General features: G+C 35.3%; 61 protein-coding genes and 2 tRNA genes (2 of these 63 cut by a window edge). 24 read left to right on the forward strand and 39 right to left on the reverse strand.

Translation table 11 applies throughout. The annotated features are described in order from the left end of the window. The 4 genes in view from A3223_RS07035 to A3223_RS07050 are tightly spaced (at most 12 nt apart) and all read right to left on the reverse strand, a layout consistent with a single transcriptional unit that may run on beyond the window. Nucleotides 1–1,546: the 5' portion of a fatty acid--CoA ligase gene (locus A3223_RS07035; protein WP_084109713.1), read on the reverse strand. It extends 131 nt beyond the left edge of the window; the window shows 1,546 of its 1,677 coding nt (coding positions 1–1,546); its start codon is at nt 1,544–1,546; its stop codon lies beyond the left edge, outside the window. A 12-nt stretch (nt 1,547–1,558) separates the two neighbouring features. Beyond that, a complete protein-coding gene (locus A3223_RS07040; protein ID WP_084109714.1) occupies nt 1,559–2,785 on the reverse strand; it encodes an OmpP1/FadL family transporter in 1,227 nt (408 codons plus the stop codon). Next, nucleotides 2,782–3,633 carry a deoxyribonuclease IV gene (gene nfo, locus A3223_RS07045; protein ID WP_084109715.1) on the reverse strand — a complete coding sequence of 284 codons (852 nt, stop codon included), beginning with the start codon at nt 3,631–3,633 and terminating at the stop codon, nt 2,782–2,784. Before nfo ends, A3223_RS07040 begins: the two co-directional genes overlap by 4 nt. Then, entirely contained in the window at nt 3,630–4,100 is a 471-nt protein-coding gene (locus tag A3223_RS07050) for a hypothetical protein (RefSeq protein ID WP_084109716.1), read from the reverse strand. The genes nfo and A3223_RS07050 overlap by 4 nt, the downstream gene beginning before the upstream one ends. A 68-nt stretch (nt 4,101–4,168) precedes the next feature. Here A3223_RS07050 and A3223_RS07055 point away from each other — a divergent pair. Further along, nucleotides 4,169–4,243, forward strand: a tRNA-Glu gene (locus A3223_RS07055). 83 nt (nt 4,244–4,326) lie between these two features. Here the strand turns inward: A3223_RS07055 and A3223_RS07060 are convergent. Further along, nucleotides 4,327–4,887, reverse strand: a complete 561-nt coding sequence (locus tag A3223_RS07060) for a manganese efflux pump MntP (protein ID WP_084109717.1) — start codon at nt 4,885–4,887, stop codon at nt 4,327–4,329. A gap of 108 nt (nt 4,888–4,995) precedes the next feature. Here A3223_RS07060 and A3223_RS07065 point away from each other — a divergent pair, with 108 nt between their 5' ends. Then, nucleotides 4,996–5,745: a DUF4197 domain-containing protein gene (locus A3223_RS07065; RefSeq protein ID WP_084109718.1), complete on the forward strand. Its 750-nt coding sequence runs from the start codon at nt 4,996–4,998 to the stop codon at nt 5,743–5,745. Then, nucleotides 5,742–6,623, forward strand: a complete 882-nt coding sequence (locus tag A3223_RS07070) for a DMT family transporter (protein ID WP_084109719.1) — start codon at nt 5,742–5,744, stop codon at nt 6,621–6,623. Before A3223_RS07065 ends, A3223_RS07070 begins: the two co-directional genes overlap by 4 nt. On the opposite strand, the gene A3223_RS07075 is transcribed toward A3223_RS07070, so the two are convergent. Next, a complete protein-coding gene (locus A3223_RS07075) occupies nt 6,620–7,345 on the reverse strand; it encodes a class I SAM-dependent methyltransferase (protein WP_084109720.1) in 726 nt (241 codons plus the stop codon). The genes A3223_RS07070 and A3223_RS07075 overlap by 4 nt on opposite strands. Nucleotides 7,346–7,391: 46 nt before the next feature. On the opposite strand from A3223_RS07075, the gene A3223_RS07080 reads away from it, so the two are divergent. After that, on the forward strand, nt 7,392–7,784 hold the full coding sequence (locus A3223_RS07080; protein WP_021090236.1) for an acyl-CoA thioesterase: 393 nt from the start codon (nt 7,392–7,394) through the stop codon (nt 7,782–7,784). On the opposite strand, the gene A3223_RS07085 is transcribed toward A3223_RS07080, so the two are convergent. Further along, nucleotides 7,775–8,134: a Fur family transcriptional regulator gene (locus A3223_RS07085; RefSeq protein WP_084109795.1), complete on the reverse strand. Its 360-nt coding sequence runs from the start codon at nt 8,132–8,134 to the stop codon at nt 7,775–7,777. The genes A3223_RS07080 and A3223_RS07085 overlap by 10 nt on opposite strands. Before the next feature lie 147 nt (nt 8,135–8,281). Here A3223_RS07085 and A3223_RS07090 point away from each other — a divergent pair, with 147 nt between their 5' ends. Genes A3223_RS07090 through A3223_RS07105 form a run of 4 tightly spaced genes read left to right on the forward strand, consistent with a single transcriptional unit; the run spans nt 8,282 to nt 12,316 of the window. Next, the gene (locus A3223_RS07090; RefSeq protein ID WP_084109721.1) at nt 8,282–9,217 is read left to right on the forward strand and encodes a metal ABC transporter solute-binding protein, Zn/Mn family; all 936 of its coding nucleotides are present in this window, start codon (nt 8,282–8,284) and stop codon (nt 9,215–9,217) included. A 3-nt stretch (nt 9,218–9,220) separates the two neighbouring features. Next, complete coding sequence (locus A3223_RS07095; protein WP_084109722.1) at nt 9,221–10,726, forward strand: nickel/cobalt transporter; 1,506 nt, start codon at nt 9,221–9,223, stop codon at nt 10,724–10,726. Further along, nucleotides 10,723–11,508, forward strand: coding sequence for a metal ABC transporter ATP-binding protein (locus A3223_RS07100; protein ID WP_084041801.1), 786 nt, complete (start codon nt 10,723–10,725; stop codon nt 11,506–11,508). The genes A3223_RS07095 and A3223_RS07100 overlap by 4 nt, the downstream gene beginning before the upstream one ends. Nucleotide 11,509: 1 nt before the next feature. Continuing rightward, entirely contained in the window at nt 11,510–12,316 is an 807-nt protein-coding gene (locus A3223_RS07105; RefSeq protein ID WP_084109723.1) for a metal ABC transporter permease, read from the forward strand. Here A3223_RS07105 and A3223_RS07110 read toward each other — a convergent pair. Together A3223_RS07110 and A3223_RS07115 are read right to left on the reverse strand one after the other, a co-directional pair. Further along, nucleotides 12,297–13,628 carry an MATE family efflux transporter gene (locus A3223_RS07110; RefSeq protein WP_084109724.1) on the reverse strand — a complete coding sequence of 444 codons (1,332 nt, stop codon included), beginning with the start codon at nt 13,626–13,628 and terminating at the stop codon, nt 12,297–12,299. The two genes, A3223_RS07105 and A3223_RS07110, sit on opposite strands and share 20 nt — an antisense overlap. A 249-nt stretch (nt 13,629–13,877) precedes the next feature. Continuing rightward, entirely contained in the window at nt 13,878–14,369 is a 492-nt protein-coding gene (locus A3223_RS07115; RefSeq protein ID WP_257639272.1) for a type II secretion system protein, read from the reverse strand. Between the two features lie 88 nt (nt 14,370–14,457). On the opposite strand from A3223_RS07115, the gene A3223_RS07120 reads away from it, so the two are divergent. Both A3223_RS07120 and A3223_RS07125 read left to right on the forward strand, forming a co-directional pair. Further along, on the forward strand, nt 14,458–15,330 hold the full coding sequence (locus A3223_RS07120; protein WP_084109726.1) for a cytochrome-c peroxidase: 873 nt from the start codon (nt 14,458–14,460) through the stop codon (nt 15,328–15,330). Then, nucleotides 15,320–17,740 (forward strand): bifunctional diguanylate cyclase/phosphodiesterase, encoded by a 2,421-nt coding sequence (locus A3223_RS07125; RefSeq protein ID WP_084109727.1) that lies wholly within the window; start codon nt 15,320–15,322, stop codon nt 17,738–17,740. Before A3223_RS07120 ends, A3223_RS07125 begins: the two co-directional genes overlap by 11 nt. Before the next feature lie 3 nt (nt 17,741–17,743). Here the strand turns inward: A3223_RS07125 and A3223_RS07130 are convergent, their stop codons facing one another. Next, nucleotides 17,744–18,502, reverse strand: a complete 759-nt coding sequence (locus A3223_RS07130) for an exodeoxyribonuclease III (protein WP_084109728.1) — start codon at nt 18,500–18,502, stop codon at nt 17,744–17,746. Between the two features lie 53 nt (nt 18,503–18,555). On the opposite strand from A3223_RS07130, the gene A3223_RS07135 reads away from it, so the two are divergent. Both A3223_RS07135 and A3223_RS07140 read left to right on the forward strand, forming a co-directional pair. Continuing rightward, entirely contained in the window at nt 18,556–18,921 is a 366-nt protein-coding gene (locus tag A3223_RS07135) for a diacylglycerol kinase (protein WP_084109729.1), read from the forward strand. 1 nt (nt 18,922) lies between these two features. Next, nucleotides 18,923–19,150, forward strand: coding sequence for a replication/maintenance protein RepL (locus tag A3223_RS07140; protein ID WP_072594035.1), 228 nt, complete (start codon nt 18,923–18,925; stop codon nt 19,148–19,150). A 49-nt stretch (nt 19,151–19,199) separates the two neighbouring features. Here A3223_RS07140 and A3223_RS09930 read toward each other — a convergent pair whose 3' ends face one another. The 4 genes from A3223_RS09930 to rpsT all read right to left on the reverse strand — a co-directional run bounded on the left by A3223_RS09930 (nt 19,200) and on the right by rpsT (nt 21,677). Further along, nucleotides 19,200–19,355 (reverse strand): FAD-binding protein, encoded by a 156-nt coding sequence (locus A3223_RS09930; RefSeq protein ID WP_219336702.1) that lies wholly within the window; start codon nt 19,353–19,355, stop codon nt 19,200–19,202. Between the two features lie 207 nt (nt 19,356–19,562). Further along, nucleotides 19,563–19,982: a TOBE domain-containing protein gene (locus A3223_RS07150; RefSeq protein WP_084109730.1), complete on the reverse strand. Its 420-nt coding sequence runs from the start codon at nt 19,980–19,982 to the stop codon at nt 19,563–19,565. A gap of 344 nt (nt 19,983–20,326) precedes the next feature. Next, nucleotides 20,327–21,394 (reverse strand): peptide chain release factor 1, encoded by a 1,068-nt coding sequence (gene prfA / locus A3223_RS07155; RefSeq protein WP_084109731.1) that lies wholly within the window; start codon nt 21,392–21,394, stop codon nt 20,327–20,329. A gap of 13 nt (nt 21,395–21,407) precedes the next feature. After that, entirely contained in the window at nt 21,408–21,677 is a 270-nt protein-coding gene (rpsT, locus tag A3223_RS07160) for a 30S ribosomal protein S20 (RefSeq protein WP_084109732.1), read from the reverse strand. Nucleotides 21,678–21,834: 157 nt separating this feature from the next. Between rpsT and glmM the strand changes: the two genes are divergently transcribed. From glmM to A3223_RS07190, 6 genes are all read left to right on the forward strand, one after another. Continuing rightward, nucleotides 21,835–23,175 carry a phosphoglucosamine mutase gene (gene glmM / locus A3223_RS07165; RefSeq protein WP_084109733.1) on the forward strand — a complete coding sequence of 447 codons (1,341 nt, stop codon included), beginning with the start codon at nt 21,835–21,837 and terminating at the stop codon, nt 23,173–23,175. Then, complete coding sequence (gene lspA / locus A3223_RS07170) at nt 23,168–23,620, forward strand: signal peptidase II (RefSeq protein WP_084109734.1); 453 nt, start codon at nt 23,168–23,170, stop codon at nt 23,618–23,620. Before glmM ends, lspA begins: the two co-directional genes overlap by 8 nt. Continuing rightward, nucleotides 23,610–23,972, forward strand: coding sequence for an NINE protein (locus A3223_RS07175; RefSeq protein WP_084109735.1), 363 nt, complete (start codon nt 23,610–23,612; stop codon nt 23,970–23,972). Before lspA ends, A3223_RS07175 begins: the two co-directional genes overlap by 11 nt. Nucleotides 23,973–23,981: 9 nt before the next feature. Further along, a complete protein-coding gene (locus A3223_RS07180; RefSeq protein ID WP_084109736.1) occupies nt 23,982–24,416 on the forward strand; it encodes a CopD family protein in 435 nt (144 codons plus the stop codon). Nucleotides 24,417–24,425: 9 nt separating this feature from the next. Continuing rightward, nucleotides 24,426–24,971 carry a hypothetical protein gene (locus A3223_RS07185; RefSeq protein WP_084109737.1) on the forward strand — a complete coding sequence of 182 codons (546 nt, stop codon included), beginning with the start codon at nt 24,426–24,428 and terminating at the stop codon, nt 24,969–24,971. A gap of 116 nt (nt 24,972–25,087) precedes the next feature. Continuing rightward, on the forward strand, nt 25,088–26,527 hold the full coding sequence (locus tag A3223_RS07190) for an acetyl-CoA carboxylase subunit A (protein WP_084109738.1): 1,440 nt from the start codon (nt 25,088–25,090) through the stop codon (nt 26,525–26,527). Nucleotides 26,528–26,705: 178 nt separating this feature from the next. On the opposite strand, the gene A3223_RS09545 is transcribed toward A3223_RS07190, so the two are convergent. Continuing rightward, nucleotides 26,706–26,906 carry a hypothetical protein gene (locus A3223_RS09545; protein WP_141081800.1) on the reverse strand — a complete coding sequence of 67 codons (201 nt, stop codon included), beginning with the start codon at nt 26,904–26,906 and terminating at the stop codon, nt 26,706–26,708. 416 nt (nt 26,907–27,322) lie between these two features. Here A3223_RS09545 and A3223_RS07195 point away from each other — a divergent pair, with 416 nt between their 5' ends. Next, nucleotides 27,323–27,919: an SMI1/KNR4 family protein gene (locus tag A3223_RS07195; protein ID WP_084109739.1), complete on the forward strand. Its 597-nt coding sequence runs from the start codon at nt 27,323–27,325 to the stop codon at nt 27,917–27,919. A 187-nt stretch (nt 27,920–28,106) separates the two neighbouring features. Then, nucleotides 28,107–29,465: an NADP-specific glutamate dehydrogenase gene (gdhA, locus tag A3223_RS07200; protein ID WP_084109740.1), complete on the forward strand. Its 1,359-nt coding sequence runs from the start codon at nt 28,107–28,109 to the stop codon at nt 29,463–29,465. A 1,264-nt stretch (nt 29,466–30,729) separates the two neighbouring features. On the opposite strand, the gene infC is transcribed toward gdhA, so the two are convergent. From infC to A3223_RS07220, 3 genes are all read right to left on the reverse strand, one after another. Then, a complete protein-coding gene (gene infC / locus A3223_RS07210; RefSeq protein ID WP_054195973.1) occupies nt 30,730–31,248 on the reverse strand; it encodes a translation initiation factor IF-3 in 519 nt (172 codons plus the stop codon). Further along, nucleotides 31,245–33,065 (reverse strand): threonine--tRNA ligase, encoded by a 1,821-nt coding sequence (gene thrS, locus A3223_RS07215; RefSeq protein WP_084109742.1) that lies wholly within the window; start codon nt 33,063–33,065, stop codon nt 31,245–31,247. The genes infC and thrS overlap by 4 nt, the downstream gene beginning before the upstream one ends. Before the next feature lie 352 nt (nt 33,066–33,417). Then, nucleotides 33,418–33,984, reverse strand: coding sequence for a YbaK/EbsC family protein (locus A3223_RS07220; protein WP_084109743.1), 567 nt, complete (start codon nt 33,982–33,984; stop codon nt 33,418–33,420). A 64-nt stretch (nt 33,985–34,048) separates the two neighbouring features. On the opposite strand from A3223_RS07220, the gene ung reads away from it, so the two are divergent. After that, on the forward strand, nt 34,049–34,741 hold the full coding sequence (ung, locus tag A3223_RS07225; protein ID WP_084109744.1) for a uracil-DNA glycosylase: 693 nt from the start codon (nt 34,049–34,051) through the stop codon (nt 34,739–34,741). Between the two features lies 1 nt (nt 34,742). On the opposite strand, the gene A3223_RS07230 is transcribed toward ung, so the two are convergent. Further along, nucleotides 34,743–35,036 carry a hypothetical protein gene (locus A3223_RS07230; protein ID WP_084109745.1) on the reverse strand — a complete coding sequence of 98 codons (294 nt, stop codon included), beginning with the start codon at nt 35,034–35,036 and terminating at the stop codon, nt 34,743–34,745. A gap of 79 nt (nt 35,037–35,115) precedes the next feature. Between A3223_RS07230 and A3223_RS07235 the strand changes: the two genes are divergently transcribed. From A3223_RS07235 to A3223_RS07245, 3 genes are all read left to right on the forward strand, one after another. Continuing rightward, a complete protein-coding gene (locus A3223_RS07235) occupies nt 35,116–35,643 on the forward strand; it encodes a pyridoxamine 5'-phosphate oxidase family protein (RefSeq protein WP_084109746.1) in 528 nt (175 codons plus the stop codon). Between the two features lie 28 nt (nt 35,644–35,671). Beyond that, the gene (locus A3223_RS07240) at nt 35,672–36,838 is read left to right on the forward strand and encodes a replication-associated recombination protein A (RefSeq protein ID WP_257639273.1); all 1,167 of its coding nucleotides are present in this window, start codon (nt 35,672–35,674) and stop codon (nt 36,836–36,838) included. 666 nt (nt 36,839–37,504) lie between these two features. Then, the gene (locus A3223_RS07245; RefSeq protein ID WP_084109748.1) at nt 37,505–38,923 is read left to right on the forward strand and encodes an alanine/glycine:cation symporter family protein; all 1,419 of its coding nucleotides are present in this window, start codon (nt 37,505–37,507) and stop codon (nt 38,921–38,923) included. 74 nt (nt 38,924–38,997) lie between these two features. Here A3223_RS07245 and A3223_RS07250 read toward each other — a convergent pair. The 20 genes from A3223_RS07250 to neuC form a co-directional block, all read right to left on the reverse strand. Then, nucleotides 38,998–39,073: transfer RNA gene (locus A3223_RS07250), tRNA-Val, on the reverse strand. Nucleotides 39,074–39,627: 554 nt separating this feature from the next. Then, nucleotides 39,628–40,758: a glycosyltransferase family 4 protein gene (locus tag A3223_RS07255; protein ID WP_084109749.1), complete on the reverse strand. Its 1,131-nt coding sequence runs from the start codon at nt 40,756–40,758 to the stop codon at nt 39,628–39,630. 21 nt (nt 40,759–40,779) lie between these two features. Next, on the reverse strand, nt 40,780–41,760 hold the full coding sequence (locus A3223_RS07260) for a glycosyltransferase family 2 protein (protein ID WP_084109750.1): 981 nt from the start codon (nt 41,758–41,760) through the stop codon (nt 40,780–40,782). Nucleotides 41,761–41,770: 10 nt separating this feature from the next. Then, a complete protein-coding gene (locus A3223_RS07265; RefSeq protein WP_084109751.1) occupies nt 41,771–42,565 on the reverse strand; it encodes a glycosyltransferase in 795 nt (264 codons plus the stop codon). Next, nucleotides 42,540–43,730: a hypothetical protein gene (locus A3223_RS07270; RefSeq protein ID WP_084109752.1), complete on the reverse strand. Its 1,191-nt coding sequence runs from the start codon at nt 43,728–43,730 to the stop codon at nt 42,540–42,542. Before A3223_RS07270 ends, A3223_RS07265 begins: the two co-directional genes overlap by 26 nt. After that, nucleotides 43,706–44,470, reverse strand: a complete 765-nt coding sequence (locus tag A3223_RS07275; protein WP_084109753.1) for a class I SAM-dependent DNA methyltransferase — start codon at nt 44,468–44,470, stop codon at nt 43,706–43,708. The genes A3223_RS07270 and A3223_RS07275 overlap by 25 nt, the downstream gene beginning before the upstream one ends. Next, nucleotides 44,467–45,591: a DegT/DnrJ/EryC1/StrS family aminotransferase gene (locus A3223_RS07280; protein ID WP_084109754.1), complete on the reverse strand. Its 1,125-nt coding sequence runs from the start codon at nt 45,589–45,591 to the stop codon at nt 44,467–44,469. Before A3223_RS07280 ends, A3223_RS07275 begins: the two co-directional genes overlap by 4 nt. After that, nucleotides 45,588–46,016 (reverse strand): hypothetical protein, encoded by a 429-nt coding sequence (locus A3223_RS07285; RefSeq protein ID WP_084109755.1) that lies wholly within the window; start codon nt 46,014–46,016, stop codon nt 45,588–45,590. The genes A3223_RS07280 and A3223_RS07285 overlap by 4 nt, the downstream gene beginning before the upstream one ends. After that, nucleotides 45,994–46,920 carry a hypothetical protein gene (locus A3223_RS07290; protein ID WP_141081801.1) on the reverse strand — a complete coding sequence of 309 codons (927 nt, stop codon included), beginning with the start codon at nt 46,918–46,920 and terminating at the stop codon, nt 45,994–45,996. The genes A3223_RS07285 and A3223_RS07290 overlap by 23 nt, the downstream gene beginning before the upstream one ends. Before the next feature lie 2 nt (nt 46,921–46,922). Beyond that, nucleotides 46,923–48,470 carry a capsular polysaccharide export protein, LipB/KpsS family gene (locus tag A3223_RS07295; protein WP_084109757.1) on the reverse strand — a complete coding sequence of 516 codons (1,548 nt, stop codon included), beginning with the start codon at nt 48,468–48,470 and terminating at the stop codon, nt 46,923–46,925. A 74-nt stretch (nt 48,471–48,544) separates the two neighbouring features. Further along, nucleotides 48,545–49,315 (reverse strand): oxidoreductase, encoded by a 771-nt coding sequence (locus tag A3223_RS07300; protein ID WP_084109758.1) that lies wholly within the window; start codon nt 49,313–49,315, stop codon nt 48,545–48,547. Nucleotides 49,316–49,476: 161 nt separating this feature from the next. Continuing rightward, nucleotides 49,477–50,484: a flagellin modification protein PseA gene (locus A3223_RS07305; protein ID WP_257639270.1), complete on the reverse strand. Its 1,008-nt coding sequence runs from the start codon at nt 50,482–50,484 to the stop codon at nt 49,477–49,479. Then, complete coding sequence (locus tag A3223_RS07310; protein WP_084109759.1) at nt 50,471–51,037, reverse strand: GNAT family N-acetyltransferase; 567 nt, start codon at nt 51,035–51,037, stop codon at nt 50,471–50,473. The genes A3223_RS07305 and A3223_RS07310 overlap by 14 nt, the downstream gene beginning before the upstream one ends. A gap of 11 nt (nt 51,038–51,048) precedes the next feature. Next, complete coding sequence (locus tag A3223_RS07315; protein ID WP_257639271.1) at nt 51,049–52,353, reverse strand: glutamate-1-semialdehyde 2,1-aminomutase; 1,305 nt, start codon at nt 52,351–52,353, stop codon at nt 51,049–51,051. Beyond that, a complete protein-coding gene (locus tag A3223_RS09850) occupies nt 52,325–53,350 on the reverse strand; it encodes a Gfo/Idh/MocA family protein (RefSeq protein WP_084109761.1) in 1,026 nt (341 codons plus the stop codon). Before A3223_RS09850 ends, A3223_RS07315 begins: the two co-directional genes overlap by 29 nt. Beyond that, nucleotides 53,347–54,066 (reverse strand): acylneuraminate cytidylyltransferase family protein, encoded by a 720-nt coding sequence (locus tag A3223_RS09855; protein ID WP_084109762.1) that lies wholly within the window; start codon nt 54,064–54,066, stop codon nt 53,347–53,349. Before A3223_RS09855 ends, A3223_RS09850 begins: the two co-directional genes overlap by 4 nt. After that, nucleotides 54,066–55,112, reverse strand: coding sequence for a nucleotidyltransferase family protein (locus A3223_RS07330; protein ID WP_084109763.1), 1,047 nt, complete (start codon nt 55,110–55,112; stop codon nt 54,066–54,068). Before A3223_RS07330 ends, A3223_RS09855 begins: the two co-directional genes overlap by 1 nt. Then, on the reverse strand, nt 55,109–55,768 hold the full coding sequence (locus tag A3223_RS07335) for a PIG-L deacetylase family protein (RefSeq protein WP_084109764.1): 660 nt from the start codon (nt 55,766–55,768) through the stop codon (nt 55,109–55,111). The genes A3223_RS07330 and A3223_RS07335 overlap by 4 nt, the downstream gene beginning before the upstream one ends. After that, nucleotides 55,765–56,646: a formyltransferase family protein gene (locus tag A3223_RS07340; protein WP_084109765.1), complete on the reverse strand. Its 882-nt coding sequence runs from the start codon at nt 56,644–56,646 to the stop codon at nt 55,765–55,767. Before A3223_RS07340 ends, A3223_RS07335 begins: the two co-directional genes overlap by 4 nt. Then, nucleotides 56,643–57,671, reverse strand: the 3' portion of a protein-coding gene (gene neuC, locus A3223_RS07345) for a UDP-N-acetylglucosamine 2-epimerase (protein ID WP_084109766.1). The gene runs 135 nt beyond the window's last position; the window shows 1,029 of its 1,164 coding nt (coding positions 136–1,164); its start codon lies off the right edge, out of view — the gene reads right to left on this strand; it ends in the stop codon at nt 56,643–56,645. Before neuC ends, A3223_RS07340 begins: the two co-directional genes overlap by 4 nt.

The raw sequence follows: 57,671 nt of genomic DNA on the forward strand, positions 1-57,671 counted from the left end.
TTAAATGCTCTCTTACTGTTTTTTCATCAAGATCCATGCCATCTTTTACCTGAATAAACGCCACAACCTCTTCATCGGCATGTACGTCTTTTACGCCAATTACCGCTGTTGCTTCGACTGCTTCAAGTTTGTAAATAACCTCTTCGATCTCGCGCGGATAGATGTTAATGCCCTTTGATATGATAAGATCTTTTTTACGATCAACGATATAGATAAAGCCCTCTTCATCGACTTTGCCAAGATCTCCGGTCTTTAACCAGCCGTTTATGATGGTTTCATCAGTTATGCTTGGCATACCATAGTAGCCTTGCATGACGCAGTCACCCTTTATGATGATCTCACCGATCTGGCCAACTGGAAGCTCCATCATCTCATCATTTACGATCTTTACCTCATAACCATCAAGCGCAGGCCCTACACTTAAAAGCTTTTGTTTATCATATAAATTTGCAGCTACGACTGGCGAGCATTCGCTAAGTCCATATCCCTCGACAAGTGTTGCACGCGGAAATTTCACTCTAAAGTCATCTATCGTCTGCTTTGCAAGCGGAGCTGCACCACTTACAAATAATCTAATGCGGTTAAACCATCTAAAATACCAAGGAATTTTTGCCTTACCAATAGCTGTATAGATGGCTGGAATTCCTAAGAATACAGTTACACGCTTTAGCAAAGTTTGTTTTAGTACATTTGAAAATGGAAATACCGACTTTACAAGCACCATAGATGCACTCGCAAATATCGGAAGCAACACCATTGCAGTTAGCGTAAAACTATGAAACATCGGCAAAAAGACTATGAAACGATCGCTTTTTTTCACTATGAAACGATCATGAGCTCCAATTAAATTTGAAAAGATATTTTTATAGCTTATCATCGCACCTTTTGGCTTGCCAGTAGTGCCTGAAGTGTAAATTATATGCATTAAATCATCTATTGCCGGATACTTTGTGATACTAAGAGCGTATTTATGATTTAGAGTTTCTGCAAAATTTATATTTTTAACAAGGCCATTATTTTCATAACCCTTACTCATGTCCTCTTTTGAAATTTGAGGTGTTGAAGTAAGATACGCACTCTCGCCATACTCTTCGTCAGTGTCTATATATTCATCTTTTGAGGCACTTTGAAGCTTCTTTGGTATTGCACCGATCCAGATTATCTTTCTTAAAATTTCAAGCTCATTTAATGCGATTAACTCTTTTGCAAGCGAGCTAGACGCAAAAAGCACCTTTGCACCGCAATCATTTGTGATATATTCAAACTCGTTTGCTTTTAAAAAAGTATTCATAGGCACTGCGATACCGCCTATTGCGGTTATCGCAAGGTATGAGATGATAAATTCTTTCGAGTTTGTAACCGCCATAGCTACTTTATCACCAAATTTTACTCCAGCCAGTTGCAAATAAGCTGCCACTTTATCGACATTTTGCTTTAATTCGCGATATTTTAGCTTCTCTTTTTCTTCAAAAAGAACTACTTGATTTGGATTTTCCTTTGCTACTTTGGTTAAAATTTCATAAAAATTATTATAAGAGTATCGCATTATTAACCCTAACTAAAATGTATATTTAAAAGTCGTACCAAGGATTTGGATCGTACCAGTATCAAATTCCCCTGACATTTTCGTAGCAATACTGTTGGTAATACCTGTCGCACGCTTCTTATCACGGTGTTGATAAACATATCCAAGTGCCATTTCAAGATTTGGCGTAAATTTATAATTTACTCCAAAAGAATATACCTTAGATGTAGTATTTGGAAGCTCTAATCCAGTATGCTTGCTGCTTGTAATGTCCTCATCATAGGCAAAGCCAGCCATTAGCCTAATTTTTTCATTTACATCATAGGCAAGGCCTAGTCTATATGTATTTGTATCTTTTGCATTTTTGACAACTGGGTCGTCCATGAATCTTGCAAAAGCTGGATGCGAGTGAGCTGGACCTTTATCCATGTATTCAAAGTCATAGCCTTTAAATTTAGACCAATAAGTCCTCTCAAAAGCTATCAAAAGAGTAAAATCGCTAAATTTATATCCAGTTGCAAGTACAAGCTGAGCAGGAAGTGGGATCTCGACTTTTGTTTTGCCATGGTAGCTTATAGGTAGGTTATAAAAATCAGCATCTGTATGGCCTTTAAGTTCTAAATTTACATTTGAGCGGTAAGTAACGGCAAAACTTAAATCCTCAATAGGTCTATAAGTAAGTGCAACATTATAGCCATAGCCCATACCATCGCCTTTTATCTCTCTGTAGCCTATCTGTCCAAAGTCACTTGCTATCTTACCTTTGGTGTAAACACCTCTAGCGCCAAGAGCAACGGCAAGTTTATCATTTATGCGGTAAGCCACAGTTGGATTTAGCTCAACAACTTGCAGCTTAAACCTTTTAGCGGTAAATGCGGTAGCTGGATCTTCCCATGATACACCAACAGCAGCAGGAACGGCAAGAGCTAAACCAAATTTCCAGTTTTCATAAATTTCTGGCGTTACAAAACTAAATGTACCAGCTAGCGAGTCAAATTTTTCTGACTTGTAGCTTTTGCCACTATCACTTTTAAACTCAAGCTTATTTATATGAAACCAGCCAAGCGTGCTTTCAAAATGGTGAAGCCCGTCTAAAAACATCATATTTGCAGGGTTAAAATACGCCGCGTCAGCCCCAAAACTAAAGGCTACGTTACTAGCAGCAAGACCTAAAGAATCAGCACTTTGCTCAGGAACTTTATAACCTCCAGCATTTAGCAAAGTAGATGCAATAATAATGCTTAATAGCACTTTTTTCATAGTTTTTCCTTTTCGAAATTTCTTAAAATTTTTATCTCGTCTTCCCAAATACTCTCATCAATCGTCTCTAATATTAAAGGAATTTCGCCTATTTTATCATCATTTATTATATTTTTAAAAGCACTAAATCCAAGCTCGCCTTTGCCAAGACTCTCATGTCTATCTTTTTTTGAACCAAGTCCAAATTTTGCATCATTTAAATGCATACCGGATAAAAATTTATAGCCGATGATCGCATCAAATTCTCCCATAGTTTTAGCATAAGCCTCTTTGCTTCTTAGATCATATCCAGCAGCAAATGCGTGACAGGTATCAAAGCAAACACCAACCCTACTCTCATCGTCTACTCGCTCTATTAAATAAGCAATCTGCTTAAAACTAAAGCCTAAATTTGAGCCTTGTGCAGCTGTATTTTCGATGACTAGCTTTACACCGCTTGTGCGTTTAAGTGCTGTGTTCATGCAGCTTGCGATATTATCTAGGCACTCTTTTTCGCTTATTTGTTTTAAATGTGAGCCTGGATGAAAATTTAAAAGCTCTAGCCCAAGCTTACTGGCGCGATCTATCTCATCCACAAAGGCTTCAAGCGACTTTGCTCTTGCCTCCTCATCTGGATGGCCTAAATTTATCAAGTAGCTACTGTGTGGCAAAACATGCTTTGTGCTTATGCCAGAAATTTTTAGGTTTTCTTTAAACTGCTCTATTTCACTAGCACTTAGCTCTTTTGCATTCCATTGGCGTTGATTTTTTGTAAAAAGCGCAAAGGCATTTGCTCCTATTTTTGCAGCATTTAAAGGTGCATTAAACACGCCTCCAGCCGCACTTACGTGAGCTCCTATGTATCTCATTTTAACTCTTTTATTATCACTCTTATTTTGTTTTTGCTATCTACAAATTTGACGTAGTTATCACAAACCTCGTATTTTATAAAATATGAACTTAGATCTTGACTAAAACCACACTCCGTATTTATCAAGCCTTTGCCATCATAAATCTTTTCTTTTTGTAAAATTTCTTCAAAAAGGCTCTCATAATGCGGGGCTAGAAAAAATTTCTCATTAAACTCGGTCTTGTTAAAACAAGCGCTATTTATGCAAATTTTATCTCTTATGTTTATGTTTGCGGTGTTTACACCAGAGCTATAAATTTGCAAATTTAGCTCATTTTTATATTTATGGAAAAATCCAACGTCATTTATCTTGATCATCGGAGAAAATAAAGTAACTTGAAAAGCTTGTGAATTTTGCGGTATTTTGGTAGCCACGCAGCCTGTAAAAATAAAAACAGACAACAAAGTAAATAAAAATTTTTTCAAAAATTTTTCCTTATTAATCTAAAATTAAGTATAAAAGAAATATAATCCCAACTTCATAACCGACATGTGGCCCATTCGTCTAGCGGTTAGGACATCGCCCTTTCACGGCGGTAACACGAGTTCGAGTCTCGTATGGGTCACCACTTCTAAAAATCAAAATCTTATCCATATAAGCTTTAAAATATAGTTAATCTTAAATATTATTTTTAATTGTTATTTTAAATTTTTATTGGACTGTGCCGCTTTCAATTAAATGCGTTATTAAAATTTTAAAACCTAGAAAAATTAATATCGCTCCTCCCAAAAAGAGCGCCTTTTTCTCTAAAATTTCACCCATAAATTTACCTATATAAAAAGCAATCAAACTTAATGCAAAGCAGACTACACCGATGATGAGCGAGCTTTGAAAGATATTTATCTCTTCAAAGCTAAGTGTGACACCAACGGCAAGAGCATCCACACTAGTAGCAAATGCCCCATACAAAATGGTCTTAAATCCTATCTTAAGATACTCACACTCCTCTTTGCTACAGGCCTCTTTTAGCATTTTAAAGCCAAGAAAACAAAGTATAAAAAATGCTATGAAGTGATCGATAGAGCTTATAAATTTAGCAAAGCTAATGCCTAGAAAATAGCCAAGAAGCGGCATGAGAAACTGAAAAAAGCCAAGCATAAAAGCGATAAATAAAATTTTGCCAAAGCCAAGGCTTTTATACCTTGCGCCGTTTGCCATATTTAGTGCCGCGCTATCCATGCTAAGAGCGAAGCTAAGAAGTAAAAGCTGCATAAATTCCCCTCAAAAAAGGGTGAATTCTAGTGCAAAAATATTAAATTTATTTTAAGCGTTTAGATATTTTTTGTATGATTTTGCTTTAAATTTAAAAAAGGAGAGAAGATGAAAAGATCACTTATTATTCTTTGTAGCGCGCTTGCTTTAAATTTACAAGCCGCAAGCATGGACGATATGATAAATAAAGGCGTTAAAATCGCCACTCACGCATCAAGTGGCGACTATAAAAGCTTAGTTAGCGAGGCACTAAATGCCGCTGTGAGCGAGCTTTCAAAAGAGGGCTTTATAAACAATGCCACAGCTAAAATCCCGCTTCCAAAAAGCCTTGAGATGGCGTCAAATTTAGCCAAAAAAGTGGGCGGCGAGAAGTGGGCGCAAGACCTTAGCAAGTCGATAAACAACGCTGCGACCACGGCTGTACCAAAGGCTGCTGAAATTTTTAGCGAGAGCATAAAAAATATGAGCGAGGCTGATGTCAAAAAGCTCTTTAATGGCGGCAGCGACAGCGTTACGAAGTATTTAGAGAAAAGCTCCAGCCAAAAGCTAAAGGCAGCATTTACGCCGATAATCAAGAAAATGATGAGTGATAATAGCTTTGCGACCGCCTATAATGGGCTAAATTCTTTCATCGGCGGCTCAGCAAAAAACAACGAAACGATAAAATCAGTAAAGAGCCTAGCTAAAAATTTAGGCGCAAGCGAATATGTGCCAGATGATGGCGAGAATCTAAACGCATATATCACGAGAAAGACGCTAGATGGGCTATTTAATGTGATGAGCGAGAAAGAAAAGGGGCTAAGAAGCGGCTTTAGCCTAGATAGCGGCAAAAAGGTGCTTGACTCGATCTTTAAATGAGAAATTTAAGCGCTCAAAATAGAGCCGACATCGCTCTTATCGTAGTTGCCATCGTTTGGGGCGCTACGTTTTTACCCATGGCAAACGCGCTAAAGACAAATGGCGTCTTTGTCATGCTCTTTTGCCGGTTTTTTCTCTCGGCTATCTTTATGGGCTTTGTCGCGCTTAAATTTACTAAGAAATTTGACAAAAATAGCGTCATCTACGGCGTTATCCTTGGCGCGGTGCTCTTTTTATCATTTGCCACGCAAACTTACGCTCTAAAGCTTACTTTTAGCTCAAGTGTTGCCTTTATTACAGGGCTTGAGTGTGTGATCGTGCCTTTTATGACAGCACTCATTTTTAAAAATAAAATAACTATTTTTGCTATTTTTGGTGCGCTTATTGCTATTTTTGGACTATGGCTTTTAAGTGGAGCCACTCTTGCCTTAGGAGCTGGCGAGGCACTTGCCCTACTTTGTGCCATATTTTATGCACTTTACACGAGCTTAAATGGCCACTTTGTAAGAAAATGCGAGCTTTATTTGCTTGTATTTGTGGTATTTCTCACCGTCTCTTTACTCTCATTTATCTTTGCATTTATTGAAGGTAGTGTGGTGCCAAATTACGATAGGGAATTTTTTATAGCAATTTTCATCACTGCATTTATTGGCACCATTTTTTGCTACTTTGTTCAAACCATCGCTCAAAGATATACAACAGCCAGTAAAGCAGCTTTATTTTTCTGTCTTGAGCCAGTTTCTGCTGGCTTTATCGGCTATTTTTTCGCTGGTGAAAAGCTAACACTCATACAAATTTTTGGCGCGATCTTAATAATCTTTGGAGTTATATTTAGCGAATTTGGTAAAAAATTTTTCTCTAGATCAAAACTAGTTTAAAATACAAAAAGCTTCATCTGCGACTCTATCTTTTCATCTATAAACTCGCCATCAAATCTCTCTTTTAACATCGCTAAAACCGCCTTTTCATCGTAGTTTTTAGCTCCGTTTATCTCAAGGTGCCAGCAGATGTTCTCAGCAGCTTCTTGCACACTTCGTCTTGCGATCCTTGTCTCATTTAAAATTTCACTCTTATAAGCGATCCCTTGCTCATTTAGCCACGCTTCAAGCCTATTTACAACATTTTTTTGAGAGAGAGTGCGTCCAAATTTTTTAAAAAATGGCTCAATCAAATCAGAGCTTCTAGGCTTATCCCAGCCAAGATAGAGTTTTTGTTTTGCGATACTATGAAATTTAGCAAAATCTTCATCGCTAGCAATCGCTGGACTCATCGTGCAAATTGCGATATCAAAGTGCTTTGCGAGCTTAAATTCTCTCCACGAGCAAACCTCACTAGTTAAATTTGTTACGCCAAATCTTTTAGCATCTTCATTTAAAATTTCTATCATATTTTTTGAGCTATCGATACCTGTTATATCTTTTGCAGTTTTTGATAAAAATATCGTCCAAACACCGGTACCACAGCCTATATCAAGAATTTCTTTACCGCTAAAATCAACTCCCCAAGCTAAGGCTTTAGCAAAAATTTGTTGCTGAATAGCACTTACTTTGCCATCAAACCTTTGATAATTTGACGCCTTTTTATCCCATAAATTTTGCATTTTAGCTCCTTATTTTTGGTTATAATTCTAGCAAAAAAGGCCAGAAATGAAAGATTTTATCTACAAAGTAATAATCCCACCACAAGCCATTGATATGCACGGACACATGAATAATGTCTATTATTTTACTCTTATGCAAGAGGCTGCATTTGCACACTCTGCTGCGGTTGGCGACACGGTCGAGGCGCAGTATAAAAGGGGAGAAATTTGGCTCATTAGAAAAAATGAAGCCAAATATATAAAAAGCGTAAAATTGATGGATGAGATAGAAATTCACACTTATACACAAGCTGAAGGCAAGGCGACTTCGTGTAGATATTTTGAGTTTAAAAAAGATGACGAGCTAATAGCAACTGGCAAGACCGAGTTTGTTTATGTTGATCTAAAAACAAATCGCCCAAAAGCCATTCCAGCTGAGATAATCGCTCTTTACTCGTGATCACACTCATCACAAACGCCTTTTATCACGGCGCTTTTTATATTTTTAGCGACGTTTAGATGTGGCATATCGATGTTTGTGACTTTATGACAGACATCGCAGATAAAGTACGCTTTTGCCTCATTTGCTAGTTCGTAGTAGCTTTTATGATTATTTTCGGTTTTTATGACAAGGCCTTTTTTTTCAAAAATTTCTATGCTTCTATAAAAAGTAGTTTTATTTGCATTAAGGCTTTCTAAAATTTCATCATAGCTTAATGGAGTTTTGGCATTTTGCAAAATTTCAACGAGCTTTATGCGAAAAGTAGTTGCTTTGATACTATGCTCTTCTAAGAAATTTCTCGCATTCATCCTTGCCCTTTTTATTTTTTGTATATTAACGCTAAAAGTTTTAAATTTCATTTAAAAAGCACTATATTTAGGCTTTCGTTCTTTAAGTTGCAACCAAGTTGCAATCTGCTAAACTTCCGCAATATTTTTTCAAACAAAGGAGAGATGGTGAGAAAGATTTTTGTTTTTTTAGCAGTTTGCGCTTTGTCGCTTTTTGCAAAGCCAGTTGTTACGACTAGTATATTGCCTACAAAATTTTTTGTTGAGCAGATCGCTGGTGATACACTAAGCGTAAATACAATGGTTGGCAAAGGTGCTGATCCGCACACTTATGAGCCAAAGCCAAAACAGATGAAAGAGCTTGAAAAAAGCGAGCTTTACTTTGCTATTGGTATTGAGTTTGAAGATACTTGGCTAGAGCGTTTTTCAAAATCTTTTAAAAATTTACACATTGTAAAAACACAAGAAGGCATCGAAAAGATAGCTATGAGTGATGAACACGAACATCATGAACACCATGAACATCACGAGCACAAGCACGAGGGCGAGCATAAACATGAACATCACGAGCATCATGACCATGACCACGAAGCTAGCGAGCATCATCACCATCATCATGACGGCCTTGATCCACACATTTGGCTTGATCCGATTTTAGTAAAAACTCAAGCTGATAATATTGCTAAGGCATTAATAGAGAAATTCCCGCAAAATGCAAAGCTCTATGAGGAAAATTTAGCTAAATTTAAAGCCAGCCTTGACGAGCTCGATAGTTTTATAAAAAATACTCTAAAAGATGTTAAAACTCGCGAATTTATCGTATATCACCCATCTTGGGGATATTTTGCAAAACGCTATAACTTAGAGCAAATCGCTATCGAGATAGAGGGCAAAGAGCCAAAGCCAGCTGAGCTAAAAGAGCTCATTGAAGAGGCTAAAGAGCACGGCGTAAAGGTTATTTTCGTGGCTCCACAGTTTCCAACAAAGGCTGCAAATTTAGTAGCAAAAGAGACTGGCTCAAAGGTCATAAGTATTGACCAGCTCCCAGAAAATTGGCTAGATGAGATGAAAAAAACAGCAGAAATTTTTGCTAAGAGTCTATAAAAAATGTTAGCACGCCTGATTGTCATTTGCTTCTTTGCTATAAATGCCTTCGGGTGTGCTCTTTGCTCGCTTTATAGCCCGACCGCTCACGTGAGCGTAAAATTTGACTCAAACGAAAACAATATCACTACAATTGCTTTTTCATGGACATTTTCACAAAATTTCTCAGAGCTTATGAGGCAAAATTTTGACCTAAATCAGGATGAAAAGATAGATGAAAGCGAGATCAAAAAGATCCGCTTAAATTTACTTGATTATCTTGTGCCAAGGCACTATTTAACGAATATTGAGTACTTTTACAAAGATGAAAATGCCACGAAGCTTGAGCTAAATTTAAAAAAGTATAAACTCTATTTTGATGAGGGTAGATTAAAATTTGATGTTAGTTTTAAGACAAATTTGCTTATCAAAGATGGCTTTGTGGTGTCTGTTGAAATGGACGACAAAGAGGGATATTTTAATTTTAAATTTACACAAAACAACGCATTTTTGGTATCAGATCAGTTTTGGACGATACCAAATCCAAATGCAAATTTAATATTTTTTACATTTTCAAGTAAGGCTGCAGCCAAAGCTCATAACGAAAAGCCTGCGTTAAAAGAGCTTCTAAAAGAGCCAAACTCGGTAAATTTTGAAGATGAAAATTTAAGCCAGGTCGATAAGATCGATGAAGCTAAGTTTGATCTTGTTTCAAAAACAAGTCTAAGCATGCTTGATAGATTAAAGCAAATCCTAAGAAATTTTGATCAAAAAAGTCCGCTAACTCTGCTATTTTTAGCGCTAATATCATTTGGTTATGGCTTTTTACACGCTGCATCTGCTGGACATGGCAAGGTGCTCACAAGCTCTTATTTTGCCGCAACTGGTGGAAGCTACGCCAAAGCCTTTTTCTTCTCTTTAAAGATCGGATTTTTACATGTTGTGGGCGCGTTTATTTTTGTGCTTGCTAGTTTTATGATATTGCGTGAGATCAGTAGCGATCTGACAAAAGATACAGCAAGCGTTACGACAGCATTTTCTGGCGTTATTATCTTTTTTGTAGCGATTTTTATGCTTTATAAAAAGGTCAAAATTTATCTTTCAAGCAAAAAAGAGTTAAGTAAATTTTATATTTTTAGCTCAAGTTTAAGCCAAAATTTGAGTAAAAATACAAAATTTACTAGCGACTGTGGCTGTAACATCTGTACTACAAAAAAACCAAAAAGCAAAGAAGAATGGCTGGTTGCAGCTGCTGCGGCACTTATTCCTTGTCCTGGTACGATACTTGTCTTTGTGCTAGCAAATGAGCTAGGCAGCTATTTTGCAGGCGTTATAAGTGGCGTATTTATGGCGCTTGGCATGAGCGCAGTGATATTTTTAGCGGCTGTTTTTGGAGCCAAGATAAATGAGAGCACAAACATTAAGCTAAAAAAGTTTAAAATCTATGCCGAATTTATGGCTCTTAGCGTTATGCTTTGGCTTGGACTTTTTATTTTTACTACGACATTTACGCAAAAGAGTCTGTTTTGAAAGAAATTATAAAAATTAAAAATTTAAACTTTAGCTACGATAAGCAAGTGGTTTTAGAAGGTATCAATTTAGATTATAGTAGCGATGAGTTTTTAGCTATTATCGGTCCAAATGGTGGTGGCAAAAGCACGCTTTTAAAGCTTATCTTAGGACTACTTAAGCCTCAAAGTGGCGAGATAAAGCTCTTTGGAAAAGAGCCAAGCGAAGTCAGTAAATTTATAGGTTATGTGCCTCAAAATTTTCTCTCAAATCAAAGCTTTCCAATGATGGTTTTAGAAGTAGTTTTAATGGGGCTAATAGACAAAAAAATTTTTGGTTTTTACTCGCGAGGTGAGAAACAAATGGCTCTTGCTGCCCTTGAGAAAGTTGGCATGAAAGAATTTGCAAGCGCTAGAATTGGCGAGCTAAGCGGTGGCCAAAGACAACGTGTGTATATCGCAAGAGCGCTTTGTGCAAATGCAAAAGTTCTCGTTTTAGACGAGCCAACAGCCAGTATCGATACAAAGGGTCAGGCTGAAATTTATGAAATTTTAAAAAATATAAATGCAAGTGGTGTTGGCGTAGTTTTGGTAAGTCACGATCTAAATATCGTGCTAAATTATGCTACAAAAATTGCCTATGTGAGTAAAAATTTACATATTCATAAAACTCATGAAGATACTGCAAAAAGAGAATTTATAGAGCATTTAGCAAAATCTCATAGCCATTTTTGCGATGTCGAGATCGCACTTGGCGAATGTGAGTGCAAAATCAAAAGTAATGTTTTTAAGCTAAAGAGATAAAATGAGTGAAATTTTAGAGTTAAATTTTATGCAAAATGCCTTTATTGCTAGCATTTTAGTTAGTATTATTTGTGGGCTCATAGGCTCGCTCGTTGTTATAAATAAAATGACTTTTATCGCTGGCGGCATCGCGCACGGAGCATATGGCGGCATAGGACTTGCCTTTTTCTTCTCGCTTGAACCACTTCTTGGTGCTAGCATATTCTCACTCTTTTTAGCCCTTATAATCGCTACTATCACGTTAAAAGATAAAACCAACATCGACTCAGTTATCGGTGCTATTTGGGCATTTGGCATGGCTATTGGTATCATTTTTATCGATTTAACTCCGGGATACAATGCCGATCTTATGAGCTATCTTTTTGGCTCTATCTTAGCAGTAAGCGGGCAAGATATAACATTTATGAGTATTTTAGACATCTTATTTTTAGCACTCATTGCCCTTTTTTATCGTCAATTTGTAGCTATTAGCTTTGATGCAGAGTTTGCAAAGCTGCGCGGCGTAAATACAACATTTTTTCACTATTTATTAGTGTGCATGATGGCACTTTGTGTAGTAGCTACGATTCGTGTTGTGGGGCTGATTTTAGTCATCGCTCTTCTTACTATACCGCCATATTTAGCACAAATTTTTGCCAAAAGACTGGGGCTGATGATGCTAATCTCCACTATCTTTTCAGTCGTTTTTTGCTTTAGCGGTCTATTTATTAGCTTTTATTTTAACCTAACAGGCGGAGCTAGCATAATCTTAGTTGCTTCACTTTGCTTTTTTGCTTTTTGTTTTAAATTTAAAAGCTTACGCCAGTAGCCCTTCTTAACTGATAAAGTGTCCAAAAAACGAAGCAAATAGCTGTGAGATAGACGCTAAAAAATAGAGCCAGCCATATAAATTTTATCTCAAGACCAAAATAGAAGACTACCACGTAAAAAAGTGATCCTTGAAGCACAAATTGCCTAAATCCATTTAGCAAAAAGATGGCCACTGGGCGTTTTACGGCCTGAAGAGTGCTGCCTGAGACATTTATCGCGCCATAAGCTACGTAAGCAAGAGAATTTATACCAAGATAAAGCCCTGCTATCTCCAAAATCGCCGGCGTATCATCAAAAATTCTTATCATATCTTCACCAAAAAATCTAATAAAAACGCAAGCAAATACACAATAGATAAGCAAAAAAAGAAGCGAAATTTTATAGCATTGCTTAGCTCTTTTAAAATTTTTAGCGCCATAGTTTCTTGAAACGATACTTAAAACTGCTGCGGCCATACCAATGGTAGGCAATACCAAAATTTGCTCTATCCTTAAAGCTATACCATATCCTGCTACGGCATTTACGCCATAGTAGCTTATAAATTTTAAAAGTACAAGTGAGCCAAGCGACATCGATAGATAGTTCAAACAAGCTGGTAGAGCTTGCTTTGCAATCTTTGCCCAAATACCAAAATTTGGCACAAAATAGCTTAAATTTCTTGGCTCGATCATCTTAGCTTTTTTAACTTTTGCAAAAAGGTAGATCATGCCCAAAAGCTGAACACTAGCTGTTGCTAGAGCAAGTCCTTTTACGCCAAGATCCAAAATGAATGCAAAAAAGTAGCAAAAAAATGCATTGATAAAAAGGCCATAAAATAGCCAATCGCGGTAACTTTTTGTATCTCCAAGTGCCACAAGCACTCCGTTTAGAGATTTGATAATCAAGAAAAATGGTGCAGCAAGAAAGATAACACCTGCGTAATCAAGTGCCTCTTTTAAATAGTTATGATCAGCCCCTAAAAAAGTGAGCAAGTTTGGTGCTAAAAAATAGCCACAAAATCCCATAAAAATAGCAAATGCTAGCACAAAGATAATTCCATTTGCCGCATAGAATTTAGCCATTTTTATCTTTCCTGCTCCAAGGCTATTGCCTATTAGCGCAGTTAGTGCTGAGCCAAAACCAAGCCCAATGCCTACAATACTTAGATAAAGCAAAAAGCTCATAGCCATACCAGCTACGGCAAGGGTAGAAATTTTTGCTGCAAAAAAAGTGCCAGTAACGTTATAAAGAGTATTAAACATTATTGCGGTGCCGGCTGGAAGCGAAAGCGAAATGATGAGCTTATTTAACGGGTCTTTTAGTAAATCCATGGCTTGATTTTACGTTTTTTATCTTTAAAATTTGTAAAGGATAAAATCAATTAAATTTAATAAAAGGCCATTACTCATTAGCATAGTTAGGATTGATATCTTTTGGTGATGTATTAACTCTTAGAAAGCTTTTAATCTTATGTGTATTATTTATGTAAAAGAAAATTTGTATTTATATCAATCTTTGTTATATTAAAAATTTAGTAATACAAAAATCATAAAAAGCAAGGAAAATACCTTGCTAAAATTTTATTTATATTTTATGCCCATGCCGCCAAATTTAAGCGTATTAGCTGTCTTATTATCGCTACTTTCGATTAGAGCTTTAACATCTGCCAAGCCAGGTAATTCCCAAACTTGTTTGCAAAGGCCATCTGTTTTTATGGTGATGCCTATCTCTCCATTAGTATTATTTCCAGTACCTACTTCTAGGCATTTATCATTTTTTGCATTTACTGGATTTTTAACATTCGACATCTTCTTAACAGCATCTGCACCAGAAGCAAATTCGCCTTGAGAAGTATAGTAAGAACCCAAGTCCGAAATAAGTGTTTGTATATTTGAAGCAGTTTTTGATATCTCTGCATCATCCCTTGTTGCAGCTAGTTTTGGTATAGCAACCGCAGCTAATATACCCAATATAACGATCACGAAGATCAACTCAATCATCGTAAAGCCTTTTTTCATGACTTTCTCCTCCCTGAAATATAAATATTTTCTAAATCGAGCGAATTGTATCATAAATTTCAAAAAAACAATAAAATAATGTACTATATAAAAAATCAAAAATTTGCCGATATAAAAAAGAAGATTAAAATTTAGGGGCGTTATGAAGGGCGTTATACTTTGTCTATTTATCATCACGATTTCATTTTGCAAATATGAATCCTACAAACCTCTTACGGTAGTAAAATATAATGAAGAAAAGGCTCTGCTTGGCAAAAAACTCTTTTTTGACAAAAGACTAAGCCCAAATGAAAACTACTCTTGCCAAACTTGTCACAACTTGTACTGGAATTTAAGCGGAAGCAACCAAGATAGCATGGAAAAAGGCACTTTAAATCCTCCAACCATATTAAATGCTGCAGCAAACTATCTGTTTTATAGCGATGCAAAGATTAGCAATTTAAAAGATCAAGTAAAAGAGTCCATAACTTCTAGAATAGAACTAAACTCGGATAACGACAAGATAGTGGATTCTGTAAATAACATCTCTGAGTACAAAATTTTATTTAAAAAAATTTATAATGACGGTATTAATTTTGATAATATTGCAGATGCAATAGCTGAGTTCGAAAAGGCTGTCTTGAGTGTTGATTCGCCATTTGATCGTTTTATATCAGGTGATAACAATGCCATAGATGATAGCGCAAAGAAAGGATTTGAGATATTCAATAATATAGGCTGTGCCGCTTGTCACAATGGTAGAAATTTAGGAGGAAATTTGACACAAGATATTGGACGAGAAAGAATTTCTGCCCTAGATGCAAACAAAAGATTAAGAAGAGTGCCATCACTAAGAAATATTACAAAAACTGCCCCATATTTATCTCATGGAGAGATAAATGATCTAAAAGAGGCTATAAGCTTTATTGGTAACTATCAGCTAGGATATGAGCTTAGCAAATATGAAATTGATGCTTTATACTCATTTTTTCTGACACTAAATGGTAAAAAGCCTAGGATACTAAATGAGTACTAAACGAACAAGAACCGTACTTAGCTTCTTAGTAGCTATATTTTTCATTAGTGCATTTTTTATATATAAAGCAAATATAGCTATTGGTGCAGCTCATAAATTTGATGATGGAATTTTAAATCTAAAATTTATAGACAATGAGATAACTTTTTCTTTAAATAATATTTATGATGTCTCGAACTACGACAAACTCAACGCTGATATAAATTCTTTTGATACAAATTTGAGCAACCTTTCAATGCTTAGCGATGAAATGATATTGTTTCATCAAAATGAAATAACAAAAGATCTACAAAATATAAGAGATGTATTTATTAAAAAAGTATTTTTTACACAAAGATCAGCTTATGTAAACTCATCTATAGATTCTTATATCCAAATAAGTCAATATGAGATACAAAATATCGCGCTTCCAAATAAGCTTGAGCCTATATTTTATGCGATAAAAGGTGCTTTGATGCTTAGTCCTGAAGTAATAGATGATATTTCAAAGCAAATAAAAATGTATAAAAACGAGTATAAAGATAACCAAAAAGCTCAAAATGTATTAGACAAGATACTTTATGCAACTCAAGCTACAAAAACTTTACGTACAATCTCAAATAGTGTAAAAGAGCTACATCTTGATAATCTGATAGAAAATTTTAGAAACAAAATCCTAGAATTTCACTCTGATGAGGTGAATAACGCAAAAATAGCTCAGATAATTTGTCTACTTACATTTATAATATTTTGTGCATTTGGCCTCTATCAAATCAAAATGGCCTCAGAGCGTTTAAGGCAAATAAAACTCTTAAGATCCACGGTTGAAAACGATCATAGCTCTGTTGTCTATTGCGATAAATACAATAGAATTTCATACGTAAATAAAACCTTTGAAGAAAAAACTGGCTACAAGCTAAAAGAAGTAATAGGCAAAAACCCTAGAATGCTAAAATCATATATGCACCCGCAAAGCTTTTATGAGTCCATAAAAGAGGCTGTGCAAAAATCTCTACCTTGGGAGAGCGATGAGCTTATAAGTAGAACAAAAAGCGGTGATTTTTTATATGAAAAGGTAAAATTTTCGCCATTTTTCTTTAAAAATAAATTTGAGGGCTATATAGCGGTAAAACTTGATAGGACTAAAGAGACGCTGATACTAAACGAGCTGACTCAAAAAAATGAACAAATAAAAATACAATCTTCGATCGATAAGCTAACAGGATTTGGTAACTACTTTGCTTTAACTGAAATTTTAGACGCACAAAAAGATGGAGTGCTAATTTGCTTAAGCATTAAAAATTTTAAAATTTTAAGATTCTTTTATCAAACTAAGATTATCGATGCAACGCTAAAAGCAGTAGCTGATACACTAAAGCTTTGTATAGATACTTCTGAGATAAAAGCAAAGCTATTTAGATTTCAAGATGACGCATTTTATATGTGGTATGAAGGCGATAATATCGTAAGAGATATTGAATATATTAGAGAATATTTTGGCTCAAATAGGATAAATGTCGCTATTGATGAAAAATTTGAAAATTTACCAGGCATAAAGATAGTATTTGGTGTTTCATTGCCAAACGATACCCCACAAACTAACCGCCTAATGCAATCAGTCCTTGCAAATCAGCTCGCAATAGAAAATGGTAGCAATATTTACTACTATCTAGAAAATGACGCCATTGAGATGAAATATCACAAAAACCAGCTAGCAGTTCAACTAATCGAAGATGCGTTAGAAAACGATAGAGTCATCGTAGAAGCACAAGGCATCTTTAACTTAGAAGAAAATGAGACCGAAGCAAAATATTATGAAGTTTTGGTTCGTATAATCGATCAAAATGGTAAGATACACTATCCGGGCGAATTTTTAGATATTGCTATGAAAACGCAACTATATCCGCAAATAACCAAAAAGGTGATAAGTCTTGCGTTTGATCTAGCTAAAAGATATCCAGATTATATGTTTTCTATAAATTTATCAATTACCGATATTGCTGATGCTAGTATGAGAGAGCTTATAGAGAGCAAGCTAAACGAGTGCAAAGATCCTAATAAAATTTGCTTTGAAATGCTAGAGAGCGAAGAGCTTAGCGACTATGTTGCGGTAAATTCTTTTATAAAACGCGTCAAGGGCTATGGATGTAAAATTTCCATTGATGACTTTGGCTCAGGGTACTCAAACTATTACCGAATTTTGGAGCTTGATATAGACACCATAAAGATAGATGGCTCGATAATCAAAAAGCTTCCATTTGATGAAAATGCTAGAGTTCTAGTAGAAACCATCGTAAGCTTTGCAAAAAAGCAAGGCTACAAAATAGTAGCCGAGTTCGCAAGCTCAGAAGAAATTTTAAACCAAATCAAAAATTTTGGAATACCTTACGCACAAGGTTTCTTACTAGGCAAGCCTCGCAGAATGGAATAGTGGCTAAATTTCTATATCTATCCCAACTGGGCAGTGGTCGCTACCTGTGATCTCTGGCAAGATAAATGCGTCTTTTAGCCTATCTTTTAATCCTTGTGAAATAAAGAAATAATCAATTCTCCAGCCGACATTTTTCGCCCTTGCGTTAAAGCGGTAGCTCCACCACGAGTAAGCGTCCGTAATATCGCCATTTATGGCTCTAAAAGTATCTATAAAGCCACTTTTTAGCACCTCATCTATCCACGCTCGCTCAATAGGCAAAAAGCCGGAAGTTTTGGCATTTGCTTTTGGATTTTTAAGGTCGATCTCGCGGTGAGCGGTATTTACATCACCACAAAATATCACCTCTTTGCCGCTTTTTACAAGCTCTTTGCAGTAAGCTAGAAATTTCTCATAAAAATCCATTTTATAGGCTAGGCGCTCGTCATCCTTTTGGCCGTTTGGAAAATAGATATTAAAAAGCACGATATTGCCAAATCTATGTTCCAAAACACGCCCCTCCGTGTCGTCGAAAAAAGCTGCCTTTTGTGTAGAAATGTCAAAATTTGCTAGGCTCATCACGCCAGAGTATCCGGCTCTCTCGCCTGAATTTACACTGATATCTTTAAAGCCAAGGTTATAAATTTCCTTTGGTACGTCACTTTCTTTGACCTTGATCTCTTGAAGTGCCAAGAAATCAGGCTTTATCTCATCAAGCCAACCAAAGCCATCTTTTGTTACAAGTGCTCTAAGTCCATTTACATTCCAGCTAATAAGTTTCAAATTTCATCCTTTTTTTAATTATAATTATGCCAAAAATCACAAAAAGGAAAATTATGAGAAACCAGCCAGAGTATAAATTTTTTAAAAATTTTGGCTACGCAAGAGAGGGTTTGGCTGAAATTTTCAAAAACGAAAAGAGCTTTAGGATAGAAATTTGCATATTTTTATTAGTAGCACTATCGTTATTTTTTTGGAATTTTGACCTTGTTTTTAATCTATTTTTGATCTTTAGCATGGCATTTGTGCTAGTTTGCGAGTACCTAAACTCGAGCCTAGAGCGAGTAACCGATCTTGCAAGCCCAGACTATCACGCCCTAGCAAAGGCGGCAAAAGATGCAGGAAGTGCAGCTGTGATGATAGCAAATTTCTTATGTGGCGCGCTTTGGTGCGTGGCAATAGGATATAAAATTTGGAGCTAGCATGAATGAAGAAATTTATAAGGCAATCATTGGCGAGAAAAAGGTAGAAATCATAAATTTGCTAGTTAAAAGCTGTGATGAAAATGGCTTTATTGTAGTAAAAATTTCAGAAATTTGCGAAAAGCTAGATGTGAGCAAACCAACCGTAATAAATACCTTTAAGCTGCTTGAAGAGAAGAAAATTTTCGAGCGAGTGAAAAATGGAGTTTATAGATTTAAAAATTTATAGTTAGTTTTAGCCGATAGTCTTAGCAGTGATTATGCCAAATATCAAGCGGTCAGTTATCAGACCCTAGACGACTAGCTCCGTAAACGCCACCAGTGATCTTGCCAGCTACATATAGATTTGGTATAGGCATAGCTGTTTGAGAGCTTATGACATGGACTTTTGTATTGATACTTAGACCACCTATTGTGTGGTGAACTTTTGGCATGCTACACTCTGCATAAAATGATAGATAGGCTGTAAAAGTAAAAAAATAATATAAATTTTCTTATAAAATTTTTAAGTAAATAGCTTTAAAAATATTCACTACGACTTATTTAAATTTATAACTTAGTTGATAAATTTTAGAGTATTTTGGTTTTAGTTTAAGAATAGATTTTAATTTAGAATGAACGGAGCAAAATTGCTCCGTAAATTATTTAACACCAACTATGATTTGAGTTGCTTTGATGATTGCAGTTACTTTATCTCCTGCTTTTAAAGCTAGGCTGTTAACTGACTCTCTTGTGATGATAGCTGAAATTTTACTGCCATTTACATCGATAATAACTTCAGCATTTACAGCTCCGTCTTTTATCTCGCTAACAACACCTTTGATTTGGTTTGTAGCACTAAGCTTGATGCTATCATCTTTTGAAACGATAACACTTGAAGCTTTGAATAAAAAGATAGCTTTTTTGCCAACTTTAAGATCAAGACCTTTTTCACTATCAACCGTAACAGTTGCTTTTAGCACCTCACCGCCTGTAAGCTTAGCAGATATTAGCGAATTTACCGCACCTGTTCTTACCTCTGTGATCTCAACATTTAGTTGATTTCTTGCACTTATTGACATTTTATCTCCTTGTTTTGAATTAAATTATGGTGAAATTGTAAGGTAGAATTATTAAGCAAAACTTAAAAACTATTTATACAAAATTATAATATCAAAAATAAAAATTTTATACTTTTAAATGCCATGGAAATCGCTATTTGAGAAATAAAATCTAAAAATTTAATTTATATTATTTTGAAAAAAATGAGAAAAAATATTACTAACTACTACTTCTAAATATCTATTTTTGTAAAATTCTTGTAAATTTGACTTTAAAGCTTGGTAAATTTAAAAGTATTTTAAGCTAAAGCAATATTTTTAAGTAAAGAAATAAATTATAAAATTTGAAATAGAAATTTGAAAGTTTAAATACCAGCTTCTAGCATAGCTTCTGCTTGATAATGCGTAATAAGTGGCTCAATGATCTCATCAAATAATCCCGCAGCCATAATCGCATCAAGGCGGTAAAGTGTTAAATTTATGCGGTGATCGCTTATGCGGTTTTGCGGATAATTGTATGTCCTTATCCTGCCAGAACGATCTCCGGTGCCAACTTGGCTCTTTCGCTCACTAGTCTCTTTTGCAAGTCTCTCTTGCTCTTGAAGCTCATAAAGTCTAGCCTTTAGCACCTTCATCGCAGCTTCTTTGTTTTTATGTTGGCTCTTGCCATCTTGGTTTGTTACAACAAGTCCTGTTGGTATATGCGTAATCCTAACAGCACTATCGGTTGTATTTACCGACTGACCGCCATGACCTGAGCTTCTCATAACATCAACTCTTATATCATTTGGATTGATCTCGATCTCACTATCCTCAACCTCTGGCATAATAGCCACAGTCACAGCTGAAGTATGCACCCTGCCCTGGCTCTCGGTCTCTGGCACACGCTGGACTCTGTGTGTGCCGCCTTCAAATTTTAGTCTTGAGTAAGCGCCTTTGCCCTTTATAAGCACGATGACCTCTTTAAAGCCGCCAGTGTTGCCCTCGCTTTGGCTAACGATCTCAAATTTATATCCACGAAGCTCTGCATATCTGATGTAAGCGTTAAAAAGATCTCCAACAAATAGCGCGGCCTCATCGCCACCAGTACCTGCACGAATTTCTAAAAATATATTTTTATCATCGTTTGGGTCTTTTGGAAGAAGTAAAATTTTAATCTCTTCTTCAAGCTTCTCTCTTGAAATCTCTAAATTTTTAAGTTCCTCTTTTGCTAACTCTCCAAGCTCAGAGTCATCTAGTAAAGCTTTGTTCTCATCAATGTCATTTAAAATTTGTAGATATTTTGTTGCAGCAGATGCAACTGGCTCGATAGATGATTGCTCTTTTGAGAGCTTTGTCATCTTTTCGATATCGTTTGCTATATTTGGATCGCTAAGAAGCACAGAAATTTCATTATAGCGATCCAAAAATGGATGAAGTTTATCAGCAAACATTAAATTTTATAAATTAAGCAGCTTTTAGAGTATTTACCAATTGTGCAAGGCGACTAACGCGGCGAGCAGCAGTTTGCTTCTTCAAAAAGCCTCTACTTACGAAGCTATGGATGCTTTTGTTAGCAACTTTTAAAGCTTCATTTGCAGCATTTAGATCTTTAGCTTCTACAGCTACACGCACTGCTTTTGTGATATTTTTAAGTCTTGTGCGGTAAAATCTATTTTTTTCTGTTCTTTTTATAGTTTGTCTAGCTCTTTTTTCAGCAGATTTATGGTTTGCCATAATATACCTTTTTGAATAATTTTAGTCGGTGATTATATTAAAAATATAATAAATTTAACCTTAATTTAAGTCATCCTTAATGAAGGTAAAATTTTAGATTTTAAATTAGGTAAATTCTGATAAAATAGCACAATTTTATAATAAAAAGGATAAATTTATGAAACTATTTGGAACGGATGGAGTTCGTGGAAAAGCTGGTGAGAAGCTTTCAGCTCAAACATCTATGCGTCTTGCAATGGCGGCTGGAATTTACTTTAGAAAGACCTCAGCTACAAATGTGATTTTGGTTGGAAAAGATACTAGAAAAAGCGGCTATATGATCGAAACTGCCATCGTTGCGGGGCTAACTGCAGTTGGCTACAACGTCCTTCAAATAGGCCCTATGCCAACGCCTGCGATCGCATTTTTAACAGAAAATATGCGCTGTGACGCTGGTATCATGATAAGCGCATCGCACAACCCATACTACGATAACGGCATCAAATTTTTTGATAGCTTTGGCAACAAACTTGATGAAAAAATAGAAGCTGAGATAGAGAAAATTTTCTACGACGACGAGCTCATCGCAAACGCCCAAAAAACGATGACAGAGATCGGCGCAAACAAAAGGATCGACGATGTTATCGGCAGATATATCGTGCAAATCAAAAATTCATTCCCAAAAGAGTTAAATTTAAAGAATTTACGAGTAGTTTTAGACGTGGCAAACGGAGCTGCTTACAAGGTCGCACCAACCGTATTTAGCGAGCTTGGAGCTGACGTCATCGTTATAAACGACGAGCCAAATGGTAGCAACATTAACCAAAACTGTGGCGCGCTTCATCCAGAGGATCTAGCAAGCGAAGTAAAAAGGCTTCGTGCCGACATCGGCTTTGCATTTGACGGCGATGCTGATAGGCTTGTAGTAGTTGACGAAAACGGCGAAGTTGTGCATGGCGACGCGATACTTGGCTCGTTGGCTGCATTTTTATACGAGCAAAAGGCTCTAAAAGGTGGTGCCATCGTGGCTACGGTAATGAGTAACGCAGCACTTGATGACTATCTAAAAGCTCATAAGATCAAACTACTTCGCTCAAACGTAGGCGATAAATACGTGCTTGAGATGATGAAAGAAAATGGTATAAATTTTGGCGGTGAGCAAAGCGGTCACGTCATTTTTAACGACTACGCTAAGACTGGCGACGGCCTTGTTACCTCAATGCAAGTTGTCGCGATGATGCTTAAAAAAGGTAAAAAAGCTAGCGAAATTTTTGGCGAGCTAAAGCCATATCCGCAAATTTTGCTAAATTTAAAGATCACAGAGAAAAAGCCGCTTGATAAGATAGAGGGGCTAAAAGAGCTTGAGGCTAACCTTGCAAAAGAGGGCATAAGGTCGCTCTTTAGATACTCTGGCACTGAGAATTTGATCAGACTTTTGCTTGAGGGTAAAAATCAAACTTTAGTTGAAAAACGCATGGATGAAGTTGAGAAATTTTTCATAAAAGCCTTAAATGCGTAAAAACTTAGTTAAATTTTTCATCGCATTTTTTATCATTTTTATCGTTGATCAAGCGATAAAAATGATATTTATAGATGGTTTTTCGTGGGAGGGTGAGTTTTTCTCGCTAGTTCTTACATATAATAAGGGCGTTGCATTTTCGATGTTTGCCTTTTTAGATGAGTGGCTGAAATTTATCCAGATTGCCCTTATTTTAGGCGTTTTTGTCTATCTAGTCGTTGAGAAAAAGCTGCTTTGCTCGCATGCCATTTGGCTTGGAGCTTTGCTAGGAGCTGGCAGCTCAAATATCACAGATAGATTTATCCATGGCGGTGTCGTGGATTACGTCTTTTGGCACAAGTGGTTTAACTTTGCGGTCTTTAACTTCGCTGATGTGATGATCGATCTTTGCGTGGTGATGATACTTTGGCAAAGTTTTAGAAAAAGGAGAGAGAGTGGGAAATAATATCTACGTCGCATACGCGCTTTGGCTACTTACTGGCTGGCTTGGAGCGCATAGAATTTACCTTGGTAAATTTATCACTGGCTTTTTAATGATGGGACTATTTTTTATTGGTTACTCTTTGCAAATCATCCTCGTTGGTTATTTATTCTTGGCTATTTGGGGCATTTGGTGGATCATAGATGCATTTTTAGTTGGCACTTATGTCGAGAAAAATTTACAAAAGACCGAACTAAAAGAGAGACTAAAACTAAAAGATAAAGAGGACGACTTAAAAAGGCTTTACGAACTTTTTGAGAGTGGTGCGATCAGCAAGGCTGAATTTGAAGCTAGAAAAGAGATACTTTTTAGATAAGGAGACGTTATGGCAGAATATTACCTTTACTTAAAATACCTCCACTATTTGTTTTTCATCTCGTGGATGGCAGTGCTGTTTTATCAGCCAAGGCTCTACGTTTATCACGTAGAAAACATGGACAAACCTGACTTTGTAAAAGTGGTCGAAGTGATGGAGTACAAGATGTATCACTACATCGGCTGGGTCGCGCTCATTGGCTCATTTGTCACTGGCATTTTGATACTTATCGCGATGCCTGATCTTATAAAAACTGGTCACATCCATGTCAAAATTTTAGTTGTCATCTTAATGTCCATCTATCACCTAGACCTTGGACGCTACATGAAGCAGCTCAAAGAAAAACGCTGTAACAAAAGTGGCATCTTCTTTAGAGCTTACAACGAAGTGCCAACTATCGCGATGCTTATCATCATCTGGGTCATGATAGTAAATCCATTTTAAGGGAATTTGATGAAGAAATTTTTAGCATTTATCGCTTTGCCAGCGCTCTTGCTCGCGGCTACTCAGTACTTTGAGCCGGTGCAGATAAAATTTGACAACAGACTATATTCACTAGCATATTCAGCCAAGCCTGTGCCAAATTTATTCACACAGGAGTACTTGCTCCCTGGTGAGAAGCTAGATAGTTTTAGCTACATGCTCTCGCTAAATACGCTTAAATTTGACGCTACACCAGAGCAAGCAGTCGAGCAAAAGATAAATGATCTAAAAGAGCTAAAAGCAAAAGGACTAAAAGTAGCTTATAAAAAGGGTTCGCTGGCAAATGAAATTTATCTTGATATCACGATATTTTCAAATCTAAATGGCGTACCAACAGCTGAGCACTCGATATATCGCTACACCAAACAAGGCGGAAATTTAGTCCTTTTTACCATCCAAAGGCGTGCTTATAAAAAAGAGGGCATTCAAAGATTTGCTACAAATTTCACGATAGAGTCGCAAGATTTTAGCAAAAAAGCCCTAGCCACACCTTTTCCACAAATCATCAATAGATAGAAAAATTTGAGTATAAATTTAGCCTTTGCACTCAAATTTTAAAACTAGACTTAATAAATTTATCTAAAAATAAAACGAATAGTTATATGATAAGCAAAACTCAAAAAGGATAGCCTATGATACATAAAATTCTTATCGCAAATCGTGGTGAGATCGCAGTTAGGATAGTCAGAGCTTGTAGGGATTTACACATTCAAAGCGTAGGAATTTACACAGCGCCAGATAGCGAGTGCTTACATGTGAGGATCGCTGATGAAGCCTATCAAGTGGGCGAAGATCCGATCAAAGGCTATCTTGACGCCAAAGCTATCGTAAAGCTTGCTAAAGAGTGCGGGGCTGACGCGATACACCCAGGATACGGCTTTTTAAGCGAAAACTACGAATTTGCAAAGGCAGTCGAGGACGCTGGGCTTATCTTTATCGGTCCAAAGGCTGAAGTGATCAGAAAAATGGGCGATAAAAACATCGCTAGATATCTGATGAAGAAAAACGGCATACCGATAGTTCCAGGTACTGAAAAGCTAAATGATGAGAGCATGGACGCCATAAAAGAGCATGCTAGACGCATCGGCTATCCAGTCATCTTAAAAGCAAGTGGTGGTGGTGGTGGCCGTGGCATTAGAGAGGTCTGGCAAGAAGAAGATATGCAAGATGCCTTTGAGTCGTGCACCAGAGAGGCTAAGGCATACTTTAACAATGACGAAGTTTTTATGGAGAAGCTTGTCGTAAATCCTCGCCACATCGAGTTTCAAATTTTAGGCGATAACTACGGCAACATCATCCACCTTTGCGAGCGTGACTGCTCTATCCAAAGGCGCCACCAAAAGATCATTGAGATCGCACCTTGCCCATCTATCAGTGAAAATTTAAGAAAGATCATGGGTGTGACTGCGGTGGCTGCTGCAAAGGCTGTGGGCTACTCAAACGTCGGAACTATCGAGTTTTTGCTAGATGACTACAACAACTTTTACTTCATGGAGATGAACACCCGTATCCAAGTGGAGCACGGCATCACTGAAGAGATCACAGGACATGACCTAGTCGTTAGGCAGATAAGGATCGCAGCTGGTGAAATTTTAGAGATCGAGCAAAGCGACATCAAGCCGCGCGGCTACGCGATAGAAGCAAGGATCACGGCTGAAAATGTCTGGGAGAATTTCATCCCAGCACCAGGCACGATCGAGGGCTACTACCCAGCCCTTGGCCCATCTGTGCGTGTCGATAGCCACGTCTATAAAGACTACACCATACCGCCATTTTATGACTCTTTGATCGCAAAGCTGATCGTAAAGGCGACCGACTACGATCTAGCGGTAAATAAGCTTGAAAGAGCACTTGAAGAATTTACCATCGAAGGCGTGCGAACGATCATCCCATTTTTGCTAACGATCAGCAAAAGTAAAGAGTTTAGAAGAGGATTTTTCGATACTAGCTACGTTGAGAAAAACTTAAAAACTATCCTTGAAAACACCTATGACGATATGAATAAAGAGCCAAATGACGACCTAGAAGAAGTCATCGTAGAGGCGATAAAAAGATATAAAAAGAAGAGATAAATTTATCTCTTTATGGCTTTGGCGATAAATTTCGCCAAAGCTAAATCCTCGCGCTAACTGCGTACGTCTTAGCTCCGTCATTTACCATAGCGTAGAGTCTACTGGAATGATCTGATCTGTAACTAAGCCAAAATTTCAAACTATATCTTTTTTAGTAGCAAGCCATCTTTAGCGTTTATCAAAACTGGTTTATTTTTCGGTTTATAAGCAAAATTTGACCATTAATCCAAGCAAAGTACTCCGCGCCACTTGTTTTAAATTTAAATATCACCTCGCCACTTTTTACCTCAACAGCGTATAGATATCCGCCATTGCCAGCGGTACCAAAGCAAAACATCCCCCTCGCGCAGGCAAACTGGCGTGTAGAGATATGTGCCAAGCTTTAGCCACCAGATAGTTTTGCCTATTCTTGTACTATGTCTTTAGGCGGCACACTCTCATTTAAATTTTTTATCTTTTGCTTCGCCCTTGAACTCTGAGCCACTCAAAATTTATTTGCACTCCACTATAAGTGGCGAACTCATTCGTACGCGAAAGCCCTCAAGTTCGTATGTTTTAGCGTCGTCATAAATCTCTTTTATGGGCTACGCGGCCTTACCAAGCCAATTTTACCTTATCATTAATCCTTTATAATATCTCGCATTTAGTGATTGCTAGTTTTCTTAGTTATCTCTGCCAGCTTCTTAAATTTATGAAGATCGTGGTCTAAATTTGGTGACAAATGGGTCAAAATCAAAAGCGCACCGAGTTAAATTTGATAAAATTTGCCAAAATTTAGCAGATTAAAGGACTAATATGTTTTTAAAGCTAGATGAAATCGCTCAAAAGTTAGATCAAATTTTCTTACCACTAGAGCAAGAGGGTATGACTGGCATGAGGCTCTTGCTTCAAAATGATATTAAAGCTACTACACAAGCACTTAAAAACGCAGAAAAGGCTCTTGGCGTAAATTTCCCAGCTAAATTTGCAGAGCTAATGAGCAAATTTGACCTTGGAAATTTTAAAATTTGCAATGTCAAATTTGGCTCCAAAGGCGATTACGTGAGTGAGCTAGTACGGCTAAATAGCGTAGATGAGTTTGGTGGCAAATGGTGGAATGGCGAGACTCGCCCTTTAAATTTAATAGTCTTTGCCGTGGGTGATCCGTGGATATTTTTGCTTGATTGCACGAGTGGCGCGGTCTATGCATGGCTACTTGGAGATAAAAAGCTTTGCAGCAGGCGCGTTGCGAGTGACTTTGAAAAATTTTTTATAGTGCTTGCTAGCATCGATATAGCAAGGCTAAATGATGAAGCTATGCCAAAGGCCGAAGAAGTGCTTAAATTCGTTCAAACAGATAGCACTCGTACTAATAGAGCCTTTGACTTTTGGCAGGAGTTACTTCAAATTTAATAAATTTTATTCACAAAAATTTATCTACATAAAATCAAATCAAAACCAATAAAATCGCTTTTTATAAATTTAGTTTCGATATGTAACGCTCATCGCCTAAAATAAAAATATAAAAATAAATTTAAATAAAAATTTTTTCTAGGAGAGTTAATATTCAACTACGAAAATTTGACGAATAGGAGCTAAGATGAGCGAGTACATCGAAAAAACGATGGAGTGGATAAAAAAGACCAATCCGGGTCAAGGCGTCTTTGTCCAGGCTGCGACCGAGGTTTTAAACAGCCTCGAGCCGCTTATAAAAAGAGAGAGCAAGTACCAAAAACACGCGATACTAGAACGCATCGTCATACCTGAGCGCACGGTGATCTTTCGCGTCACGTACACGGGTGACGACGGCAGACCGCAGGCAAATAACGGCTACCGCGTACAGTTTAACTCAGCCGTGGGCCCCTATAAAGGCGGCATCAGACTGCATCCTAGCGTGGATCTTGGCGTGCTAAAATTTCTAGGATTTGAGCAAATTTTTAAAAACTCGCTCACGGGCGTAAATATCGGCGGCGCAAAAGGCGGCAGCACCTTTGATCCAAAAGGCAAGAGCGAGGGCGAGATAATGCGCTTTTGCCAGGCGTTTATGAGCGAGCTTTACCGCCACATCGGCAACACCGTGGACGTGCCCGCAGGCGACATCGGCGTTGGCGCGCGCGAGATCGGATATATGTTTGGGCAGTATAAAAAACTCACGGGCAGGTTTGACGGCATACTAACGGGCAAGGGGCTAAACTGGGGTGGCAGCCTAGCGCGCACGGAGGCGACCGGATACGGGTTAGTGTATTTTACGCAAAATATGCTCAAAAGAGCGAGCCTTGGGCTAGAGGGCAAAAAATGCAACATAAGCGGTAGCGGAAACGTCGCCATCTACACGGTAGAAAAGCTCTATCAAGTAGGCGCGCTGCCTATCACGGTTTCTGATTCAAACGGATACGTTTACGACGCAGAGGGCGTCGATCTAGCGGTACTTAAAGAGCTAAAAGAAGTCAAACGCGCGCGCCTTAGCGAATACGTTAAATTTAGACCGAACGCAAGATACGTAAGCGTAAGCGAGTACAAAGAGGGCAGAAACGGCGTGTGGGACGTGCCGTGCGACGGGGCATTTCCGTGTGCGACGCAAAACGAGCTTCACTTAGCCGACATAAAGACGCTCTACGCTAACGGCTGCCGTTTCGTGGCTGAGGGGGCAAATATGCCAAGCACACTTGATGCGATAAATTTTATGCTAGCGCAAAAGGATTTTTACTTCGCTCCGGCAAAGGCGGCAAACGCTGGTGGCGTGGGCACAAGTGGCCTTGAGATGATGCAAAACGCTGGCATGACTTCGTGGAGCTTTGAGGAGGTAGATCACAGACTTCATGGCATCATGAATCATATCTTCGAGCTTAGCTACGAGACTAGCAAGGAGTTTGGCGACGAGGGAAATCTAGTACTTGGCTCAAATATCGCGGGCTTTAGAAAAGTGGCCGATGCGATGATAGATCAGGGATACGTGTAGGGCTGATTTTGCTCTTTGCTCTATAAATTTACGTCCAAGTTAAATTTCAATATGAAGTTACTTTGGGCTTTTAGGTAAAAAGGAATTTGCCTTTTGTATGGCAAATTTTAATAGCAAACTATTAAAATTTATGCTGGATTGAAGCATTGTATATATGTGGATTTGAAGCTCGCCTAAATTTAAAGTATTTACACTAAGTTGGCGAGCAGATCACTATTTTTAGATCTTTTAGTGCAAATTTTACCAAAAGAGCTGATACGGTGGCAAATGGTGGAGTGGCGAGGTTTGTGCAACAAATTTGAAAGTTTTTGCCATGGATGCTTTTGCTTGATTACACGAGTGGTATGTTTATGTGTGGCTGTTTAAAAATGAAGAAATTTGTAGCAGGCGCGTTGCGAGCGAGAAATTTTTATAGTATTAGCTGACATCGATATAGCAAGGCAAAATGAAGAAGTCCTGACAGAGAATGAGCAAACACTAAATTTTATCCAAGCAGATTATAGGGCATTTGATTTTTGCCAAGAAATGGCTTATAAAATTTAGTAAATTTATGCTCACCCAGCCTAAATTCTCTTTTATAAATTTAAACTATAAACAAGCGAATTTTTTAGCAAATTTAGCCTGCTATTAAGCGAAATCTAACTTAAAATGCTAAACACAAGTGCCATAAACTTACAAATTATCAAATTTACTCTTTCAGGCGAGCTCTTGCCTAGTCGAATTTCAGTAAAGCGCCCATGTAATGGTTGGCAGAAAAAGGATGGAGCAAATTCTAGTAAGCAAAAATTAAAATTTGCTACATTTAATCCACAAACAATCAAACTTCTCGTCAAATTTGGTCGCCACATAAAACCAAGAGTAGTCAAAGCTTTTTGTAAAAAGTATTATTAAAGCAATATCCCATTATCAAATTTAGCTAGATATTAGGCAAAATTTGGCTTAAAAACACTCACGCAAGCACTAAAATTTTGTAAGCTCGCAAGAGAGTCGATTTACCTAGATTATTTTTAGCAAAGCGTATATGCAAGCGATAGCAAAATGATTGGATTATGCTGGGCAAAGATCAAAATTTACTAAATTTAAGCCACTCCTAAATTTCTTCTACAAAATTTAACCGTAAGCCGTATCAACCCTGCAAACGCCTTTGCGTAAATTTAACACATATAAAAATGATAGGATTTTTGGAAAATAATTATTTATAAGTTTTTGTATTTAAAATTTAATGTAAGAAAGAGCAAGCTAGCACCTGCTCTTTGTTTAGAATTTAACCCTTTTTTGGAGTTACAAGCATATTTACATAACGACCTTCTATCATAGGTTCTTTATCGCGATCAGCTTCATTTTTTATCATTTCCCAGACCTTCTCAAGCATAGCTACACCAGCTTCTGGAGTGCTCATCTCGCGACCCTTTAAAAATACACGAAATTTAACGTGTTTGCCATCTTGCAAAAACTCGCTTGCGTGTTTAACCTTGTAGTTTATATCGTTTTGGGCGATCTTGACAGAGAGTTTTATCTCTTTTATCTCGATGGTTTTTTGCTTTTTCTTGGCCTCTTTTTGCTTTTTCTCTTGCTGATAACGGAATTTACCATAGTCCATTATCTTGCAAACTGGTGGCTTCGCGTCTGGCGCTATAAGCACTAGATCAAGCCCAAGCTTATTTGAGATCTCTAAAGCCTCTTCTCTTGAGATGACACCGTATGCCGTGCCATCATCCCCTACACATCTTACCTCTCTCGCCCTTATGTCCTCATTGAGCAATACTTCATTTTCCTTACTCAAAAATGTACCTCACTAAGTTTCTCCTTCGTTAAATTTATAAATTCCGCCAAGCTCATATCGCTCTGCGTCCTAGCCTGTCTGTCGCGTAGCGCAACGCTCTTGTTCGCTACTTCGTTGTCACCTAGCACGACTATCATAGGCACCCTTTGTTTTTCTGCCGTTCTTATTCTTTTATTTAAACTCTCATTTTTACTTGCGATCTCGCTATCGACGTTGATCTTTCTTAGCTCGCGTGAAATTTCTTTTGCATAGTCTAAATGCACGTCGCTAATAGGCACGATGACGACTTGCGTAGGAGCTATGAAAAATGGTAGCTCGCCAGCAGTGTGCTCAAGTAAAATTCCTATAAATCTCTCAAAACTGCCAAGCAAGGCTCTGTGAAGCATTACAGGGCGCTGTCTTTCGTTATTTGCGTCGATGTAGCCTAGATCAAAGCGCTCTGGCAAGTTAAAATCAACTTGTATAGTGCCGCATTGCCACTTTCGTTTTAATGCGTCGGTGATTTTGATGTCGATTTTTGGTCCATAAAATGCGCCACCGCCCTCGTCGATACCGTATCTAAAACCGTTTTCATCAAGCGCTTCTTTTAGCGCTTTGGTTGCAGTCTCCCAAATTTCGTCCCCGCCAATCGCTTTTGCAGGCTTGGTCGAAATTTCCATCTCGTAATGAAAGCCGAAATTTTCCATTATTTTGCCGGCAAATTTTAAAATTTCTAGGATATTTTCTTTGATTTGGCTTGGCATACAAAAGATGTGCGAGTCATCTTGTGCAAATTCTCTAACCCTGAAAAGTCCGTGAAGCACACCGCTTTTTTCATGGCGATGCACGACGCCATACTCGAAAAATTTAAGTGGCAAATCGCGGTAAGAGCGGATGTCACTTTGATAAACTTTGATGTGGCCGACGCAGTTCATCGGCTTTATGCCATACTCTGCGTCGTCAATAGTCGTAAAGTACATATTTTCTTTGTAGTTTGCGTAGTGGCCGCTCTTTTTCCATACGTCGGCTTTTAGTAGCTCGGGGCCTCTAACCGGCTCGTAGCCGCGGTCGCGGTGGGCTTTGTATAAAATTTGCTCTAACTTCGAGCGCAAGCGTCCGCCGTTTGGCAGCCAGATCGGTAGACCGCCGCCGACCTCTTCGTCGAAGGTAAATAGCTTCATCTCGACGCCAAGCTTTCTATGGTCACGCTTTTTGGCCTCTTCGATGATGCGGATGTGCTCTTTTAGGCTCTCTTTGTCTGCGTATGCTGTGCCATAAATTCTAGTTAGCATCTCACGGCTCTCATCTCCGCCAAGATAAGCTCCAGCCACGCGTGTAAGCTTGAAAAATTTTAAAAATTTAGTATTTGGCACATGTGGTCCACGGCAAAGATCTTCAAAATCGCCTTGCGAGTAGCTGCTAACTTCGCCATCTGGAATTCTTTTTAAGACCTCTTGTTTTAGATCGTCGTTTTTAAATTTCTCACTCATATTAGCTTTAGTTGAGCAAGCTTTTACGATGTCAAATTTCTTCTCAGCAAGCTCTTTCATCTTATCTTCGATCGCTGCTAGATCGCTCTCGCCTAGCTTCGTGCCCTCATCATCAACTCTAAAATCATAATAAAACCCATCTTCTACGTTTGGTCCGACAAAGAATTTCGCCTTTGGATAGAGTGATTTGATAGCTTGTGCCATGAGGTGTGCACAGGAGTGTCTGATAACGTGTAGTGCCTCTTTTGAGTTGTCAAAATAGATAGGCTCAGCACTACTCTCACGCCCTGCGATACTTTGTGTATCGACTATTTCGCCATTTAGTTTGTATGCGATGATATCGCTCATTGTTTTTCCTTATATCAAATTGTCTTTTTTACGATAAAAGAACGATTAAGGATTTTATCTAAATGGGCTTTAAGCTAAACTTAATATTTACTAAGCAAATTTTTATAAATTCTTTTTAAATCCGCAAGCTTTGATATATAAATTTATTTATAAAATATATATATTTATATTTAATAAATACGTAAATCCCTAAATTTAAAGATTCTTATTTATATAATTTATTATATTTTAAGATTATGCCTGATAATATTTGTTCTTGAAATGAATTTAGCAATTTCTCGTCTTTGTATTATTTAAATTCATTTTTCTCCCGACAATATTTAGTGCTAGGAAGTGGTTAGCCTAGCACTTTTTATTCTGCAAAATTTATTAGCGTTGGTCGTACTATCTTCGTATAATCTTTTGTATTTAAAATGATCGATCTATCAAGTAGTCCTGCATTAAATGCGATCTCATCGTTTCTTTGTAGTAACCTTTCATCAACTACAATGTGTAAATTTTTATGAAAGCTAAATGGTGGCACTGATCCAAAAACACAATCTGTCAATGCCAAAACTTCATCTGGACTAGCTAGGCTTGCTCTTTTGCCGTCAAATTTTTGTGTCAAGCTATCAAGATTTGCTTGCATATCGGCTGGCAAAATAGCCAAAATATAAATTTTACCAGCCTTCATCGCTGGCTTTTCATCGCTTAGTAAATAATCATTTAGCACATTTTCATCTTTAAAAATTTGCCTAAATCTCTCCTCATCCACCCCTTTAATAGAGCAAACTAGAGCCTTTGCGCCTTGACTCATCTTTGTTCCTCTAAGTTTTGCTACCTCTTCTGAAGTGGTCGCACTCTCATGGTTTAGAACTTTAAATTTGGCTTCATTCTTGCTAAGAAGCTCATGTATCTTATTAAAAATTTGCTCAGACACAGCTCTTTCCTTTGGATAAATTTTAGTTAAAATTATACAGCTAAAACTTATAAAAGGCAGGAAGATGCAGATAAATTTAGATGATATAAAGATCGAGCCAAGTTGGAAAGAGATGTTAAAAGATGAGTTTTTGAGTGAAAATTTTGCGCGTATCAAAGAAAATTTCTTAAAAGCAAAGAGTACTGGCGTTATCTATCCACCAAGCGCGCTTATATTTAATGCATTTAACCTAACGCCATTTCACGATGTCAAAGTCGTCATCCTAGGCCAAGATCCATACCATGGCGCAAATCAAGCCATGGGATTAAGCTTTTCAGTACCTAGTGGCGTAAAAGTCCCACCAAGTCTTGTAAATATCTATAAAGAAATTTACGCTGATCTTGGCATAAAAGAGCCAAATAGCGGCGATCTAACAAAATGGGCAAAACAAGGCGTACTACTACTAAACTCAACTTTAAGCGTTAGCGCTGGAGTGGCAAATTCTCATGCAAGCTTTGGCTGGCAGGGCTTTACTGATGCTGTAATAAAAAAGATAAGCGAAAATTTACAAAACGTAGTTTTTATACTTTGGGGCAACCCAGCTAGAGCCAAAGCACCGCTCATTGACACCAGCAAGCACCTCATCTTAGAGGCAGCACATCCAAGCCCTCTGGCTCGTGGGGCGTTTTTTGGCTGCCGTCACTTCTCAAAAGCAAACATTTATCTAGCAAACCACGGCAAAACGCCAATAGACTGGGATCTAAACGTAAAAATTTGATCTATTTTTTTAGATCATTTAAAAGTTTGTTTGTCTCTTCAAGCTTTCTTTTGCAAAATTTCTCATCTTTGTTTTGCAAAATTATGGCTTCTTGGCCGCTTTGTCTTTGTTTAAACTCATCAAATTTAAGCTCAAAAAGCCTTAACGCCTTTTCATCATTTGCAAGTCGCTTGCTCTCTTTGGCATAAAGCTCGTCAAGATAGAGCCTACTTTGCTTGATATATTCATTGCAAACATCGTTTGCATGGACTAAATTTACGCCAAGTAAAATGGCAAAAATAGCTATTTTTTTCATGTTTTTCCTTGAAATTTTTGCGTTATACTAGCCTTTAAGCACTTAAATTTTAAAATGCTCTTTCAAAAAAGGATAAAAAATGAGACGAAAAGATAGAGAGCTAAGCCGCGAAGATGGCCTAAAAATCATAGATGAATGCGAATATGCGGTAATTTCATGCGTGGATGATGAGGGAGAAATTTTTAGCGTACCGATCTCACCTGTTAGAGTTGGTGAAAGTATTTTTATACACGGAGCTACCGCTGGCTGTAAGGCAAAACTACTTCAAGATGGACGAAAAGTGGAGTTTGTCTGCGTTAGTTTCAATAAAGTCCCTCATCTAAGCGAAAGTGAGCTAGAGGCGATAAAAGATGATGGCAAGGCACTTGGAGGCAAGGTTTTTACGACTGAGTACAAAAGTGCCATCGCAAAAACTAGAGTTTACGAGATCACAGACGAGGCCAAAAAATATGAAATTTTAAAAATTCTCAGCCTAAAATACACAGCTTATGCGATGAACACCTTTGAAACAGCGGCTCAGTATGGGTTAAAGATTACTAAAATTTATGAGTTTAAGATAGAAAGTCTTACTGCAAAGGCTAAAATTTTGCCAAAACCAGCAAATTAAAGGAACAAATTTGAGCTCACTTGCGCTGATGTTTAGACCAAAAAACTTGGATGAAATTTGCGGGCAAAAGGCGGTTAAAGCGGCATTTTTAAAATTTATAGCCTCTAGCAAAATCCCACACTCCATCTTTTATGGTCCAGCAGGTTGTGGCAAGACGAGCTTTGCAAGGGCAGTCGCAAGCGGCGCAAACTACGACTTTTACGAGTTTGACGGCGGAAATTTAAAGATAGATGACTTTCGCAAAATTTTAAAAAACTACGAAAACGCCCTAAATAAGCCACTCTTTTTCATAGACGAGATCCACCGCCTAAGCAAAACCCAACAAGAAGCACTGCTAATTCCCATGGAAAACTACAAAGCCCTAGTTATCGGCGCTAGCACCGAAAATCCCTTTTTCACGCTAAGCTCAGGTATCAGAAGTCGCTCGATGCTCTTTGAGTTTAGGCCACTTAGCAGTAGCGATTTTGAGGAGCTTCTTGACAAGATCAAAGAGCAAATTTCATTTAACATAGATGATGAGGCAAAGGAGTATCTCTTTAAAAGTAGTGGCGGTGACGCAAGAGCTATGCTAAATTTACTTGAATTTGCCGTCACACTTGATGAAAATGTAAGCTTAGAAAATTTAAAAACACTTCGCCAAAACGCCCTAAAAGAGGGGGCAAAAGAGGACGACACGCACTACGAGCTAGCAAGCGCTTTTATAAAAAGTCTGCGTGGAAGCGACGAAAACGCCGTTATCTACTACCTTGCAAGGCTCATAGACTCTGGCGAGAGTGCGGACTTCATCGCTAGAAGGATGGCGATATTTGCCAGCGAAGACATCGGCAATGCAAACCCAAATGCGCTAAATTTAGCCGCCAGCACGCTTAGCACGGTAAAAGAGATAGGCTTTCCAGAGGCTAGGATCATACTGGCTCAGTGCGCCATCTATCTAGCCAGCTCGCCAAAGTCAAACTCCAGCTACAATGCAATAAATACTGCCCTAAAATACGTGCAAAGCGAGGAAATTTTAAAGATCCCGCCATATCTAAAAAATCACACAAAAGAGAGCAAAGACTACCTTTATCCGCATGATTTTGGCGGCTGGGTCGAGCAAAAATATCTAGAGAAACCGCTCGTTTTTTACAAAAGTAAGGGCATAGGCTTTGAAAAAACGCTAAATGAGTGGCTAGAGAAAATAAAATTCAAGGGTTAAATATTAGGCTTTACTCTGTCAGATTTATGGAGTAAATTTTAAAAGAAACGTAGATGAACTAGCAAAATTTAGTGTACATCGCAAATTTAAAGATATAAGACGTACCTTGGTGTAGATTAACAACGGCTTACGGCAGAGTAAGCGGATTTCCAGAAATTTTTAAACAACTTTAGGCAGCGATCGGCAAGAAAAATTTGACGCAAAGATTGACTACCAGCAAGTCAAATAGCGGACAAAATATGGCAAATCTAACAAATAACAATGAAGCAAAATTTAACGCCAAAGCCCTTTAAAAGCGTTTGATAAAATTTTTTAGCAAAACTAATAATCAAATACGTTTTGCCAAGTTATATCCGCGCAAGAAAGATTGCAAATTGCTTTAAAAAGTCATCTAAAGCATACAAAAACATAATTTTAAAAATTTAAATAATTTTAGCCTTCTTAAATCTTCATTGTAGGATAAATTTAAAAATTATCAATCAAAAAACGACTTAGAGCGTAAAAATATCTGCCGTAAAACCTGGCTAGTAAAAATGCGCTTGCCACGAATAAGCCGAAACTAGCACGAAATTTTAAGCCAAGCTAAAAAATTTTTCTTATTTATTTTAATTTTATATTTTTTTAAATATACTCGCTCTTTAAACTACACCAATGAAAGTCAAGAGAATGCCTACAAATTTTGCTGAAATTTTAAATAATTGTGTTGAGAGTATAAATTCATTTCTCTGGGGCCCATACTTCCTCATTGCCCTACTTTGCGGCACTGGGCTCTTTTTTACCATTAGGCTTGGCTTTGTTCAAATTTTTAAGTTTAAAATGGGGTTAAAAGAGCTTTTTGGAAATTTCTCACTTCATGGCGAGGCGGCTGGCAAGGCTGGCATGAGTCAGTTTCAAGCAGTCGCAACTGCGATCGCCGCACAAGTCGGCACTGGCAATCTAGTAGGCGCAACGACGGCCCTTATCATGGGTGGACCTGGAGCGATTTTTTGGATGTGGTGTGCTGCATTTTTAGGCATGGCTACAAATTTTGCTGAAATTTGCCTTGCTCAAATTTACCGCACAAAAGACGACAGCAGTCATACAATAGGTGGTCCAGCATTTTACATAAGCCGCGGTTTAAAAGGTAAATTAGCAAAAATTTTAGCTGGATTTTTTGCTATCGCTATCATCATTGCACTTGGTTTTATCGGCAATATGGTTCAAGCAAACTCCATATCAGATGGTTTTAGCGGTGCTTTTGGCATACCGCAGTGGCTAACTGGAGCCTTTTTGGCAATGGTTTGTGCAGTCATCTTTATAGGTGGCGTAAAGGCAATCGCAAGAGTAGCTGAAAAGATCGTGCCTATCATGGCTCTACTTTACGTAGGAGTGGGGTTAGCTATTATATTTTTAAATTTTCAGCAAATTCCAGAAGCAGTTTCACTTATTTTTAGAGCCGCATTTGATCCTTCAGCGGCTTGGGGTGGGGCGACTGGGGCTAGCATCGCAGCTGCTATGAGATACGGCATAGCAAGGGGTCTTTTTAGTAACGAAGCTGGCATGGGCTCAACTCCGCACGCACACGCTGCTGCAAACGTCAAACACCCGGTCGATCAAGCAGTCCTTGGCATAATGAGCGTTTTTGTAGATACATTTATCGTCTTAAATATCACCGTTTTTGTAGTGCTTACCGCAAATGTCATCAGCTTTGAAAACGGCAAGGCAGTCTTTACTGGCATTACCTTGGTGCAAGAAGCCTTCTCTTCACACATCTTTGGCAAAGCAGGCGGATATGGCTTTGTAGCGATTTGTCTATTTTTCTTTGCATTTACAACGATACTTGGATGGTACTACTTTGCTGAGATCAACGTACGCTACCTTTTAGGGGCAAAAGCGGTCAGAGCTTTTCAAATTTTAGTAGTCGTTTTTGTCTTCTTGGGAAGCTTGCAAAAGGTGGATTTTGTCTGGAGCCTAGCAGATATGTTCAATGGCTTGATGGTCGTACCAAATTTAATTGCCATTATCATTTTAAGCCCTATCGTGGCAAAGCTTTTAAAAGATCACGATGCCGGCAAAGAGTATGATGTGAAAGATTATTTGAAATAAATCTTTACCGCATCTTTAGAAAATTTACTAACAATTAATTTTTAAATCTCTTGTTTAGGATGTTTTATTAGAAGTGGTGGCCCCGAATGGACTCGAACCATCGACCACTACCATGTCAAGGTAGTGCTCTACCAACTGAGCTACGGGACCAAAGATTTGGGATTATATTTTATTTTCTATTTTATTTAGCTTAATTCTTTAGTAATTAAATTTATTTATAAGCAATAAATGTAATGGATAAAATTAGAATTAGCTAACGCTTGCTTCGCAGTTATCGGTAAAGATGAAAACTACCCGGTCAATATCGGCAACTCACACATCGCCATAAAAACTCCTTGATAGCGATAAAGAGCTAAAATGTGTAAGCTACCACTATGATGTAGGACATGGTGCTAGCTTTGGAAATTACCTTGAATACTAAAAGCCAACATATAAAATTTATGAGAAGAATATGCTAGAGCAAAAGATCGATGTTAAGAAAAAAATCTTAAAAGATGAATATAAACCTATAAGAGAGGAAGGGGAATTTTTAAAACAAAAGGCTAATAAGAACAATATAAAAACTAGTTGGTGGACTAGCGGGTTAGAAGTCTAGCTTAAAAAACTAACCAGCTTGTATTGGTTTTATTATTTAAATCACGATAAGCTTGCTAAAATCAAGTCAATATAAATTTTTAAATTAAAAACCTAAAAATAGTAATGTGCTATTTTCCAATAATAATCTTTGCAAGTCTTTCATTCTTTTCATTTATATTAAATTTTACTTCAGCTATTTTTCTGCTTTCCATACCCATTTGGACTATCATTTCTGAATTTTGTATAAAATAAATCATCTTTTGTGCCAAAATTTTACTATCAAATGGTGGCACCAAGAATCCATTTACTCCATCTTCAACAGTTTCTTTGCATCCTACACTATTTGTGGTTATTACTGCCCTTCCTATCGCCATAGCTTCCTGTGTACTTCTTGGCACACCTTCTCTGTAATACGAAGGCAAGACAAAAATGGAACTATTCATTATCCGTTCTTTTATATCATTTACGAAGCCAGGATATATAACTACACCACTATCAAGATAAGGTTTTAGCTCTTCTTGCGTTAATCCAAATGGATTGTGCTCATCAAAACTACCAAATATATAAAACTTTACATCTTTATATTTTTCTTTTACGATTTTAGCTGCCTCTAAATACTCAAATATTCCCTTTTCTGCAAGAAGTCTTGCTATAAAAATAAAACTTATAGGATCAGTAGGTGCTTTAGTATATGAGAATTTATCAAGATCAACACCTATGCCACCTAAGATATTTATAGATTTTACTTTTATATTGTATTTATCAATCAAGTCCTTTTTATCGTCATTATTTAAAAATATAAGCTCGTCAAGAGATGGTAGTGAAATTCTATATAAAAGAACTTGTATAGTTTTTATAATTTTCGCCTTTTTTGTTTGCCCATTTTTATGAACTGTAAAAGCCCCGCCAAGCCCTTCTATCATGCCTACTATTCGTGGCACTCTTGCTATTTTTGCGGCTATAGCTGCAAAAATAACTGGCTTAACAAAAAAAGAAAAAACCGCATCTGGCCTATGCTGCCTAAATAGTTTAACCAAATCATATGTAGCAATGATATCTTTAAATGGATTTAGCCCTTTTGCATTTAAAGTGTGGTCAAGCGGTGTTGCACCTAATGAGATTATTTTTTTTCTACTTTCTTCATTGTAGTCACTAACTAAACAGTAGACATCATGCCCTTTTGATACAAGTAGTTTTATGAGCTCTTCTCTGAAATTTATCATCATAGACGAGACATTACCGATTATAAAAATTTTCATAGCAACTCCAATCATATGAATCTAAAAATTTCTAAGCCTAATAAATACTTTTTTTGCAAAAACAAAAATTTGCGGGAACCCTATAAAAACAGTGCTATATAAAATTTTATAGATTATATTTCTATTGATTTGAAAAACGTATTTTATATTATTTGCTTCTGGGCATATAGCATTTATTTGTTTTTTGAAGTCACTTTCAGAATAATCCAAAGTAAATTTTAAAATAGTAGGAATGTGAAATTTAAAATATTCATCAAAAAGATCTTTTTGTATCAAAAATTTCTTTACAGCTATGCTAAAATCAGCAAAATCACCAAGGGCTTTTTTATTATTTGAAAAACTACTAGAAAGCGAATTAGGATTTGTTCTATAGTGATAAAATGGTTTTGCAATGTGAATAATTTTTTTTGCCCAATAAAAAAGCTGTAAATTTACAAAACTATCTTCACAGTGCGAAAAATATGGAAATTCAACATTTTCATAAAGCTCTCTTTTAACCAATTTATCACACATGGAAACAGAAATTTCATGAGATAAAATAGCTTTTACGAAGTTCAAATTAGACTTTGGATGATTTTTTGTATAAAAAAAACTTTTTACAACGCTTTTTTTATTAAATTCTTTAATATAGTCAAAACAAACTATGTCTGCATAACTTTTTCTAGCTTCACTCATCAAAGAACTTACCATATCTTTATCGACCCAGTCGTCACTATCTACATGTAAAATGTATTTACCACTTGATATTTTCAACCCACTTTTTCTAGCTTGCGGCAAGCCTTCATTTTTTATTTTATTAATAATTTTTACATGGCTTATTCTATTTGGGTATCTTTCAATAATGTCCTTCAAAATTTTCATAGAACTATCTGGAGTGCAATCATTTACAAAAATATACTCTATATTGTTATAGTCTTGCTCTAAAAGCGTAGTTGCACATTTTTCTATATATTTCTCCACATTATATATGGGAACTATTATAGAAACATCGTAGTCTTTCATTTATACATCTTTATAATTTTCTAAAATTTTTAATAAGTCTTAAAATAAATAGGACAGTTTGTAAAAATTTATTTTCGCCCATCACCACCTGAACTCTGTAAAATTCACAAAGAGCCCCCAACATATCAATACTACTAACTCCATCATTTGAAAATTTACCGACAACACTTTTTATAACTTTTATCTTTGCTCCACAATTTGCAGCAGTTAGTACAAATAGCTGATCTGCCGCTATTGGAAATTTTCTTGAATAGTAACCAAGTTTTTGATGAAGACTTGTACGGTATATTGAGCCTACAGCATGTCCAGAGATGTAGTGAGCTTGTGCCTTTAGCCATCTTGGTCCACCATTTGGCTCAATTTTGCCATTATTAGTATCAATACAAGCTGTTATTATGTCTACACCATCCCCCATGGCTTTCTTATAATCTTTAATAGCATTTGGATAAAGCCCATCATCGGCACCGATAACAAGATAGAATTCTCCATTGCAAGCTTTTATACCTCTATTTAAAGCATCATAAATCCCAAAGTCTTCGCCCGAAATTACTTTTATATTTATCCCACCAGTATTTTTTAAAATTTCTAAAGTCTTATCGCTAGACGCTCCATCAGAAATGATCCACTCAAAATCTTTATCGACTTGCTCTTTCAGACTTTTTATCAATCTAGGCAAGAATTTTTCTACATTATAAGTTGCAGTAATTATGCTAAGTATTGTGGGTCTTTCTTCATAATTTTTATAGTAGATATCTTTATCTATTGGTTCTTTTATTATATTACCCCTCCCTCTCGTCAGCCTTATTTAATAGTTTTTCTATCAATCTTAATAAATCTTTAGAATAATTATCGAAGCTTAGCTCTTTACAAAAAAAATCCGTACAAGCTTCATTAATATGCCGAGATGGCTGAAAATGTTCTAATATAACTGGAATTTCTTCTATACTTTTTATGGAAAAGCCTAAATTATTCTTTTTAATACTCTCATCCAAAATTTTATTTTTTGTAGTTATAATTGGTAATCCATTTTGCAAATAAGTACTTATTTTCCCAGAAGCTAGCCCAATAAATTCAATATTTTTTCCCGTATATTTATTGGCAAAATTAGGACAATATGTTGCTAACCCCAAATCTGCACAATGTAATATTTTATGCATATCGCCAGTATCTTTTATTTTTATATTTGAAAAATATACCTTCTTATTCTTGTATTTAAGAATATGTGGGTATAGCTTATTTACTTTTTTTTGTGTATCACCATATCTATCATGTAAAACAAATACCCAAGAATCTGGAAAATTATTAACATTTGCTAAAACCTTGTCAATACAAGTCCATCTATCGACCGATCCTATAAATATTAATATGTTCTTATCTTTTGGAATATTAAGTTCATCATAAATTAAGTACTCTTTTTTATAAGAAAAAAAATCTGATGATGATACTGGTATTGTGAAAATTTTTTTACTACTTATTTTATTTTCTTCAGAAAGAAATCTTGCCCTGATATCGTCTTGAGTTATTACAAAATCTAATTCTTGTGATGCATTTATTTCTATTTTTTTTTCTTTGTAGCCACATTCACCATAAAAAAAAATTTCATACGATATAAGTCCAAATGGAACTTTTATTCTTTTTGCAAATTCGCTTGCCAATAGTAGCCCAAGTTGATCTACACCTATAATCAAATCATACAAATCTCTTGAGAAATATTTTTTTTCAAAAAATTTATAAAAAAATTTAAATAAAAAACGATTCCATAAAATTCTATTGAATATTCTATTGAATATCTTATTGTAAACCTTAACTATATGTCTAAACTCAAGGCTATCATATGCCACCTTTAAATTCGGTAAAAAAATTTCCAAACTATAGTTAGCATTCAATAACTTAATTATTGAATATAAATTTGGATTATTATAAATATTTCCTTCAGGATGAATAATCAAAATTCTTTTCTTACTATCCATGTCACATTCCAACTCTTAAAACTAGGTTTTCTATAGCTCATCCATTTATATTTCTTTAAAATCTTAAGACCAACCGTTTTACAAATAAATTCTAGCTCCGTATCAAAAAAATACCTCATTTTGTGTAATTCTTTTTTTTCTACTACTTTTTTCGATATCTTATCTTCTATAAAAATATCATAGTTCACGTCTACAATATTTCTTTGGGCATAAATAATAGGCTCTGCAAGTCTTGTTATTTTTATATTCTTATTTTCAAGTCTCTTAATTCTAGTTACCGGTAAATCCGTAAGCACGGCTGGTCCATACCAAAAATCAAAAATAAAAATTCCATGTGTATTTAAATGCTTCTTAGCTATCTCAAATACTTTTAATAGCTCACTATTCGTATTTTGATAACTCATAACATGAAACAAGGAAGTAATTACATCAAATTTTTTATCAATATTTAAATTTTGAATACTTGAATGACTAAAATCAAGCCTGTCTTCCTTTCCAATCTTTCTTTTATTTGCGATTTTAAGCATATCTTGGCTTAAGTCTATACCGTGAACTTTATAGCCCTTTTCACATAAAAGTTCAGCATGTTTTCCGGTGCCACAGCCCATATCTAGCAACGTTTTAGTATTTTGACAATTCTTTTTTATTAGAAAATCTATATATTCAACTTCACCAGAGTAATTTTTATCTTCATAAAGAAGATCATAGTATTTTGAATATAAATCTCCAAATTGTTTCATTTTAAAACCTCATGCATAATTTTCGAAACTTCTTTTATCTGTTCTTCCGTAATTGCTAAGCCACTTGGAATATAAAATCCTCTTTCATAAAGTTTTTTAGCATTTGGATAGTCTTCATTTTTAAAAAGCCCCATATTTTTAAAAACTGGTTGTTCATGCATGGGATAAAAAAAAGGTCTGGTTCCAACTCCTTTAATACCAAGTTCTTGCATAATATCTTTTGCTATTTTTTTGCAAACATCTTTAAGTGTAATGGTAAATACCCAATAAATATTTTCTGCAAATGGCTTATTTTTTATAGGTAAATTTATGGTATCTATATCGCCAAGTAGCTCCTGATACATACTGCCTATCCATCTTTTTTTGATTATATGTTCCTTTATCCTTTCCAATTGTGCAACTCCGAGTGCCGCCTGGATATTTGTCATTCTAAGATTGCTCCCAAGTCTTTCGTGAATAAATCTTTTCTTTCCATCTGACGAAAAACAAAGATTTCTTAAACTTTTGCATTTCTCGTACAAATTTTCATCATCTGTTAATACCATGCCACCCTCACCAGTTGTAACATGTTTATTTGGATAAAAACTAAATATACTTATATCGCCAAAAGACCCACACATTTTATTGTTATATGTCTGTCCATGCATCTCGGCTGCATCTTCTATAATTCTAAGATTATATTTTTTTGCCAAATTTAAAATCGGATCAATATCCACAGGTAGCCCATATATATGAACAACCATTATGGCTTTTGTATTTGGTGTAATTTTTGCCTCAATATCTTCCACTTTCATATTAAAGCTATCATACTCGCTATCCACTAATACTGGTTTTGCCCCAACTTTCACAACTGCTTGAGCACAAGATATTATCGTAAAACTAGGCATTATAACTTCATCATTTTTACCAAGGTCAAGCGCTTCTATAGCCATCTCAAGAGCAGCGGTTCCATTTGTTACAGCAACAGCATATTTTCTACCTATATAGCTAGACATATTTTCTTCAAATTTTTTTATAAATGGACCCTCGCTACTTATCCACCCAGTATCTATACACTCATTTAGATATTTTTTTTCATTACCATTTAGTAATGGCTCATTTACTGGTATAAAGTCCATCATTTAATCTCCAATCTTTCTTTTTGCACTGGTTCAAACCTTATTTTATCCATTTCCCCTGCATAAGGACCTTGCTTTACTTCAATAATTTCACTTTCTTCTATCATCTCAAAACCATGTCCGCCAAAAGCTAGAAGTACTACGTCTCCTTTGTTGAGTATAGTGCTTTGCAAATAATTTTTATTGTCATCATAAAAATCAACTCTTACTTTACCACTTTTAATATATAAAACTTCTTGAGTATACTGAACTTCTCTAGATACTGCATTATGAACATGTGGAGGAATTACATAATTTTTAGGTCTTTTCATGTATGCGAGCTGCTGAGAGAAATCATCCGGAGTAAAAAATTCTATTCCATCCTTTTCATAGTTTGCTCTTATGATTACTGATAATAATTTTTGATTATATGTTATATTTTGTATCATTTATTCTCCCGATAATTAAATCAATAATTTTATATATATTATCTAAATTATAATTAGTATGTTTTTTTTCCTGTTCTATACGATCCAATAAGTAAATTAGTAATTGCGCATATGGGTTCTCGAAGTTAAAATGATTAAAATATTCCTTGTATTTAATTAGTATTCTGCTATCAATAACAATTTGCTTAACGACTTCAAGCCAATTAATATTTTTATTTTCAAAAACAATCAATTCAATAACAAAATATATTTCATCCATCCATATAAACTGAAAACGCTTAAAACAATCCAAATCTATCAAATAATATCTATCCTCATTTTTCAATATATTTCTGATATGAAAATCTCCATGCGAGGGAGCCAAATATTTTTCCATTTCAAATACTTTTATAAATATTTTTTTTAAAATATTAAATTCATCATCAGTTCTTGAAATTAATTTAATTGACTCTAATATATTATTAAAATAGTTTACATCTACACTTCTTAGCATATTTTTTTCAAAGACTCTTCGCATATATTCATAAGACAATTTAAAGTCTAATTGACATATATTTTGAACTGTATTAGATTCCAAGAATATAAAACCAAATTTTCTTTTAATTTTTAAAGGTAGTAAAATATCATAGATTTCAGCATAGTTGTTTTTTATATACTCTCTATTAAATATTTCTTTTGCTAATGAATTTCTATTAATTTCAATTTTATAAGATTTATGGTTACCCACAATAGTTAAAGCCCCAAAGATATATCTTATAAATATAATTTCTTGATTTTTATTATCAAATAATAAAAGCATACTTTTTAAAATACTTATATTTAAAATTTTATTTATTATTAAATAAAATTTGTATTGTAGAAAGTATAAAACTTTTTTTATTAAAACATGTAATTTTTGTGACATAATCAAATATTAACACTATTTGCCAGTTTTAAATGCGACCATGAGGATGCACCAAACTTCATAATATTATTATTTATTGCTAAATATGCTTTATCTATATCAACTTTATGACCATTTGTTCCCCAAACGTTATTTAACACTTCGCTTGTTATTATTGGATCATTTTCCAAATGACTCAAGTCTACAAAACTACCATATACTAATAATGCATCACTGATACTATTTTGACTTGGGTAATCAATATCTGGTAATTGATTTAAAATTTGCCCATACTCTATTTTGCTATTTGGCTCTCTAGTAAAACCGAATCCGCTATAAAAGGTATCTCCTGATAATATTACTGGAATACCAAGACAGCTATATTCAACACCTGCTGTTCCCCTAGCGGTAACAATAGCCTTTGCTAAATTTTGCATGGAAGACGTATTGAAATCCTCCGGTGACAAAAATATATTGTCCGGCTTTAAATCAGATATTATCTTTTTTACTATTCCATCTTCATTATATACATACGATGATGGGTGTGGTTTTACAATCCAATTTATATCTTTATTTAAACTAGCTTGCTTTATTGTAAAAATAAGCCAATCATAATAATCGCTAAAAAGCATATTTTCGCCTATAGATAAAGGGGCATCTGAAAAAACATGAGCCAAAATAAATACAAAGGGCTTTTTATTATTAATTTTTAATATACTTCTTAACTCGCTATCATTATATACTTTTTTATTACTATATGCTGCAACCAAATCATATTGTTTAAACTTTCCTCTAAGCCTAGTGTCTAGATTTGTTTTGGAATTTTTAATAAGCTCCTCTTTATTTTTTATATTAAAAATTCTTGTCTTAATCATGTATCTTAATGAAGAATGATAAGACGGATATTCTATTTTATGGTTGTTGATAGGATCAGATAATAACAATGCCATATCTGTTGTTTCAATTACTTGGATATTTTTTTGATATGCTACTCTAGCCAATATGCCGTAATGGACATATTGGGTATGAGTGACTATTATAATTTTATAAATGCTAGGATCTATTATTTTATTATAAAAATTTATTAAATAAATAGATTCAAAAATTAATTTAAATATTTTTGAATCTTTGTATGTAGAAGAATAATCTATACCATAAGATTTTAAGTAAGAGTCTATTATAAAGTCTCCCATTTTTACATCAGTATATTTTAAATTCTTTAAGTCCATGTCACTACACATATATTTATAATAAACAAAGACTGATTTAAAATAAGACAACAATAATAATCTTATTGAAAAAATATTTTTTGTAAAGATAAAATTTGACAATCCAAGTTTTTTACATAAGCATATTTCTTTTAAAGAATTATTTTTATAACCATTAAATACAATATCTATTGATAGATTATATTTTTTATTAAATAAATTTGCTAACGATAATAATCTAAAAAAATAATTAGGGCCTGCTTTTATTAAACCGCCCTCTATTAAAATTCTATTTTTGCCAATGTTTTCAAAAACATATTCTTTTTTTAATAAATCAATAAAATTTTTCTCATTTGTGCTCAAATTTAATTCCGTTTTTCTATTAAAAATATTTAATAAATACTGCTTTATTAAAGACAATAATACTCTAACTATAATCACAAACTAAACCCATCATCAACTACAATATTTTGACCATTTACATATCTACTCATATCGCTCAGCAGATACACCAAGGTGCCTTTTAAGTCACTATTGTTTAACATACCCTTGTTCAGACACTGATCTTTATATTTTTCCAAAAACGGCTCTGGCTGGTTATCAAATATACCGCCAGGACTTAGTGCATTTACCTTTATATTCATCCCTTTAAAATACTTTGCCATATATTTAGTAAGGTGTATAAGTCCTGATTTTATGGCAGCATATTCAACCGGCATAGTCATTGTTGTGTTGTTATATATTTCAAATTTTGGAGCAACCACGCCATAGATCGAGCATATATTTATGATATTTCCATATCCTTGCTCTTTAAAATATCTTGCAAACTGCTGAGATGCGGCAAAATAACCGCCCAAATTTAGTCCCAAATTTTCTATAAAGTCACTATACTCAACATCAAAAAAATGCCTTCCATAGTGCTTATTCCGAGGGTATGCATTATTTACTAGTGCATCTATCCTTTTATACTTATCATGTAAATATTTTATGCAAGTATCCAAAGAGTCTTTAGACGTGATGTCAAGCTTTACGAAGTCTATATTTTTTGAATTTAGCTCTTTAGATAGTGCCTCTTTTGCCTCTTGTCCTATTTTTTCATTTATATCCGCGATAATAGCTATGCCATTGTTTTCAAGAATAGCTTTTATAAATTCCTTACCAATAAGTCCAGCTCCACCAGTTATAACTACAACTTTATTTTTAAGCAAAATAAATAATCCCCTTATAATAACTCTCTTTTAAATCACTTGCCATAACTCTGTTATACAATTTTATATAGACTGTATGTGAAAATCCACTCTTATTTTTCTAAACTGATTAAAATTGTTATACCTTACTCTCACCTATTATCTATTCTGTAAAATTATTTTTATGGCTTTCTTTTGTAAATACCATTTATGTCCTTTTCTACTACATCCAAATTAGCGTGTTTGTCAACAATTTTATTAAAAAACTCTTCGCTAATTCCAATAGTTTTGCATAAATCCCTCTTTGCCTTGGGGTCTAAAATATGGTCTCTTTCGTTAATATATAAAATTGCCTGTTCTCTTGATATTTTACCCTCCCTTGCCAATCTAGATGCTATATCTGCACATCTTTGAGCCCCAAATTTTACAAATTTACACCATTGATGTGCAATATATCCAACACTATCTAATTGGGTATAGTTTTCAATTGTACCCTGTCGATCCCACTCCTCAAAGTCATCTAGGTCTTTAAAGCCAACCTCCTTTGCTTCGTTCAATGAATCCATAATCGAGTAAGGATATATTGCACCCAAATATATATATTTTATATCATCATTACTCATAGGATGAAAAATGTTAAGTTCTGTGCTATTACCATACTCAAATTCACTGTTTTCTCCATAAAATACTAAATTTATATTATATAACTTAGCAAAATTTGTGACAATTCCATCAAATCCAACCATTCTTTCATCATGTTTCTTTAACGGATTTAGTTCATTAACAAAACAATCATACATTTCTTTTTTCGCTGTTTTTGGTTTATATCTAAATAATATATGATCTAAATCAAAATACTCTGAAATATTTTTTATATTACTCATTCCAGCTTGTGTTTGTGTAAATTCATCTAGTAAAGTAATAAGCAAAGGATTTGTAACACCGTGATTTTGAATTAATCTCTTGACTATCATATGAGAATCTTTGCCACCAGATACCCCTATTATACAATCATATTTACTATTTGGGTTTTTATTTTTAGCTATATATTCAGTTAGCCATTTTTGCCTTTCCTTAAAATTTATACTATTTTTGATTGAAATATTCAAACAAGCAAAACAAGTAGCTCCATTATCTTTTAAGCCAGGTCTCGAACCCAATGGAAATCCACAGCAACTACATCTTTTCATTATATTTCTCCTTGTACTCTTTATTTAAAAGTCCATACAAAACACCATCTTGATAAATACCATTGATATAGATACTTTCTCTTTGTCTACCTTCTTCTTTAAAATTAAATTTCTTAAAAAGTTTTTGCATACCAATATTATTTGCAACGCAGCCACCCCATACCCTATGTAGACCAAGTATCCTAAAAGCATAATCTAAAATTAAATCCATTGAAAATGTTCCTATGTTTTGACGTTTAAAGTTCTGTTCACCAATCATTATGCCAAATTCGCCAGATTGCCTAAAAAAATCAATTTTGTCTAGTTTTACTGTACCAAGAAATTTTTTGCTACCTTTATGATAAACAAAAAAGCCCTGAGAATTTTTTGATGTGAATCTGCTAAAACTATTTTCTACAAAATCTAAACTATCATTCATTAGCAATGATATCGAATTGATATATTCTATATTATTGTAATCTTGTATCCATTCTAGATATTGCCCTCTTAGGATCAAATTATCTTTTTCTAAAATATATGGTCTTAGCTGTATTGTTTCATTTTCTAATATCATTTATTTTCTCCTTAATTAAATTTTCTAAACACTGGCTTGATAGGATTGCCTACTAAATATTTTTCATAACCCTCATCAACTGCTTTTTTGTAAACTTCAAAAGTTTTTTCTAGTGCGTTTTTTGTCTTTGTAAGTTCATTTTCTCCATGAGCATAAGAAAGTGCCACCCAAGGAATAAGCACGCCATTTTTGACCATTTCTTGAGAAAAAAGAGTTCTTAACCCTAAAGAATTTTGACCATTTTTATCAAAGGTCAAATAGTACGGACTACACTCTATCCCACCTACTACGAAATTTCTTTCAATTTCATATTTTTTTGCAAGCTCATTTATCATTGAGATTAGTTTTGTACCATAACTCCAAATATACTCAACCACATTATTCTCTTTCATAAATTTCATAGCCGCAACAAATGCGCCTAAGCCACTCATCTCTGCACCATGTGTTGTTGATAGTAAAAAAACTCTTTCTTTTCCTTCAAATTCTATACTGCCAAGCTGCATTATCTCTCTTTTTCCAGCTATAGCCGCAACTGAAAATCCGTTTGCCATTGCCTTTCCAAAAGTACATAAATCAGGTTTAATGTCGTAATAATATTGAGCCCCTTTTAGATGCCATCTAAAGCCAGTTATCATCTCATCAAGTATAAATACTGCTCCATTTCTATGGCACAGATCTCTTACTTTATGTAAAAAATTATCTTTTGGGTGCTCTGTTGTAGCCGGCTCTAAAATCACACAAGCTATTTGATTAGGAAATTCATCAAAAAGCCTCTCTAAGCCCTCAATGTTGTTGTAACCAAATATCTTTGTGCCCTCAGTATCCTTTTGAGGTATACCCTTGGTAAGTTGAGTAGAGCCAATAAACCAGTCATCATAGCTAAAAAATGGGTGCTCTGCACATCTTGCAACCAGCTCCCTTCCAGTATATGCTCTACTAAGTTTGATAGCTGCTGTTGTTGCGGTTGAGCCATTTTTAGTAAATTTAACCATGTCAACACTATCTATCATATCTATTAATAATTCAGCAGCCTCTAGCTCTATCATGCTAGGCTTAGTTAGATTGTTTCCAAATTCTATTTGCTCGATCGCTGCTTTGTTTATTTCTTCATTTGCGTAGCCTAAATTTACAGCCCTAAGTGCCATTCCATAGTCCAAAAATTCTCTACCATTTTCATCATATACATATGCGCCTTTCCCTCTTTTTAAAATTTGTGGGGCATTGGCTGGATACTGGTCAAATCCTCTACTGTAAGTATGGGCACCGCCCGGTATTGCTTTTAATAATCTATCTTGATAAGTCATGTCTTCCCTCACTTATTTCTTCTAGCTTATATAAGTTCTGCAATACCCTGTAATCATCCTCTAGTCTATTTGGGTATGTCGGCACCTCTCCGTTTTTGACCTCTTTTATACTATTTATATAATCTTTTAACTCATTAATATATGGCTCCTCCGGATTAATATATCCACTTTCTACTGTTCCTGTGCCAAATTTTATCCTATTCCAATCATTCATATTAGTATTTATGTATCTGAGTTCATTATTATCTGCACTATAAACTATTTCACCTTCTGAACCCAATATTCTCATTTCCCTAGTAGCTCTAGGTTTTGATATTACTTCTATAGTTAAATTTCCCAATACATTATTTGAATGTTCTAAAATACAATGATATATATCATCTATATTAGCATTAATATCTGTTATTTTTTTTCTCACGCACGCCAGTGGTCTAGAGTCACCGAAAATATCATTTAACCATGTTAACTCAAATGGAACTATTTCCCTACAACCACCAGTATCAGGATTTGAAACATAAAAGTCTTCTATTTTTTCCCAAGGGTGCCAATCTGGCAAATACTGACCAGTTTGATAGTTATAATTAAGGATTTTACCTATTGCTTTTTTATTAATCAGTTCTTTTATCTTTATAGAAATAGGATAATATTTCATTGTGCAAGATGGTGCTATCAAAATTTTTTTATTTTTTATTCTCTTTGATAATTCTAAAATTTTTTCAGCCTCAACAACAGAAGCCTCTATAAAACAGTTGATATTGTTTTTTTCAGCCAAATATGCGTAATGCATATGTACGTTTGGAGGAGTGGATATTATAAATACATCCGGATTAAATTCGCTCATTGCTTTTTCAAGGCTATCATAAGTTTTAATACTATATTTTCTTTCAGCTTCACACCTTCTATCCTCTCTTGGCTCAAAACCAGCAATACTATCTTTATAGCCAAGCGCAATTAAATTTCTAACTCTTCTTTTACCCATTGAGCCCAGACCGATTACTAGAAAATTCATTTCAATCTCCATTCGTATTTCATTATATTTTCGATTGCCAAAAAATCATATAGATCATCTATTTCGTAACATTGATATCGCTTTATCTCATAAAAAGTATTTCTTTGCGTATAAAATGTTTTTTCTTCTAGAAAATTTTTTATTTTAACTATATAAGCAACTCCATAAGGAAAATATGCCTTTTCATTATCCTGTCGCCTTGTAGTAAATTTGAGCTCTTTACAAAATGGAACGATATGACCATTATTTAAAATTTTCTTCATGATAGATGGATGCTCATGCACTTCCCCTATGCTAGATATTGAGTCAAATTTTTCTTGATTATCTACTATTTTTTCTATCATTGTATCTACATCATCATTTTCTCTCAAAGGCGATGTGGGCTCTAATAAAACTATATAGTCAAACTCTTTTTTTAATTCATTTTTATAATAATCTATAGTATGTTTTACGGTATCAAAGGTTGTAGCTGTGTCACTTGCCAACTCGCTTGGTCTTAAAAAAGGGACATTTGCATCATATTTTTTTGAAATTTCTGCAATTTTCTCATCGTCAGTGCTAACCATGACTTCATCTAAATATTTACTATTCAGCCCAGCCTCTATACTCCATACTACAAGTGGTTTTCCACATAATTCTTTAATATTTTTTCCAGGTAGCCCTTTGCTGCCACCTCTTGCCGGTATAATCGCTAAAAAACTATTATTTTTATACATTAAAAAACTTCTTTATATTCTTCATTTGCTTTTTGGTATTCTTCAATACGTCCGATATCAAGCCAATATTCTCTGATCGGAAATGATATAACATTTTTACTTAATTTTATTAGCTTTTCAAACAGCGTAGGCATATCATAAAACTCATTTTTTGGTATTAGATCTAAAATTTCAGGTGAAAGCATATATATCCCAGCACTTACGAAAAATTTCTGCACTGGTTTCTCTGAGATCTCTACTATCTTGTTGTCATTCATTTTTACAACGCCATAAGGCACTTCGTAGTCATACTCTCTTACACACATTGTAGCCGTCGCTTTATTTAGCGTGTGGTAGTTAAAAATATGCTCGAAATTTACATTTGTAAGAAGATCGCCATTCATTACAAAAAATGGTTCGTTTGGTCGCTCTTTAAGTAGGCTTAATGCACCTGCTGTACCCATTCTTTTTTGCTCTAAAATGTAGTCGATGTTTACTCCAAATTCTTTGCCGTCACCAAAATAGTCCTTGATGATGCCTGCATTAAAATTTACACACATAGTAATATTTACAAAGCCATACTCTGCAAATTTCTCAACTATCGTTTGAAGTATCGGCTTGTTTCCGACCTTTAACATTGGCTTTGGAGTATCTTGCGTAAGTGGTCTAAGTCTAGTACCAAGACCTCCTACCATTAAAATGACTTTGTTTGTCTTGATCTTTGGCTCAACAAGCTCTTCTATCTCTTTTAAGTCTAATACTATTCCGTTATCATCTACTATTGGTATCTGGTGAAGTTTTTTGGATAATGCTATCTTTAAAATTTCTTCTTTTGTATTAGAAATTTTTGCAACAGCTGGCTCTTTATAAATGATCGTCTCTATAGAGCTGTCAAGGTCTAGCCCTCTTAATATGCCTCTTCTTATATCGCCGTCAGTCAGTGTTCCAAGAAGCTTATCATTATCATCAACAACTAAAGCTATCTGCATAGCTCCGATATCTATAATTCCCAAGGCTTCCTTTATAGTGGCATTTTGTTTTAGCTTTATGTTTTCTATGTTTTTCATAAAATTTCCTTTAAAAGCATAAAACTTTCAGCATATTCACACCCACAAGTTGCCCCCCTTAAGACAGCTAAAGCTCTTATATTCTTTTCACTTCTTGGAAATGGATGCTCAGCAACTTCGCTCTTAAAAATTTTCATAATTTCTATTTTTTTTTCAAAATATTCGCTTATATCAACAAATGAATTCGGTATAAAAGAATCTTCTTTTGTGCTAGGCGCAAATTCAGTTTCACTTAATGTCTCCATCATATATATCTTTTTGATAAATGGATATCTAAACACTTTTGTACAGCTATAGCTCGCCTCAAAAATTTTCCTATGGTCACTATGCACGTCACCTTTAAATGGAAGGTATATAATGCTTGGCCTTACCTCATTTATTACCTTTGAGACTTTGCCTATAAGCTCGCTCATACTATACTCATCTACTCGCATTGTCTTAAGCCCCAAACTAAAAACACCATCAAATTTATAAACGTCTGAAGCTTGTTTTATCTCATTTTCCCTAGTAGTATAATAATCGCTACCCTCGTCTATTTTTGTACAAATAAGCCAATAAATTTTATCTCCATTATGCTTGTGCTTAAGTAGCGTACCACCACAACCCAATGTCTCATCGTCTGGATGAACGGCCACCACAAGAATTTTGCTTTTCATAAATATTCTCCAACTTTAGGCAATTCTTTGAAACCATGATCTATAATTTTGATTGCCTTATCATATGTTTTTACCATAATACTCTTGCCATCATTCTCTAGAACTTTACCAAATTCAATATTATTTTGGTCAAATTCCACTTCCTCTACCTTCCATATAGATATATCTTGCCCATTATATTCCACATGAGCTCCAACGTAAGGTTTTGTTAACGCCCGAACAAGATTATATATCGCCCTAGATGTCATTCTAAAGTCAATTTTTCCATCTACCTTACCTCTTTTTCTCCATACATTAGCCAAATCATTATTTTGTTTGATTGTTTTAAAACTATTGTTTTGTAGCTTTGGCAAAAAGGTTTCTATTTGCTTTAGTGCAACATTTGAAACTTTATTATATAGGCTTTTTGCATCATCTTCGTATAAAATTTCGATCTTTTCTTGAGACAATATATCCCCATCATCTGTACCTTCTGTCATGAAAAAGAATGTAGAGCCACTGTCATTAAGTCCAAGAGCCAAAGCCCAAATAAGCGGGTGTCTACCTCTATTTTTTGGCAGCAAAGCTGGATGATATCCAACAACTCCCATTTTTGGTAAACCGAGTAAATCCTTTTTTATTAAATTTGACCAGCCAAAGCAAAATATAATATCCGGACTTAAACTTCTTATCCAAGCAATATTTTCATTAGAATTTATATCATCTATATATTTAAATGGAATATCTGCCTTCTTGCAAAGTGGAGTTAAATCCTTAAAATCAGAGTTAAAATCAGATTTTTTTTTGGTGCAAATTCCAACTATTTCCGCGTTTAGTTCGATAAGCTTTTTTAAGGCTTTATATGAAAACTCGACAGTACCTATAAATAAAATTTTCATAAATCAACCTTTAAATCATAAAATGATTTCTTCAAAATATTTGTTAAATCCACTTTTTTTATAACTTCTATTATTTTTTTACTAGCACACCCATTGCCATACGGATTTACTACACTTTTTAAAACATATTGAAATTCGCAAGAATATACCTTATTAAAAGCTTCTAAAATAGAATTTTTATCGGGCTTGCAGTCAATTACGCTAGACGCCTTTATGCGTCCCTTTTGTCTATCTCCGATATTTACGGTAGCTATCTTAAAGCTAGGAGCTTCCGCAAGCCCGCTAGAGCTATTTCCAACCACTGCATCTACATACTGAAGAGCACTCAAGTATCTTAATTGTCCAAGAGAAGTGAAACAAACTGATTTATCTTGGTTATTAGATACATATCTGTCAATCATTAAATTTATAATTCTTCCATCTGTGTCACTATTTGCCTTCGTAAATATAATATTTGTATTTTCTAGCTCATCTATAGCATTTAATAACGCTTGAAATTGCTCTTCTGCAGTATTATTTTCCAAAGTAACAGGATGAAAAGTAACTAATAAATTTTTTTTATTTAACTTAAAATTTATTGACTCCTCAAACTCTTTTTTATTTAAGAGTTTTAGTCTTTTTATATTTTCTACTCCCATGCCACCTACGTTATAAACTCTATCTGGATGCTCGCCAAGCTGAATCACCCTATTTTTATATTCATTAGTTGCAGTAAAATGCAAATGGCTCATTTTGGTAATACTATGCCTTATTGCTTCGTCTATTAATCCTTCGGTTGCTTCTCCGCCGTGGATATGGGCGATCGGAATTCGAGCTATCATTGCAGCACTAGCTGCACTAAATATTTCATATCTATCACCAAGTACAACAACAATATCTGGGTTGAGCTCTTCATAAGCCTCACTAAAAGATATCTGAGCCAGCCCCATTGATTTTGAAATTCCTATAGATGTATCTGACGATAAAAGAATTTCTATCTTTTTATCTATCTTAAATTCTTTTTCTATCTCTTTATATGTGAGCCC

This window comes from Campylobacter concisus (genome assembly GCF_002092855.1).
In the GTDB taxonomy this organism is placed as follows: Bacteria; Campylobacterota; Campylobacteria; order Campylobacterales; family Campylobacteraceae; genus Campylobacter_A; species Campylobacter_A concisus_AI.

Coding starts and splice junctions, on each gene's coding strand:
- A3223_RS07040 (WP_084109714.1), bottom strand. CDS start 2,785: ATGAAAAAAGTGCTATTAAGCATTATTATTGCATCTACTTTGCTAAAT.
- nfo (WP_084109715.1), bottom strand. CDS start 3,633: ATGAGATACATAGGAGCTCACGTAAGTGCGGCTGGAGGCGTGTTTAAT.
- A3223_RS07060 (WP_084109717.1), bottom strand. CDS start 4,887: ATGCAGCTTTTACTTCTTAGCTTCGCTCTTAGCATGGATAGCGCGGCA.
- A3223_RS07065 (WP_084109718.1), top strand. CDS start 4,996: ATGAAAAGATCACTTATTATTCTTTGTAGCGCGCTTGCTTTAAATTTA.
- A3223_RS07070 (WP_084109719.1), top strand. CDS start 5,742: ATGAGAAATTTAAGCGCTCAAAATAGAGCCGACATCGCTCTTATCGTA.
- A3223_RS07075 (WP_084109720.1), bottom strand. CDS start 7,345: ATGCAAAATTTATGGGATAAAAAGGCGTCAAATTATCAAAGGTTTGAT.
- A3223_RS07080 (WP_021090236.1), top strand. CDS start 7,392: ATGAAAGATTTTATCTACAAAGTAATAATCCCACCACAAGCCATTGAT.
- A3223_RS07085 (WP_084109795.1), bottom strand. CDS start 8,134: ATGAATGCGAGAAATTTCTTAGAAGAGCATAGTATCAAAGCAACTACT.
- A3223_RS07095 (WP_084109722.1), top strand. CDS start 9,221: ATGTTAGCACGCCTGATTGTCATTTGCTTCTTTGCTATAAATGCCTTC.
- A3223_RS07105 (WP_084109723.1), top strand. CDS start 11,510: ATGAGTGAAATTTTAGAGTTAAATTTTATGCAAAATGCCTTTATTGCT.
- A3223_RS07110 (WP_084109724.1), bottom strand. CDS start 13,628: ATGGATTTACTAAAAGACCCGTTAAATAAGCTCATCATTTCGCTTTCG.
- A3223_RS07115 (WP_257639272.1), bottom strand. CDS start 14,369: ATGATACAATTCGCTCGATTTAGAAAATATTTATATTTCAGGGAGGAG.
- A3223_RS07120 (WP_084109726.1), top strand. CDS start 14,458: ATGAAGGGCGTTATACTTTGTCTATTTATCATCACGATTTCATTTTGC.
- A3223_RS07125 (WP_084109727.1), top strand. CDS start 15,320: ATGAGTACTAAACGAACAAGAACCGTACTTAGCTTCTTAGTAGCTATA.
- A3223_RS07135 (WP_084109729.1), top strand. CDS start 18,556: ATGAGAAACCAGCCAGAGTATAAATTTTTTAAAAATTTTGGCTACGCA.
- A3223_RS07140 (WP_072594035.1), top strand. CDS start 18,923: ATGAATGAAGAAATTTATAAGGCAATCATTGGCGAGAAAAAGGTAGAA.
- A3223_RS09930 (WP_219336702.1), bottom strand. CDS start 19,355: ATGCCAAAAGTTCACCACACAATAGGTGGTCTAAGTATCAATACAAAA.
- A3223_RS07150 (WP_084109730.1), bottom strand. CDS start 19,982: ATGTCAATAAGTGCAAGAAATCAACTAAATGTTGAGATCACAGAGGTA.
- prfA (WP_084109731.1), bottom strand. CDS start 21,394: ATGTTTGCTGATAAACTTCATCCATTTTTGGATCGCTATAATGAAATT.
- rpsT (WP_084109732.1), bottom strand. CDS start 21,677: ATGGCAAACCATAAATCTGCTGAAAAAAGAGCTAGACAAACTATAAAA.
- glmM (WP_084109733.1), top strand. CDS start 21,835: ATGAAACTATTTGGAACGGATGGAGTTCGTGGAAAAGCTGGTGAGAAG.
- lspA (WP_084109734.1), top strand. CDS start 23,168: ATGCGTAAAAACTTAGTTAAATTTTTCATCGCATTTTTTATCATTTTT.
- A3223_RS07180 (WP_084109736.1), top strand. CDS start 23,982: ATGGCAGAATATTACCTTTACTTAAAATACCTCCACTATTTGTTTTTC.
- A3223_RS07185 (WP_084109737.1), top strand. CDS start 24,426: ATGAAGAAATTTTTAGCATTTATCGCTTTGCCAGCGCTCTTGCTCGCG.
- A3223_RS07190 (WP_084109738.1), top strand. CDS start 25,088: ATGATACATAAAATTCTTATCGCAAATCGTGGTGAGATCGCAGTTAGG.
- A3223_RS07195 (WP_084109739.1), top strand. CDS start 27,323: ATGTTTTTAAAGCTAGATGAAATCGCTCAAAAGTTAGATCAAATTTTC.
- gdhA (WP_084109740.1), top strand. CDS start 28,107: ATGAGCGAGTACATCGAAAAAACGATGGAGTGGATAAAAAAGACCAAT.
- thrS (WP_084109742.1), bottom strand. CDS start 33,065: ATGAGCGATATCATCGCATACAAACTAAATGGCGAAATAGTCGATACA.
- ung (WP_084109744.1), top strand. CDS start 34,049: ATGCAGATAAATTTAGATGATATAAAGATCGAGCCAAGTTGGAAAGAG.
- A3223_RS07230 (WP_084109745.1), bottom strand. CDS start 35,036: ATGAAAAAAATAGCTATTTTTGCCATTTTACTTGGCGTAAATTTAGTC.
- A3223_RS07235 (WP_084109746.1), top strand. CDS start 35,116: ATGAGACGAAAAGATAGAGAGCTAAGCCGCGAAGATGGCCTAAAAATC.
- A3223_RS07240 (WP_257639273.1), top strand. CDS start 35,672: ATGTTTAGACCAAAAAACTTGGATGAAATTTGCGGGCAAAAGGCGGTT.
- A3223_RS07245 (WP_084109748.1), top strand. CDS start 37,505: ATGCCTACAAATTTTGCTGAAATTTTAAATAATTGTGTTGAGAGTATA.
- A3223_RS07255 (WP_084109749.1), bottom strand. CDS start 40,758: ATGAAAATTTTTATAATCGGTAATGTCTCGTCTATGATGATAAATTTC.
- A3223_RS07260 (WP_084109750.1), bottom strand. CDS start 41,760: ATGAAAGACTACGATGTTTCTATAATAGTTCCCATATATAATGTGGAG.
- A3223_RS07270 (WP_084109752.1), bottom strand. CDS start 43,730: ATGGATAGTAAGAAAAGAATTTTGATTATTCATCCTGAAGGAAATATT.
- A3223_RS07275 (WP_084109753.1), bottom strand. CDS start 44,470: ATGAAACAATTTGGAGATTTATATTCAAAATACTATGATCTTCTTTAT.
- A3223_RS07280 (WP_084109754.1), bottom strand. CDS start 45,591: ATGATGGACTTTATACCAGTAAATGAGCCATTACTAAATGGTAATGAA.
- A3223_RS07285 (WP_084109755.1), bottom strand. CDS start 46,016: ATGATACAAAATATAACATATAATCAAAAATTATTATCAGTAATCATA.
- A3223_RS07290 (WP_141081801.1), bottom strand. CDS start 46,920: ATGTCACAAAAATTACATGTTTTAATAAAAAAAGTTTTATACTTTCTA.
- A3223_RS07305 (WP_257639270.1), bottom strand. CDS start 50,484: ATGAAAAGATGTAGTTGCTGTGGATTTCCATTGGGTTCGAGACCTGGC.
- A3223_RS07310 (WP_084109759.1), bottom strand. CDS start 51,037: ATGATATTAGAAAATGAAACAATACAGCTAAGACCATATATTTTAGAA.
- A3223_RS09850 (WP_084109761.1), bottom strand. CDS start 53,350: ATGAATTTTCTAGTAATCGGTCTGGGCTCAATGGGTAAAAGAAGAGTT.
- A3223_RS09855 (WP_084109762.1), bottom strand. CDS start 54,066: ATGTATAAAAATAATAGTTTTTTAGCGATTATACCGGCAAGAGGTGGC.
- A3223_RS07330 (WP_084109763.1), bottom strand. CDS start 55,112: ATGAAAAACATAGAAAACATAAAGCTAAAACAAAATGCCACTATAAAG.
- A3223_RS07335 (WP_084109764.1), bottom strand. CDS start 55,768: ATGAAAAGCAAAATTCTTGTGGTGGCCGTTCATCCAGACGATGAGACA.
- A3223_RS07340 (WP_084109765.1), bottom strand. CDS start 56,646: ATGAAAATTTTATTTATAGGTACTGTCGAGTTTTCATATAAAGCCTTA.